The sequence below is a fragment of the Kineococcus terrestris genome, from assembly GCF_041020755.1.
GTDB lineage: Bacteria > Actinomycetota > Actinomycetes > Actinomycetales > Kineococcaceae > Kineococcus > Kineococcus terrestris.
On sequence record NZ_JBEUEI010000011.1, the window covers coordinates 1 to 57,478 of the forward strand.

The window sequence follows — 57,478 nt, forward strand, 5'->3', positions numbered from 1 at the left end:
CCCCCCCGCCCCTCTCACCCCCCCCGCCCCCCCCCCCCCCGCGCGACCCCCCGCGCCCGGGCGGGGGGGGCCCCCCCCCCCTGTGCCGCGGCGGTGCGGGCGGGGGAGGGGTCAGCCCGCGCGGGCGGGTTCCTCGGAGCCCATCTCCTCCAGCTCGCGGCCCTTCGTCTCGCGCACCGCGCGCCAGACGAACACGAGCGAGAGCAGCGCCAGCGTCGCGTACAGGCCGTAGGCGACCTGCAGGCCGATCCCGGCCAGGGCGGGGAAGGTCGTGGAGACGGCGAAGTTGGCCAGCCACTGCGCGGCGGCGGCCACGGCCAGGCCGGCGGCGCGGATGCGGTTGGGGAACATCTCCCCGAGCAGGACCCACACGACCGGGCCCCACGTCGCCCCGAAGGAGATGACGTACAGGTTCGCCGCGACCACCGCGACGGTGCCCCACGGCTGGGGCAGCGAGGGGTCCTCCACCGAGCCGGTGGCCTGGGCGAAGGAGATCGCCATGGCGGTCAGCGAGACGACCATGCCCGCCGAGCCCGCCAGCAGGAGCGGCTTGCGGCCGATCTTGTCGACGGTCGCGATGGCGATGAAGGTGACGACGACGTTGGTGACCGAGGTGATGACCGACGTCGTGAAGGCGTCCTGCTCCTGGAAGCCGACGGCCTGCCACAGCACCGTGGAGTAGTAGAAGATCACGTTGATGCCGACGGCCTGCTGGAAGACCGACAGCAGGATGCCGACCCAGACGATCGGCAGCAGCCCCAGCTTCGGGCCGCGCAGGTCGCGCAGGCTCGGCCTGTCCTCGCGCTGCAGGCTCTTGCGGATGTCCGACACCTTGCGCTGCACCGCGTCCAGGCTGCGGGTGCCCAGGACCTCCTTGAGGACCTGCCCGGCCTTCTGCGTCTCGCCCTGGGCGACCAGGTAGCGCGGCGACTCGGGGATCTCCAGCGCCAGCAGCCCCCACACGACGGCGGGGACGACCTCGACGAGGAACATCCAGCGCCAGGCGTCCCAGCCGAACCACGCGGACTCGGCGGCGCCGCCGGCGGAGTTCGCGATGAACGCGTTGGACAGCAGCGCCACGAAGATGCCGACGGTGATGGCCAGCTGCTGCAGCGAGGCCAGCCGGCCGCGGATGCGGGCCGGGGCGACCTCGGCGATGTAGGTCGGGGCGATGACGGAGGCCACGCCGACCCCGACGCCGCCGACGAACCGCCACAGGATCAGGTCCCACACGCCGAACGCGAAGGCGGACCCCACGGCGCTGATGCCGAACAGCGCCGCGCCGACGATCATGACGATCTTGCGGCCGTACCGGTCGGCGATCCGGCCGGCGAACCACGCGCCGAGGGCGGCGCCCAGCAGGGCGCAGGAGACGGCGAAGCCGCTGAGCAGGTCGCTGAGGCCGAACTGCTCGGTGATGGCGCCGACGGCGCCGTTGATGACGGAGGTGTCGTAGCCGAACAGGAAGCCGCCGATGGCGGCGACCACGGAGATGAGGACGACCTTGGTGGTGGTGCCACCGGCGTCGTCACGGGTGTCTGACATACCGCTCCTCATGATCGTTGCGCAGCGACACCGATGGTCCGCCCGGTCGGGGCGGCGCGCGACCGGAGCCGCTCAGGCGTCCTCGCCGCGGGCCGTGGCCAGGTCGTGGGCGGCCAGGTCGACGGCCTCCTCGGCGCGGCGCGCGGCGTCCACGAGGCCGGCCAGGGCCGCCCCGTCCGGCACGCGCGCCGAGCGGGAGGCGTAGGCCTTCGCCAGCGACCTCGCCTCCGCGGCGAGCTCTGCCAGCACCTCGGCGGCCTCGTCCCGGGCGGCGCGCAGCGCGCTCTCCTGGGCGCTGGTGTCCTCGCGGTCGCTGCGCAGGGCCACGGGCGGGACCTCCTCCTCGGTGCTGTCGCCCGTCGTGCGGGCCGGGGCATCCTGCCACCCGGTGCCCGGGCCCGCTCGGCTAGGGTGCGGCGCGTGGCTGAGACCGACGCGCAGGTGACCCTCGTCCTCGTCAAGCCCGACGGTGTGCGCCGCGGCCTCACCGGCGAGGTGCTGCGCCGGGTGGAGGCCAAGGGCTACGAGGTGGTGGCGCTGCAGATGCGCCACGCGGACCGCGAGCTGCTGGCCGGCCACTACGCCGAGCACGAGGGCAAGCCCTTCTACGAGCCGCTGGTCGAGTTCATGATGTCGGGCCCCGTCGTGGCGGCCGTCGTGCAGGGGCACCGCGTCGTGGAGGGCTTCCGCTCCCTGGCCGGCACCACCGACCCGACGACCGCCGCCCCCGGCACGATCCGCGGCGACCTCGGCCGCGACTGGGGGCTGAAGGTCCAGCAGAACCTCGTCCACGGCTCGGACTCGGACGAGTCCGCGCGCCGCGAGATCGGGCTATGGTTCCCCGACTTCGGCTGCTGACGCCGCCCGCGGGGCGATGAGTCCCGCGGGTCGCGCCGGTCACCAGGGGCAGGACCGCCCGCACGGGGCGGCGACGACCCGAGGGAGCCGACCGTGGCCCGCATGATTTTCGTCAACCTGCCCGTCGCCGACAAGGAGCGCAGCAAGAGCTTCTTCACAGGGCTCGGCTTCGCGCTGAACCCGGCTTTCGAGGACGAGGGCACCGCGTGCGTGGTGCTCGAGGAGAACATCGTCGTCCTCGTGCACACGCCGGAGAAGTGGAAGCAGTTCCTGCACTCGGACGCCGCTCCCGCCGGCACGACCGAGGTGATGCTCGCGCTGTCCGCCGGCAGCCGCGAGGAGTGCGACGACCTGCGCGCGAAGGCCCTGGCCGGCGGCGGGGCGGAGTACGCCCCGGCGATGGACCTCGGGTTCATGTACGGGACCAGCTTCCGCGACCCCGACGGCCACGTCTGGGAGGCGTCCTGGATGGACCCGGCCTCCGTGCCCGCCTGACCTCCCCCCGTGATCATGGGTGGTGGAGGCTTCACCCATCCGTGATCACGGCGGGGGAGGGCGTCGCGAGGAGGCCCGGTCGTCAGGGGCGGGAAGCGGCGTAGCGCGCCCAGGCCTCCTCGACCGCGGCCAGCGCCGTCTCGTCCTGCAGCGACGTCACGTCCCCGCCGCCGCGCCCGGCGGTCATGTCCGCCATCAGCCGGCGCATGATCTTGCCGGAGCGGGTCTTCGGCAGGTCGGGCACCACGACGACGTCGCGCGGCTTGGCGACCGGGCCGACGCGCTCGGCCACGTGCTCGCGCAGCGCCGCGGCCAGCCGCGCGTCGCCGGGGTCGTCGGAGTCACCGGGGTCCGGCGCGCCGCGGGTGATGACGAAGGCGACGATCCGCTGGCCCGTGGTGTCGTCCGGCGCCCCGACGACGGCGGCCTCGGCCACCCGCGGGTGCGAGACCAGCGCCGACTCCAGCTCGATGCTGGACAGCCGGTGCCCGGAGACGTTGAGGACGTCGTCGATGCGCCCGCCGATCCAGATGTAGCCGTCGGCGTCCTTGGACGCCGAGTCGCCCGCCAGGTACCAGCCCCGCTCCGCGTACGGCTCCCAGTAGCTCTTGACGAAGCGCTCGTGGTCGCGCCAGACGGTGCGGGCCATGCCGGGCCACGGGCGGGTGATGACGAGGACGCCCTCCTCGCCGGGGGCGGTCTCGCGGCCGGCGTCGTCGACGACGGTGGCGGCCAGCCCGGGCAGCGGCACCGTGCCCGAGCCGGGCTTGAGCGGTGTCACCCCGGGCAGCGGGGCCACGACCGCCGCACCGGTCTCGGACTGCCACCACGTGTCGACGATCGGGCAGCGCCCCCCGCCGACGTGCTCGTGCAGCCAGCGCCACGCCTCGGGGTTGATGGCCTCCCCGACGGTGCCCAGCAGCCGCAGCGAGGACAGGTCGAAGCGCGCGGGCAGTTCGGGCCCGTGCTTCATGAACGTGCGCACGAGCGTCGGCGCCGTGTAGTACGTCGTGACCCCGTACTTCTCGATCACCTCGAAGTGCCGGCCCGGGTGCGGGGTCAGCGGGGACCCCTCGTAGATGACCTGCGTCGCCCCGTTGGACAGCGGCCCGTACATCTCGTACGTGTGCGCGGTGACCCACGCCAGGTCGGCCTGGCACCAGTAGACGTCGTCGTCCTTGAGGTCGAACACCGCCCAGTGCGTCCACGAGGCGTGCACGAGGTACCCGCCGCTGGTGTGCACCAGGCCCTTGGGCCGGCCGGTCGTGCCGGAGGTGTAGATGATGAACAGCGGGTTCTCCGCGTCGAAGCTGGGCGCCACGTGCTGCGCGCTCTGCCGGTCGACGAGCTCGTGCCACCACACGTCCCGCCCGGGCGTCCACGGCACGTCGGGCGTGCGGGACCCGGTGCGGCGCAGCACGAGCACGTGCTCGACGTGGTCCAGCCCGGCGACGGCCTCGTCCGCGGCGGCCTTGACCCCGACGGCCTTCCCGCGGCGGAACTGCCCGTCGGTGGTGACCAGCAGCTTCGCGCCCGTGTCGGCCACCCGGAACCGCAGCGCCTCGGCGGAGAAACCTCCGAACACCAGCGACACGACGGCGCCGATCCGCGCGCACGCCATCGTCGTGACGATCGTCTCGACGAGCACGGGCAGGTAGAGGACGACGCGGTCGCCGTGCCCGACGCCCAGCTCCTCCAGCGCGTTCGCCAGCCGGCACACCTCGTCCTGCAGGTCGGCGTAGGTGAGGGTGCGGCTGTCGCCGGGTTCGCCCTCCCAGTGCAGGGCGACCTTGTCGCCGCGGCCGGCGGCCACGTGCCGGTCCACGCAGTTGACGGCCACGTTGAGCTTCCCGCCGGTGAACCACCGCGCCGTCGGCATCGTGGAACCGTCGAAGACCTCGTCCCACGGCTCGTCCCACTGCAGGCGCTGCGCCTTCTCGGCCCAGAACGCGAACGGGTCGGCCTCGGCGCGCTCGTGCTCGCCGGGCCCCACGTTGGCGCGGGCGGCGAACGCCGGCGGCGGGGGGTAGACGGGCACGTCGGTCGCGGCGGGGGCGCGGCGCTCGCTCATGGGGGCTGAGGCTACCGACGCGCCCGGGCCCGCCCGGACGGCGAGCGCGCCGGGAACACCCGCCGCCCGCGCGGCGCTGCTGCCCACGTGCTGCACCTCGCGATCGAACTGGACGGCGCCGGCCGCCACCCCGCGGCCTGGCGCCTGCCCGGCGCCGACCCGGCGGGGCTCTTCAGCGCCGCCCACCACGTCCGGCTGGCGCAGCTGGCGGACGCCGCCGACGCCGACCTCGTCGTCCACCCCGACGCCTTCGCGGACCGCTCCTCGAGCGACGGGGAGCAGCGCGGGCGGCTGGACGCCGTGGCGCTGGCCTCGCGGGTGGCGCCGCTGACGACCCGCGCCGGGCTGGTGCCGGTGGTGACGACCACCTGGACCGAGCCCTTCCACACGGCCAAGGCGATCGCGACGCTCGACATCGTCAGCGGCGGCCGCGCCGGGGTGCAGCTGGACGTCTCGCGCACGGCGCAGGAGGCGCGGGCGTTCGTGCGCTCGGGCACCGGCGAGCCCGGCCGCGGCGCGGACGAGGCGCCCGACCCGGACGACCTGTGGGACGAGGCCGCCGACACCGTCGGGGCGCTGCGGCTGCTGTGGGACAGCTGGGAGGACGACGCCGTGGTGCGCGACGTCGCCACGGGCCGCTACGTGGACCGCGACAAGCTGCACCACGTCGACGTCGTGGCCCGGCGCTTCTCCGTGCGCGGCCCCTCGATCACCCCGCGGCCCCCGCAGGGGCAGCCGCTCGTGGTCGTCGCGGCCGGCGACGGGCCCTCGCTGCGGGTGGCGGCCCGGCACGCCGACGTCGTGCGCGTGGCGGCGCCGGACCTGCCGGCCGCCGCGGACCTGGCCCGGCGGGTGCGCCGCGAGGCGGGCGACCGTCGCCCCGCCGTCCTGCTGGACGTCGAGGTGCTGCTGCGCCGCGAGCGGGCGCGGGCCGCGGAGGTCCTGGACCGCCTGGAGGGCTGGGCACCCGGCCACCCCGCGCGCTCGCTGCGCCTGGCGGGCACCCCCGCCGACCTGGTCGCGCTGCTCGCCGGGATCGCCGCCGGGGCGGACCTGGACGGCGCCGTGCTCGTCCCGCTGGACCTGCCGGCCAGCCTGGAGCCGGTGGCCGCCGAGGTCGTGCCCGCCCTGCGCGGGCGCGGTCTGCGCCCGGGCGCCGCAGGTCCCGCGCCCGCGCTGCGCGAGCGCTTCGGCCTGCCCCGCCCCGCCAACCGGTTCGCGACCCCCGTCGACGCCCCCAGCACCTCCGGAGCCACCGCGTGAGCACCACCCCGTCCGGCACCGACCTGACCGCCCCCCGCCGCGAGGGCCGGCACCGCAAGCGCGTGCACCTGGGCGCGCACTTCCCCGGCGTGAACTCCACGACGGTCTGGCGCGACCCGCGCGCGGGCAGCCAGACGGACTTCTCCTCCTTCGCGCACGTGGCCCGCACGGCCGAGCGCGGCCTCATGGACTTCTTCTTCCTCGCCGAGGGGCTGCGGCTGCGCGAGCACCGCGGCCGGATCGTCGACCTCGACGTCGTCGGCCGCCCGGACACCCTGCCCGTGCTCAACGCGCTCGCGGCCGTCACGACGCACCTGGGGCTGGCGGGCACGCTGAACACGACGTTCAACGAGCCGTTCGAGCTGGCCCGCCAGCTGGCCACCCTGGACCACCTCTCCGGCGGCCGGGCGGCCTGGAACGTCGTCACGAGCTCCGACGCGTTCACGGGCGAGAACTTCCGCCGCGGCGGGTACCTGGCCCACGAGGACCGCTACGCGCGGGCGCGCGAGGTCGTCGGCGCGGTGCGCGGCTGGTGGGACAGCTGGGCCGACGACGCCCTCGTCGCCGACGCGGCGGCCGGGACGTTCGTGCGCGCCGACCGGGTCGCCGAGGTCGCCGCGCGCGGCGAGCACGTGCGCGCCCGCGCCCGCGGCCTGCTGCCGCGCCCCCCGCAGGGCCACCCGGTCCTCTTCCAGGCCGGGGACTCGCCGCAGGGGCGCGAGACCGCCGCGGCGCTGGCCGACGCGGTCTTCACCGTCCACGGCACGCTGGAGGCGGGGCAGGCGTTCACGGCCGACGTCAAGGGGCGGCTGGCCGCGCACGGCCGCCGGCCCGAGGACCTCAAGGTCCTGCCCGGCGCCACGTTCGTCCTCGGCGACACCCCCGCCGACGCGCTGGAGCGCGCCCGCGAGACGCGGTTCCTGCAGGTCGGCCCCGAGCAGGCGGTCGCCCACGTCGAGGCCCTGTGGGGCCGCGAGCTGCCCGGGCTGGACCCGGACGGCCCGCTGCCCGCGAGCGACCCCGACCCGGCGGCCACCGTGACGCGGGGGCGGGTGCGGCACACCACCGACCCGGTCGCGACCGCGCAGCGCTGGCGGCAGCTGCAGGCCGAGCACGGCTGGAGCGTGCGCGAGCTCGTCGTCGAGGTCACCCAGCGCCAGCAGTTCGTCGGCACCCCTGAGCAGGTGGCGGCCGAGATCGACCTGTACGTGCAGGCCGACGCCTGCGACGGGTTCATCCTGATCCCCAGCCTGACCCCCACCGGGCTGGACGAGTTCGTCGACCGGGTGGTCCCGCTGCTGCAGGAGCGCGGCGCCCACCGCACCGCCTACGAGGGCCCCACGCTGCGCCACCACCTCGGCCTGCCGGTCCCCGCGGCGCGTACCGTGGACGGCGAGGCGGCGGACGGGGAGCAGCGGTGACGACGGCCAGCACGACGAGCGCGGGGACCACGACGGGCACCGTCGCGGAACCCCTCACCGACGACGAGGTCGCCCGCCTGCGGGCGGACTTCCCCGTCCTGGCCCGCACGGTCCGCGACGGCCGGCCGCTGGTCTACCTGGACTCCGGCGCCACCTCGCAGAAGCCGCGGCAGGTCCTGGACGCCGAGCGCGACTTCTACGAGCAGCGCAACGCCGCCGTGCACCGCGGCGCCCACCAGCTCGCCGAGGAGGCCACCGACGCCTTCGAGGGAGCCCGCGCCGCCGTGGCCGGCTTCGTCGGCGCGCGCCCGGCCGACGTCGTGCTCACCAAGAACGCGACCGAGTCGCTGAACCTCGTCGCGCACGCCTTCAGCACCGCCACCGCGCTGGCCCAGCGCTCCGCCCGGCCCGTCGACCCGGCGTTCGTGCTGCGCGAGGGCGACGAGGTGCTCGTCACCGAGGCCGAGCACCACGCCAACCTCGTGCCCTGGCAGGAGCTGTGCCTGCGCACGGGCGCCGTGCTGCGCTGGGCGGGGGTGCGCGAGGACGGCCACCTGGACCTGGACGCCCTCGAGGCGCTGGTGGGCCCGCGCACCCGCGTGGTCGCCGTCACCCACGCCTCCAACGTGCTCGGCGCCCTCACCGACGTGCCGCGGGTGGTGGCCGCCGCCCGCTCCGCCGGGGCGCTGAGCGTCCTGGACGCCTGCCAGTCCGTCCCGCACCTGCCCGTGGACCTGCCCGCCCTCGGCGTGGACGTCGCCGCGTTCTCCGGGCACAAGATGCTCGGCCCCTCCGGCATCGGCGTCCTGTGGGGGCGCGGGGAGGTGCTGGAGGCGATGCCGCCGTTCCTCACCGGCGGCTCGATGATCGAGACGGTGCGGATGGAGGGCTCCACGTTCGCGCCCCCGCCGCAGAAGTTCGAGACCGGCGTGCCGATGACCGCGCAGGCCGTCGGCCTGCACGCGGCCGTCGACTACCTCACCGGCTGGGGGATGGCGCGCGTGGAGGCCCACGAGCGCGCGCTGACCGCCCGCCTGCTCGACGCCCTGGACGACCTGCCGTGGGTGCGGGTGGTCGGCCCGCGCGCGGCCGCCGAGCGCACCTCGCTGGTCTCCTTCGCCGTCGAGGGCGTGCACCCGCACGACGTCGGGCAGGTCCTCGACGACGCCGGCATCGCCGTGCGCACGGGGCACCACTGCGCCTGGCCGCTGCACCGCGCCCTCGGCCTGGCCGCCACCACGCGGGTCAGCTTCGGCCCGTACAACACCGCCGCCGAGGTGGACGCCGTGGTGCGCGAGCTGCACCGCGCGCGGGAGGTGTTCGCCTGATGGACCTGTACCAGCAGCTGATCATCGAGCACTCCAAGCACCCGCAGGGGGCCGGCCTGCGCGAGCCGTTCTCCGCCGAGGTGCACCACGTGAACCCCGTGTGCGGGGACGAGGTGACGCTGCGCCTGGACCTGGCCGGCGCGCCCGGCGGGGAGGTCGTGCGCGACGTCTCCTTCGAGGCGGAGGGCTGCTCCATCAGCCGCGCCTCGGCCTCGGTGCTGCACGAGCTCGTCGTCGGCCAGCCGCTCGAGCGGGCGCTGGCCGTGCGCACGGCGATGCAGGCGATGCTCACCAGCCGCGGCGCCGACACCGGCGACGAGGAGGTCCTCGGCGACGGCGTCGCGCTGGCCGGGGTGGCGCGCTACCCCGCCCGGGTCAAGTGCGCCCTGCTCAGCTGGGCGGCCTTCGCCGACGCCGTCCAGCGCGCCTGAACACCGTCCGCCGCGGTCCCCGCGGAGCCTCCCCGCGCGCTCGCCGCGAGGTTCTCAGCGCCGATTTGACCGCGTGAGCGGCGCCTGCCTACTGTCCTGCACGGCATCGAGCGTCAGCGACAAGCCCTGGCTTGCTGACCGGCAACCCTCGTCCGCGGTGGGGTGCCCCAGGTGGAAGCCCGGCGGGGTCGCCCCGCAAGCGTGTGAACCGGTCCTCGACGGACCAGCTGTCCTGCGGCCCAACGACGTCGTCGCCACTGCGGGGGACGGCGCCGACCCCAGGAGAAGACCGTGAGCAGCACCACCCCCTCCCTGCCCGACAAGCCCAGGAGCCGCACCCCGCTGATCGCCGGGATCGTCGCCGCGGTCGTCGTCGTGGCGGTCGTCGTCGGCGTCCTGCTGACCCGCGGCGGCGGCTCGGCCACCACCGCGGCGAGCGAGCGCACCGTGCGCATCGGCGTGTCCGACCAGGCGCTGCCGTTCTGGCGCACCTACACCGAGCTGGCCGACGAGCGCCTCGGCGTGGACGTGCAGCTGGTGAACTTCACCGACTACAGCCTGCCCAACCCGGCGCTGTCGCAGGGCGAGGTGGACATCAACCAGTTCCAGCACACCCAGTACCTGGCGAACTACAACGTCGACGCCGGCGACGACCTGCAGCCCATCGGCGCCACGGCCGTCTACCCGCTGTCGCTGTACTCGACCACCGCCGACAGCGCCGACGCGCTGCCCGACGGCGCCCAGGTCGCGCTGCCCAACGACGCCATCAACCAGGCCCGCGGCCTGCTCGTGCTGCAGGCCGCCGGCCTGCTGACCCTGCGCGAGGGCGGCACGCCGTTCTCCGACCTGCAGGACGTGGAGGACTCGCGGGTGGAGCTGGTGTCCCTGGACGCCTCGCAGACCGCCAACGCGCTGCAGAGCGGTTCGGTGGCGGCGGCGATCGTCAACAACAACTACGCGACCAGCGCGGACCTGGCCGACGAGGACGTCGTCTTCGCCGACGACCCGGAGAGCCCCGAGGCCGCCCCGTACGTGAACCTGTTCGTCACCCGCGCCGAGGACGCCGACGACCAGACCTACCTGGACCTGGCCGCCCTGTTCCACGACCCGGCCGTCCTGGAGGCCTTCTCGCAGGACTACCCCGGCGGCGTGGTCCGCGACGTGGACGCCGCGACCCTGCAGGAGCAGCTGGCCGCCATCGAGGAGGACGCCCGGGCGGCGCAGGGCTGAGATGGCCGCCATCGTCTCGCTGGAGGGTGTCTCCAAGCACTACCGGCGCCCGGGGGGTGACGTCGTCCGCGCCGTGGACGACGTCACCCTCGAGGTGGCGCAGGGCGAGGTCCTCGCCGTCATCGGCTACTCCGGCGCCGGCAAGTCCACGCTCGTGCGCCTGCTCAACGCGCTGGAGCCCCCCACCGGCGGCCGGGTCGTCGTCGCCGGGCAGGACCTGACCACGCTGGGGGAGAGGGACCTGCGCCGCGCCCGGCAGCGCATCGGGATGATCTTCCAGCAGTTCAACCTGTTCCGCTCCCGCACCGTGGCCGGCAACGTCGCCTACCCGCTGAAGGTGGCGCGCGTGCCCCGGCGCGAGCACGACGCCCGGGTCGCCGAGCTGCTGGACTTCGTGGGCCTGCTCGACCGCGCCCACGCCTACCCCGAGCAGCTGTCCGGCGGGCAGAAGCAGCGCGTCGGCATCGCGCGCGCCCTGGCCACGAACCCGCCGCTGCTGCTGGCCGACGAGGCCACCAGCGCGCTGGACCCGGAGACCACCACCGAGGTGCTGTCCCTGCTGCGTCGGGTCAACCGCGAGCTGGGCGTCACCGTCGTCGTCATCACCCACGAGATGGACGCCGTGCGCCAGATCGCCGACCGCGTCGCGGTCATGGAGCACGGCCGCGTCGTCGAGGTCGGCGACGTGTACGACGTGTTCACCTCCCCGACCTCGGCGGCCGCCAAGCGGTTCGTCCGCAGCGCCCTGCACGACCGGCCCGACGCCGACGTGCTGGAGCGCCTGCGCGCCAACCACCCGGGCCGGCTGGTGTCCGTGCAGATCACCGAGGAGCCGGGGCTGCTGGCGCGCGTGGACGGCGTCCTGCGCGACGCGGGCGTGAGCGCCGAGCTCGTGCACGGCGGCATCGGGGAGATCCGCGAGCGGCGCATCGGTTCCCTCACGTACGAGCTGACCGGCCCGCCCGGTGCCGCGGACGCGGCCGTGGCCGCCCTGCGCGGCGCCGGCGTGCGCGTCGACGAGGAGGAGTGACGTGGACGGTTTCCTCGCGACGCTGGACGTCTACCGGACCGCCATCTGGGAGACGCTGTTCATCACGCTCGTCTCGATGGTGTTCTCCGGCGTGCTGGGCCTGGGCATCGGCCTGACCCTGTACGCCACCCGCCCGGGCAACCTGCTGGGCAACCGCGCGGTGTTCGCCGTGGTGGGCCTGCTGGTGAACGTGGTGCGGCCCATCCCGTTCGTCATCTTCCTGGCCGCCGTCGCCCCCCTCTCGCGGTTGGCCGTCGGCACAACCGTGGGCAACAACGCCGTGACCTTCGCGATCTCCCTGGCGGCCGCGTTCGCCGTGGCGCGCATCGTCGAGCAGAGCCTCGTCTCGGTGGACCCGGGCGTCGTGGAGGCGGCCCGCGCCGCGGGCGGCTCGCGGCTGGGGATCCTGTTCACGGTCCTCGTGCCGGAGGGCCTCGGCCCGCTGATCCTGGGCTACACGTTCATCTACGTCGGCATCGTCGACATGTCCGCGCAGGCCGCCCTCATCGGCGGCGGCGGGCTGGGCAACTACGCCATCACGTACGGCTCCCAGCGCTACGACTGGGGCGTCGTCTACGTCACGGTCGCCACGATCATCGTGATCGTGCAGGTGGGGCAGCTGATCGGCAACCGCCTGGCGCGCTCCGTCCTGCGCCGCTAGGACCCCGCGGCCGGTCCCCCGCGGGACCGGCCGCGGGCGTTGACAACCCGCACCGCGGCCCGCCACGCTGGGCCCGCACACCATCCAGAGCGGCTGAGAGACCTGGCTCGACGACGCCGCAGCAACCCCCCTCCCCGGAGGGCGTGGGTGCTCCCGCCAGGGCCGATGGAGAGGGCCCACGCTCATGCACGACGACCGCGCCCGCTGGCGCGCCACCACGCTCCGGTCCTGGTCGCGCCGCCACGTCGACCTGTGCCGGCGCACCTCGGCGGCCTGTCGCCCCGGACCGCCGACCGGCCACGGCCGGTGCGGCACCCCGCGACGCGACCACCCGACCACCCCAGCGCACCGGAGCCGACCATGACCAGCACCACCCCCGCCGCCACGTCCACCGGGTCCCTGCCCGCCGACACGTCCGAGCCGAAGTTCGAGCGGTACGCGCACCCCGAGCGCCTGGTGAGCACCACCTGGCTCGCCGAGAACCTCGGCCGCGAGGGCCTCGTCGTCGTCGAGAGCGACGAGGACGTCCTGCTGTACGAGACCGGCCACGTCCCCGGCGCCGTGAAGGTGGACTGGCACACCGAGCTCAACGACCCCGTCACCCGCGACTACCTCGACGGGGAGGGGTTCGCGCGCCTGCTGTCCGCCAAGGGGATCCGCCGCACCGACACCGTCGTGTTCTACGGCGACAAGAGCAACTGGTGGGCCGCGTACGCGCTGTGGGTGTTCACCCTGTTCGGCCACGAGGACGTGCGCCTGCTGGACGGCGGCCGCGCCAAGTGGCAGGCCGAGGGCCGCGAGCTGACCACCGAGGTGCCGCAGCCCGAGCCGGCCGACTACCCCGTCGTCGAGCGCGACGACCGCACCGCGCGGGCGTTCCTGCCCGAGGTGCGCGAGCACATCGGCGGCGCGCTGATCGACGTGCGCTCCCCGCAGGAGTACTCGGGCGAGCGCACCCACATGCCCGACTACCCGCAGGAGGGCACCGTGCGCGGCGGGCACGTCCCCGGCGCGGCCAGCGTGCCGTGGGCGCGCGCGGCCGCCGAGGACGGCACGTTCAAGGACCGCGCCGCGCTGGAGGAGATCTACCTGGGCGAGGCCGGCCTGGACGCCGACGCCCCGACCATCACCTACTGCCGCATCGGCGAGCGCTCCAGCCACACCTGGTTCGTGCTCACCCACCTGCTGGGCCTGCGCGACGTCCGCAACTACGACGGCAGCTGGACGGAGTGGGGCAACGCGGTCCGCGTGCCCGTCGCCGTCGGCCCGGAGAGGTGACGGGGACGGCCCACGACGTGTCGGGGCCGGTGGCCGCGCTCGTGCGCGCCGCCGGCCCCGACCTCGGGCCGGCCCCCTGGCGCGTCCTGGACGCCGGCGGCGGCGAGGGCCGCGACGCGGTCGTCCTCGCCGCCCTCGGGCACGAGGTGACGGTGCTGGACCGCCTGCCGGCGGCCCTGGAGCAGGCCCGCACCGCCGCGGCGCTGGCCGGGGTCGCCGACCGGGTCCGCACCGTGGCCGCCGACCTCGACGACCTCGCGGCGCTGGCGGCCCTGACCCGCCACCGCGCCGGCGGGTCGGGCTCCTTCGACGTCGTCTGCTGCCACGACGTGCTGCACCTGCGCGGCAGCGTCGCGCGCGCCGAGGCCGACGTCGCCGCGCTGACCAGCTCCCTGCGCCCCGGCGGCCACCTGTCGCTGGCGGTGCCGCCGCCGCCCGGGCCCTCGAGTGCCTCGGCGGGCCACCTGCACCTGGCCGCCGACCTGCTGGCGGCCGCCGTGGTCGCCGCCGGCGGTGCGGTGGTGCACCGGGCCGTGGACGGCGACGGGAACCTCCACCTCGTCGGCAGGCGGCGGTGAGCGAGCCGCCGCACCCGGAGGAGGCCGCGGTCGCCTGGCGCAGCGCCCCGTGGGGCCGGCTGCGCCACACGCTCGTCGAGCACACCCTGGCCGTCGTCTGCCGCACCGTCTCCGGCCGGCCGCTGCGCGTCCTGGACGTCGGCTGCGGCGACGGCAGCGACGCGGTGGCCCTGGCGCGCACCGGCGCCGAGGTCACGGCCCTGGACTCCGCGCCGCTGGTGCTGGAGCGCGCCCGCGCCGCCGCCCGCCGCGCGGGCGTCGCCGACCGGGTGCGCGCGGTGCAGGCCGACCTCGGGGACGTGGTGGCGCTGACGGCGCTGACCGGCGGCGGGGGCGGCACCTTCGACCTCGTCCTGTGCCACGACGTGCTCCAGCACCGCCCGCACGCCGGTTCGCCGGAGGGCCTGGCGGCGGACGTGGCCGCGCTGGCCTCCCGGGTGCGCCCGGGCGGCTGCCTGTCCGTGCTCGGCCCCGGGACGGCCGCCGCCGCGCTGCGGGCGGCGGTGCGCGAGGACGACCTGCGCGGTGCGCGGCGCCTGCTGGCGGGGGAGGACGCCGCGGGGGCGGACGGCGGGGTGCCGCTGCCCGCCGGCCGGGTGGAGGAGGCGCTCGCCGCGGCCGGGACGCCCGTGGAGTTCCGCTTCGGGGTGCGCGTGGTCACCGACCTGCTGCCCGACGCCCGCAAGGGCGAGCGCGGGTACTACGAGGACCTGCTCGCGCTGGAGCGGGCGCTGTGCGAGCGCCCGGAGCTGGTGCCGGTGGCGCGCAGCTGGCAGCTGGTCGGCCGGCGCCGCCCGCCCCGCCGCCGCGCGGGCGCCGGCGGCTGACCGACTACCCTCCCGGGGTGCTGATCCGCGACCTGACCGACGACGACTGGCCGCGGGTGTGGCCCTTCTTCGACGAGATCGTCGCCGAGGGGGAGACGTACGCGCTGCCCGGCGGCCTGACCTCCGAGGCGGCGCGCGAGCTGTGGGTGCAGCCGCCGCCGTGGCGGACGGTCGTCGCGGTCGACGAGGACGGCACCGTCCTGGGCACGGCCAAGAGCGGCCCGAACCGGCCCGGTCGCGGCGCGCACGTGGCCACGGCCAGCTTCATGGTGTCCCCGGCGGCGCGCGGTCGCGGGGTGGGGCGCGCCCTCGGCGAGCACGTCGTGGCCGCGGCGGCCGCCGACGGGTACCGCGCGGTGCAGTTCAACGCCGTCGTGGAGACGAACACGGCCGCCGTGGCGCTGTGGCGCTCCCTCGGCTTCGCGGTGCTGGCGACCGTGCCGGAGGCCTTCGACCACCCCGAGCACGGGCTGGTCGGCCTGCACGTCATGCACCGCCGGCTGGGCCGGTAGCGCGCCGGGAGCGCCGTGCGGGCGCCCGCGGCGGGCTAGGGTGGCCGGACCATCCAGAGCGGCCGAGAGACCTGGCTCGACGACGCCGCAGCAACCCGGAGGAACGGGTGCTCACGCCGGGACCGATGGAGGAGACGTGCCGTACGCCGGGGACCTCACGCCGAGGGACGCCTACGACCTGCTGCGCGAGGACGCGACCGCCGTCCTCGTCGACGTGCGCACCGAGGCGGAGCACCGCTTCGTCGGGGTGCCGGACCTGTCGAGCCTGGGGCGGGAGCCGGTGCTGGTCTCCTGGCTGCCGGTGCCCGGGGAGGAACCGGGACGCACGTTCCTGCAGCAGCTGGCCGCGGCCGGTGTGCCCGCCGACCACGAGGGGCCCGTGGTGTTCCTGTGCCGCTCGGGCGTGCGCTCGGTCGCGGCGGCGGAGGCCGCGACCGCCGCGGGGTTCGGCCGGGCCCTCAACGTGCTCGACGGTTTCGAGGGGCCGCTGGACGAGCACGGGCACCGCGGGGGCGCCGGCTGGCGCGCCGACGGCCTGCCGTGGCGGCAGTCGTGAGCGCTGACGGGGGAGCGGCCGGGGGACCGGCCGGGGGAGCAGCCAGGGGAGTTGCCGGTGACGGGGACGCGCACCGCGCGCTGCGCCCGGACACGCTGGCCGTGCGCGGCGGCCTGGCCCGCTCGGGGTTCGAGGAGACGGCCGAGGCGCTGTACCTGACCAGCGGGTACGTGTACGAGTCGGCGGCCGCGGCCGAGGCGGCGTTCGCGGGCGAGGTCGACCGCTACGTCTACTCCCGCTACGGCAACCCCACGAACTCCGTGTTCACCGAGCGGCTGCGGCTGCTCGAGGGCGCGGCCGCCTGCGCGGCCACGTCGAGCGGGATGTCGGCGGTGTTCACGACCCTGGCGGCGCTGCTGGGCGCGGGTGACCGGGTCGTGGCCGCCCGCAGCCTGTTCGGCTCCTGCTTCGTCGTGCTCGACGAGTTCCTGCCCCGCTGGGGCGTGAGCACCGAGTTCGTCGACGGCGAGGACCCGGAGCAGTGGGAGCGCGCCCTGTCCACGCCCGCGCAGGCGGTGTTCTTCGAGACGCCGGCCAACCCGATGCAGTCCCTCGTCGACGTCGAGCGCGTCAGCGAGCTGGCGCACGCCGCCGGCGCGACGGTCGTGGTGGACAACGCGTTCGCCAGCCCGGTCGCCCAGCGGCCGCTGGAGCTGGGCGCCGACGTCGTCGTGTACTCGGGGACCAAGCACATCGACGGGCAGGGCCGCGTCCTGGGCGGCGCGGTCCTGGGCAGCGAGGAGTTCCTGGCCGGGCGGTTCAAGGAGCTCACGCGGCACACCGGCCCGTCCCTCAGCCCGTTCAACGCGTGGGTGCTGGCCAAGGGCCTGGAGACGCTGGGCCTGCGGGTGCGGCACTCGGCGGCGACGGCGCTGCGGCTGGCCGAGCACCTCCAGCGCCACCCCGCGGTGCGCTGGGTGCGCTACCCGACGCTGGACTCGCACCCGCAGGCGGAACTGGCGCGCCGGCAGATGCGGCTGGGCGGCACCGTCGTCACGTTCGAGGTCGACGCCCCCGCCGGGCGCGCGAAGGAGCGCGCGTTCGAGGTGCTCGACGCGCTGCGCGTGGTCGACATCTCCAACAACCTCGGCGACGCGAAGTCCCTGGCGACGCACCCGGCGACGACGACGCACCGCCGCCTGGGCGAGCAGGGCCGTGCGGCCATCGGCCTGACCGACGGGGTGCTGCGCCTGTCGGTGGGCCTGGAGGACCCCGAGGACCTGCTCAGCGACCTCGAGGACGCCCTGCGGCGCTGAGGCCGCCCGCCGCCGGGTCCCCCGACCCGGCGGCGGCCAGCAGGTCCAGCGCCAGGGCGTCGTTGAGCCGGAAGAACCCCGCGTCCAGGCGCGGGCGCGCGAACGCCGCCGCCCACCCGCCGCCGGCCACCCACGGCCCGGCGGCGAACCGCCGCGGGTGCGCACCGCCGCCGGCCCGCGCCAGGCGCTGGTGCGCGTCCACGGCCAGCCGGCCACCGGTGACGACCGCGCCGTCCGGGTCGCGGAACTCCTGCTCGGCCGCCTCCCCCCGCGCGCGCAGCGCCCGCAGCAGCGGGTCGGTGGTGCGCGCGACGCTGGGGGAGGGCAGGCGGGCGTCGACGAGGGCGCGTGCGTGCACGACGCCGGGCCCGCTGCCGGCGCGGCCGCGCCAGGTGCCGGTCGCCGGGTCGAGGTCCACGTCGGCGTCCGCGCCGAGGAACCGCACGAGGCCCGCGCGGTGCAGCGCCAGCAGCTGCTGCAGCCGCTGCGGCGGCGGGCCGCTGGCGACGTAGCTGAAGAACCCGTGCCACCAGCCGTCGACGTCCACCGCGGCCGACCGCGCGTCCAGCAGGCCCTGCCGGGCCAGCTCAGCGGTCGTCACGTAGCAGGACAGCAGCGCCGCGAACACGGCCGCGTCGGCCGAGTGCCGCGGGTCGCCGCGGCGGGCGACGTCGGCGGCGACGTGCTCGGCGACCCGCGCACCGACCGCCTGCGCGTCCGCGCCGGACCAGCCGTCCAGGGGGCGGTCCAGCCGGTGCAGGTCCAGGCGGTCCTCGCAGGCCGGCGCGGCCCGCACCAGGAGGGCGTCCATCTCGGCGCTGCCCCACGGCGCGGCCGCGAACGCCCGCTCGAACTCCGCCGCGGGCACCCCCGTCCGCTCCGGGTGGCGGGCGGACAGCTCGTGGTGGTGGGCGCCGGTGAGCTCGCGGGCCACCAGCGGCCACACGTCCGCGCGCAGCCGCAGCGGCCGGCCGAGCCGGCCCGCGAGCTCCCGCGCGGCCTCGACGGTGAAGTGGCGCGGCAGCGGCGGCCGCTCGGCCAGCTCGTACGTGATCTTCGAGCGGTACGGGACGCCGCGCCGGGAGCCGACGTGCAGGACCGGCTCCGCGCCCGACGGCTCGTAGACCAGCCCGCCGTCCGGGCCGGGGGTGAAGCGCCCGCCGCGGCCCTCGCCCACCAGCACGAGCAGGTCCACGAAGGCCAGCCCCATCCCCAGGACGAGGACGTCCTCGCCGGGGCGCAGGGCGTCCAGGTCCCCGGCCGTGTGCAGGTCGCTGGTGTACGCGGGCGCCAGGTACGTCAGGCCGTGCGCGGCCGCGAGGCGCTGCAGCTCCCGCTCGCGCGGGCCGGGCTCGACGTCGGGGTGGCCCTGCGCCAGCAGCACCGCGTCCACCGCGAGCGCCGTCCCGTCCGCCAGGTGCAGCACCTGCCCGCCGTCCGCCGCTCCGTCCGCGTCCACCAGGTCCACGGCGGAGGTCGCGTGCACGCGCAGCGACGCCGTGGCGGGCAGGCCGTCGGCCACCCGCCGCCAGGCCGCCGCCAGGTAGCGGCTGCCCAGGGCGCGGGAGACGAAGGTGCCCTCGCGCACGGCGAGCACCTCCCGGCGCAGCTCCTCCTGCCCGGCAGCGGCGAACTCCCGCGCCAGGCGGTCGCGGTGCTCGTCCAGCCAGGCGAACAGGGTGGGCCCGGGACGCAGCTCACCGGTGAGCGTGGAGGTCTCGTCGGGGAAGACGGTGACGTCGGCGGCGCGGGAGTTCATCCACAGCAGGGGGTGCTGGTCCGGGCGCCAGGTCCGGCCGGCGCCGGGCGGGTGCGGGTCGACGACGTGCACCCGCAGCGGCCGCTCGAGCCCGGCGGCGTGCACGCCCAGGCGGTCCAGGACGCCGAGCGCGCGCGGGCCGGCGCCGACGAGGGCGACGCGCAGCGGGTCGCCGGGCGCGGCGGGCGAGGTGGACGCGACGGGGACGGGTCGGGGGGACGTGCGGGCGGCGGGCACGCGGGTCACGGGCGGCTCCTGCTCGGGCGACGGGGGGCGGCGCGCGCGGGGGCGCGCCGGCGGGCTCGTCAGGCCGGACAGGTGGCCGCGTGCGTGCGGCACAGGTCCACGTGGCGGCGGCGCACGAGCAGCGCGCCGCGCTCGTGCGCTGCGGGACCGGTCACCCTCCCAGGGTAGGCGCGCGTCAGCGCCGCTGCCCGAGGACGAACGTGCGCACGGCGGTGATGGCCGCCCCGCGCGCCCACTCGGCGAACCCGGTGACCTGGACGTCGACGTCGAGCGGGGAGGCGTGGACGCTGCGGTGGCGGGTGATGCCGTCCCACAGGGCGTCGCGGCCCACCTCGGCCAGGCGCACGCCCTCGCCGGACAGGACGACCTTCTTGGGCATGGTGGTGTTGGCGATCGCCGCCACGAGCGTGCCGAGCGCGCGGGCGGAGTCGTCCACGACGCGCCGCGCCAGGGGCTGCCCGGCCCCGGCCAGCTCCAGCACCTCCTCGAAGGAGACCGGCCGGCGCAGGGCGACGGAGGCGCGCGCCTCGACGGCCGCGCGCGGCAGCACGGCGTCCGCGCAGCCGGCGTGCCCCTCCGGGCACAGCGGGCCGTTCGGGTCCAGGGGGAAGTGCCCGAGCAGGCCGACCCCGGCGTCGGGGCGGTCGACGACCTCGTCGTGGACGACGAGGCCGTACCCGACGCCGGTGCCCACGACGACGACGGCGAAGTGGTCGCAGCGCGCGGCCGTGCCGAACCACTGCTCGGCGCGGGTCAGGGACAGCACGTCGTTGTCGACGACGACGGGCAGGCCGAGCGCGTCCTCGAGCAGCCGCCCCAGGGGGACGTCCTGCCAGCCGAGGTAGCGCGCGCTGGCCACCGTCCCGTCGGCGTCCACCTTGCCGCCGAGGCTGACCCCGACCGCCCGCACCCCGCGGTCGGGGTCGGGCACCGCCTCGCGCAGGTCGTCGCGCAGGCTCTGCACGAGGTGGACGACGGCGTCGACGACGGCCGCGGGGGACGCCTCGGGCAGGACGGTGTCCCGGTGCGCCACGACGTGCGCGCGCAGCGTCGTGAGCACGCCGTGGGCGGTGTCGCCGGTCAGCTTCACGCCGACGAAGTGGTGGGCGTCCTCGTCGACGTCCAGCGGCCGGGTGGGCCGGCCGGACACGGGGTCCTGCGCGCTGCCGATCTCGCGCAGCAGGCCGGAGTCGATGAGCGGCTTGGACAGGCGCGTCAGGCTGCCGGGCGACAGGTCCAGGCGCCGGGCCAGCTCGCTGCGCGGCAGGGGGCCGTCGAGCAGCACCTCCAGCGCGATCTCGTGGGCCGGGCCGGTCAGCGGGGTCCACGACGTGCGCGGGCGCGCGCCGTCCCCGGCGGTCAGCACCCGGCCGCCGACGGCCGCCTCGTCCCGGTCCGCACGCACGACCGCATGGTCTCGCACCACGGCGTCCTCCTCCTCCGCGTCGGGGACCACGACGCCGTGCCCCCCGTCGGAGTATCGCAGCGAAAACCCGGAGGCACGAAAGTGTCGGAGAAGTCGCTCCCGAGTGGTTGACGGGCGCAGCGCGACGGCGTAGAACTTCCACCACGAAAGCGGCTTGACCACGACGACGTGCGCATGGAGCCCCCGTGACCCTCACCGAACCTGCCCCGGCCGACCGCGGGGCGGTGACCGGCGCCCGCCCGGGCGGCCCGGCCGACCTGCTGCACCTGCGGGCCGCCGGGACGTCCCTGCTGCTGGCCCTGCCCGCCGGCGGCCTGCCCGTCGTCGTGCACTGGGGCGCGGACCTCGGCGACCTCGACGACGCCGGTGCGGCCGCCGTCGCGAGCGCCGCGCGCACCACCGTCGTCAACAACGACCTCGACGAGCCCACCGTCCTGGCGCTGCTGCCCGAGCAGTCCCGCGGCTGGCGCGGCACGCCCGGGCTGGCCGGGCACCGCGCCGGCCGCTCGTGGTCCACCCGGTTCGTCCCCTCGTCCGTGGACGTGCAGCGGGACGGCGGCGGCGCCGTCCGGGTGGACGCCGAGGACGCCGGGGCCGGCCTGGCGCTGCACCTGGAGCTGGAGCTGCTGCCCAGCGGCCTGCTGCGCCACCGCGCCACCGTGCGCAACACCGGTGAGAGCCCCTACGAGGTCGCGCAGCTCGCGCTCGCCCTGCCCGTGCCCGCCGCGGCCACCGAGGTGTTCGACCTGGCCGGCCGCTGGGCGCGCGAGCGCAGCCCGCAGCGGCTGCCCCTGGTCGTCGGCGCCCACACCCGCGAGAACCGGCGCGGGCGCACCGGCGCCGACGCCCCCCTCGTCCTGGCCGCCGGCACGGCCGGGTTCGGGTTCCGGCACGGGGAGGTGTGGGCGCAGCACGTCGCCTTCAGCGGCAACCACCGCGCGGTGGCCGAGCGCCTGTCCTCCGGCGACGCCGTCCTGACCGGCGGGGAGCTGCTGCTGCCCGGGGAGGTCCGGCTCGCCACCGGCGAGCAGTACCGGACGCCCTGGGTGTACGCGGCGCACTCGACCGCCGGGCTGGACGGGATCGCCGCCCGCTTCCACGAGCACCTGCGCTCGCGGCCCTCGCACCCGCGCTCGCCGCGGCCGGTGGTGTGCAACACGTGGGAGGCCGTCTACTTCGACCACGACCTGGGCCGGCTGACCGAGCTGGCCCGTGCCGCCGCCGAGGTCGGCGCCGAGCGCTACGTCCTGGACGACGGCTGGTTCCGGCACCGGCGCGACGACACCGCGGGGCTGGGGGACTGGTACGTCGACGAGGACGTGTGGCCCGACGGGCTGACCCCGCTGATCGACGTGGTGCGCGGTCTCGGCATGGAGTTCGGGCTGTGGGTCGAGCCGGAGATGGTCAACCCCGACTCCGACCTCGTGCGCGCCCACCCCGACTGGGTCCTGGCCACGGGCGGGCGCACCCCCGTCCCCTCGCGCCACCAGCAGGTGCTCGACCTCGGCAACCCCGACGCGTGGTCGTACCTGCTCGAGCGCCTGGACGCCCTGCTGCGCGAGAACGACATCGCCTACCTGAAGTGGGACCACAACCGCGACCTGCTGGAGGCCGGGTCCGGCCCCGGCGGCGAGGCCGGCGTGCACGCGCAGACCCTGGCGTACTACCGCCTGCTGGACGAGCTGCGCGCCCGCCACCCCGGGGTGGAGATCGAGTCCTGCTCCTCCGGCGGCCTGCGGATCGACCTGGAGGTCCTCGAGCGCACCGACCGCGTGTGGGCCAGCGACTGCATCGACCCGCTGGAGCGCCAGCAGATCCAGCGCTGGACCGCGCAGCTGCTGCCGCCGGAGCTCGTCGGCTCGCACGTGGGGGACCGCGTCTCGCACACCACCCACCGCGCCAACGACCTGTCCTTCCGCGCCGGCACGGCGCTGTTCGCCTCCTTCGGCATCGAGTGGGACCTCACCCGCGCCCCGGCCGCCGAGCGCGCCGAGCTGGCCCGCTGGGTGGCCCTGTACAAGGAGCTGCGCCCGCTGCTGCACAGCGGCACCGTCGTGCGCGCCGACTCCCCGGACCCCGCCTCGGCGCTGCACGGCGTCGTGGCCGCGGACGGCTCGGACGGGCTGTTCGCGCTCGTGCAGCTGACCACCCCGGAGACCTCGGTCCCCGGCACCGTCCGGCTGCCGGGGCTGGTCCCCGACGCCGTCTACGAGGTGAGCGCGCAGGCCCCCGGGGACGCCCCGGCCCTGCGCACGGCCTCCACCGCCCCCTGGCTCACGGACGGCGTGCGGCTGAGCGGCCGCGCGCTGGCGGTGGCCGGCCTGCGGGCCCCCGCGCTGCAGCCCCAGCAGCTCCTCCTCCTGCGCACCCGGAAGGTGTGACCCGCATGGCCACCACGAACAACGTCGGCGCCGCCCCGGTCGTCGTCGGCGGATCGCGCCGGGCCGATCCCGCCCTGCGGCCGGACGTCAACGGCTCGCGCCGCGAGCGGCTGACCGCGCTGGCGTTCATCGCCCCCGCCCTGCTCGGCTTCACGGTCTTCTACTTCTGGCCGACGCTGCGCGGGCTGTGGTTCAGCCTCACCGAGTACGACGTCTTCAACCGGCCGGAGTTCGTCGGCCTGGCCAACTACCGCGCCGTCCTGGCGGACGCGACCTTCTGGAACGCCATGAAGGTCACCCTGCAGTACGTCCTCATCAACATCGGCACCCAGACCGTCCTGGCGCTGCTGCTGGCCGTCCTGCTGCACCGGCTGACCCGGTCGACGCTCGTGCGCAGCATCATCGTGCTGCCCTACCTGGTCTCCAACGTCGTCGTCGCACTCGTCTTCTACTGGATGCTCGACGCGCAGATCGGCATCACCAACCAGGTGCTGGGCTGGGTGGGCTTCGACCCCGTCGCGTTCTTCGGCGACCAGGCGTGGGCCATCCCGACGATCGCGCTGGTCAACACCTGGCGCCACCTGGGCTACACCGCCCTGCTGCTGTTCGCCGGCATGCTGATGATCCCCGGCGACGTCTACGAGGCCGGCCGCGTCGACGGCGCCTCGGAGTGGCAGATGTTCTGGCGGATCACCCTGCCGCTGCTGCGCCCGATCCTCGCCCTGGTGCTCGTCATCACCGTCATCGGCTCGTTCCAGGCCTTCGACACGGTGGCGGTCACGACGTCCGGCGGGCCGGGCGACGCCACCCGCGTCATCCAGTACTACATCTTCGACCTCGCCTTCCAGCGCTACCAGTTCGGGTACGCCTCCGCGGTCTCCGTCGTGCTGTTCGCGATCCTGGCGGTCGTCGCCTTCTTCCAGCTGCGCCTCATGCGCGCCAACGAGTCCGACGTCGCCTGAGCGCGACCACACCCAGGAGGCGACGTGGCCACCACCGCCAGCACGTTCGACGAGGCGATCGCTCTCTCCGGCACCGGAGGAGGTGCCGGCCCCGGGCGCCGGGGACGCCCCGGCGTCGGCCGGGTCCTCGCCTGGACGGCCCTCGTCCTCATGATGGCCGTCACCCTGTTCCCCTTCTACTGGATGCTGCGCACGGCGTTCTCCAACGGCGCCTTCCTGGCGGCCGAGCCGTCCAACCCGCTGCCGGTGGAACCGACCCTGGGCGCGTTCGAGCGCGTCCTGGGCCTGGCCTCCACCGCCGACGCCCAGGCGCAGGGCGGCTCGGGCGCGGCCGTCGACATCGGCCGCTACCTGCTGAACTCGGTGGTCGTCGCGACGTTCATCACCGCCGGGCAGGTGTTCTTCGGGGCGATGGCCGCCTACGCCTTCGCGCGGCTGCGCTGGCCCGGCCGGGACGCGGTGTTCTTCGTGTTCCTCACCGCGCTCATGGTCCCGCCGATCTTCACCCAGCTGCCCAACTTCCTGCTGATGCGCGACCTGGGGCTGCTGAACACCTACGCGGGCATCGTCCTGCCGTTCTTCTTCATGACGCCCTTCGCCATCTTCTTCCTGCGCCAGTTCTTCCTCGGCATCCCGCGCGAGGTCGAGGAGGCCGCCCGCATCGACGGGGCGGGCGCGGTGCGCCGCTTCTTCACCGTCATCCTGCCGATGGCGTCCGGGCCGCTGGTGACCCTGACGATCCTGCAGTACATCCAGGCGTGGGGGGAGTACTTCTGGCCCCTGCTCGTCGGCAGCGACCAGAGCGTGCGCGTCCTGACGGTGGGCCTGGGCGTCTTCCGGTCGCAGACCCCGCAGGGCACGCCCGACTGGGCCGGCCTCATGGCCGCCACCCTGCTCGCGGCCCTCCCGGTCATCCTCCTGTTCGCGGTGTTCAGCAGGAAGATCGTCAACTCCATCGGCTTCTCCGGCATCAAGTGAGGTCCCCCATGGCACGCGCCCGCACCCGCCGCCGGTCCACGGCCGTCACGGCCGCCGCCGCCACCGCCGCCCTGCTGCTGTCCGGCTGCGCCTCCTACGGCGTGGACCCGGGCGCCGACGGGGACAGCGGGACGGTGACGTACTGGATGTGGGAGGCGGCGCAGCTGCCCGCCTACCAGCAGTGCGCCACCGACTTCGAGGCGCTCAACCCGGACATCGACGTCCTCATCGAGCAGTTCGGCTGGGACGACTACTGGAACAAGCTGTTCACCGGGTTCGTCGCCAACTCCGCGCCCGACGTCTTCGTCAACCACACCTCCCGCTACGGCGAGTTCGCCGAGCGCGGGCTGCTCGTGCCCATCGACGAGCAGGTCGAGGAGGCCGGGATCGACCTCGACGCCTACGTCGAGGGCAGCGCCGACCTGTGGGTGGGCGCCGACGGGAAGCGCTACGGCCTGCCCAAGGACTTCGACACCATCGGCCTCTACTACAACCGGGAGATGACGCAGGAGGCGGGCATCACCGAGGAGGAGATGGAGACCCTCACCTGGAACCCGCAGGACGGCGGCACCTACGAGGACGTCATCGCGCGCCTGACCGTCGACCAGAACGGCGTGCGCGGCGACGAGCCGGGCTTCGACCGCGACCGCGTCGCCACCTACGGGCTGGGCCTGAACAGCTCGGGCGCCTTCTACGGGCAGACGGAGTGGTCCTACCTCGTCACGACCACCGGGTGGTGGTACATGGACGCCCCCGCCTGGGGCACGGAGTTCAACTACGACGACCCCCGGTTCCAGGAGACCATCGCCTGGTGGCGCGGGCTCATCGAGAAGGGCTACATGCCGCCGCTGGCGTTCACCGAGGGCGGCTCGATGGACCAGCAGATGCAGGCCGGCCGCTACGCGATGGCCACCGAGGGGTCCTGGACCGTCGGCACCTACGGCAACCTGCAGGGCGTCGACCTCGCCCTGGCCCCCACCCCGATCGGGCCCAGCGGCGAGCGCTCGGCCATGCAGAACTCGCTGGCCGACTCCATCTTCACCTCCTCGCAAGTCAAGGGAGCGGCGTGGGAGTGGGTGCGGTACCTGGCCTCGGAGGAGTGCCAGAGCGTCGTCGCCGACGCCGGCGTCGTCATGCCCGCGCTGCGCTCCACGACCGAGGCGTCGAAGGAGTCGCTGAGCAGGACGGGTCTGGACGTCACCGCCTACACCGACCAGATCGAGCAGGGCACGACGTTCCCGTTCCCGGCCGTCCTGAACGCCTCGGAGATCAACAGCCTGATGCAGTCCGCGATGGACAACGTCATGGCCTTCAACGCCGAGCCGGAGTCGCTCACGGGCGTCAACGAGCGGCTGAACGCCCTGTTCGAGTGAGGCCGCGCGTCGCTCCCTCGCGGTAGGCGGCGGGGGAGCGGCCGGTGGCCCGCCCGAAGTGGGCGTACAGGCTGCTCTGGGAGCCGAACCCGGCCGCGTGGGCGACGGCCGCCGTCGTCAGGGTCGTCGTCAGCAGCAGCCGCTGCGCCTCGGCCACCCGCAGCCGCGTCAGGTGCTCGCCGATGGTGGTGCCCAGCGCCTGCTTGAACACGGCCGCGGCGTAGTGCGGGTGCAGGTTCGCCGCCCGGGCGACGTCCGCCACCGTCACCGGCCCGCGGAAGCTGTCGGCCGCGAAGCGGGCCATCGCCACCACGTGCCCGGCCTCGTCGCCCCCGGCCGCCGCGGGCGGGTGCGCGCTCGCCGCGCGCAGCACCCGGCGCACCAGGGCGTTGGCCTCCAGCAGCACGGCCGCGGGGTCCCCGGCGGCGCCGGCGAGGTCCCGGCACCAGGAGGTGAACAGCGCCTCCACGTGCGCGCCGACGTCCGCCGCCGGGACGACCGCGACCCGGTCGGTCAGCAGGTCCGCCAGCCCGCCCGGCGGCAGCGACCACGTGAGGACCTCCGCCAGCGGCAGGTGCACCCAGCACACGTCGCTGGCGGCGGGCGTCCCGGCGGCGTCGGTCCCCGGCAGGAGGCGGTGCGGGGAGGCCGCCCAGAACAGCGCCAGGTGCCCCTCGGGGACCACCACCGGCGCACCCGCGAACAGGTACTCCAGCCGGCCGCGGACGACGAGGTTCACCTCCAGGTCGTCGTGGCGGTGGAACGCGGGCATCGACGGCGCGGCGCCGCGGTGCACCCACAGCGCCGGCCCGAGGACCTCGGTGTCCGCCACGGGGACACCGTAGGTCCTGCGCGCCGGGACCTCACCGGGGCAGCGCCCCGGCCAGGAAGTCGCGCACCAGCCCGGCCACCTGCGGCAGGTGCGATTCCAGGAGGAAGTGCCCGCCGTCGAGCAGTTCGACGCGCGCGCCGGGCAGGTCCCTCGTGAAGGCCCGGGCTCCGTCCGGGCCGAAGATCTCGTCGTCGCGCCCCCACACCGCCAGCAGCGGCACGGGGTGCGCGCGGAAGGCCTCGTGCAGCACCGGGTACAACTCGCGGTTGCGCGGGTAGTCCGCGTACAGGGCCAGCTGCGCCTCGGCCACCCCCGGACGGGCCAGCAGCGCCGCGTCCCGCGTCCACGTGTCGGGGTCGACGACGGCGGGGTCCGGAACTCCGTGCACGTACTGCCACCGCACGGCCTCCGTGCTGAACGTGCGCCGCAGCGCGGCCTCGCCCTCGGCGTCGCGCGCGGCCGCCCAGCGCCACAGCGGCTCCCAGAAGGCGTCCACGAAACCCTCCTCGTACGCGTTGCCGTTCTGCGACACCACGGCGCTCACGCGCTCCGGCCGCCGGAGGAACAGCCGCCAGGCCACCGGCGCGCCGTAGTCCTGCACGACGACCGCGAACCGGTCCACGCCCAGCCGCTCCAGGAACGCCTCCACGACGTCGGTCAGGTGGTCGAAGGTGTACGCGAACTCCTGCACGGGCGGGGCGTCGGAGCGGCCGAACCCGACGAGGTCGGGGGCGAGGACGTGGTAGCGGTCGGCCAGGTGCGGGATGAGGCCGCGGTACATCGCCGAGGACGCGGGGAACCCGTGCAGGAGCAGCACGACGGGCGCGTCCGCGGGTCCGGCCTCGCGGTAGGCGACCCGGCTGCCGGCGGCTTCCAGGTCGAGGTGGCGGGTGGCGTGGTGGAGGTCGTGCACGGAGTCCTCCCGGAGGGGATTCTCACGCCTGGAGCGGCGTCTGACATGAGACTGTGTAGCCCACTCGTCTCACGGCTGCAACTACTGTGAGCGTGATAACTTCCGGGGGTGACCGAGCCCGCGGACGCCGGTGCGCCGGTGGGGGATCCCTTGCCGGTGCGCTTCGCCAACACGCTGCACGCCGTGCGCGGCACGGTCCACGACGACCTGGACGACGCGCGGGGCCTGTCCGCGTGGCTGGCCGCGTCGGGCCTGCCCGTCGCGCGTGTCACCCGTGACGACCTGGCGGCGGCGCGCGACCTGCGCGACGCCCTGCGCCGGGTGCTCGCGCACGTCACCGGCGACGACCGGCCCGCGGCGCGCGCCACGGGAACCGTCGCCGCGGGCGAGGCCGGGGTCGCCGCCGCGCTGGAGGTCCTGGACGCGCACCGGCGCGCCCGGCCGCGCGACCGGCTCGCCCTGGTGGACGGCCGTGTCGTGCGGGAGGAACCGCTGGGCGACGGCGGTGCCGGCGCGGCGCTGGCGCGCGTCGCCGACGAGGCGGCTGCGCTCCTCGCCGGCACCGACTCGCCGGCGGTGCGCGCCTGCGGAGGGCCGCGGTGCGTCGTGTACTTCGTCCGGGACCACCCGCGGCGGGAGTGGTGCTCGCGGGCGTGCGGCGAGCGCGCCCGCGCCGCCCGGTACTACCGCCGGCGCCGCGCGGGGAGCGGCACCGCCTGAGGATCCTGGAAGGCTGCGCCCCTCCGCGGGAAGCTCCCGGCCCGGGCGCGCGCCTAGCGTCGACCGCATGGCGACGACGCGCTCTCCCAAGATCACCATCATCGGTGCCGGTGGTTTCGTCTTCCCGTTCCGGCTCATCGGCGACCTGCTCAGCTTCCCCGCCCTGCGCGAGGCGCAGCTGTGCCTCATGGACGTCGACGCCGGCAAGCTCGGGCCCGTCGCGGACGCGGCCCGCAAGCTCGTCGCTCACCACGGCTTCGGCACCGAGGTGGTGGAGATCCTCGACCGGCGGGCGGCCCTGGACGGCGCCGACTTCGTCATCATCACCTTCCAGGTCGGCGGGGTGGCCTCCTACCGGCACGACGTGGAGATCCCGCGCCGCTACGGCGTCGACCAGCCCGTCGGGGACACCGTCGGTCCCGGCGGGGTGTTCCGGTTCCTGCGCTCCGTGCCCGCCTACGAGGCCATCGCCGCCGACGCCCTCGAGGTCTGCCCGGACGCGGTGTTCGTCAACTACGCCAACCCGATGGCGATGGCGACGGCCTTCCTCAACGCCAAGGGCCTGCGCACCGTCGGCCTGTGCCACAGCGTGCAGGGCACCACCCGCATGCTCGCCCGCACCCTCGGCGTCCCCTACGACGAGGTCAGCTACCTGTCGGCCGGCATCAACCACCAGGCGTGGATCCTCAGCTTCCGCCACCGCGGCGAGGACCTCTACCCGCGCCTGCGCGAGGTGATGAACGAGCGCCACGTCGTCGGGCGCGCCGCCGGGGACCTGCTCGGCGACGACGGCGACCACAGCGGCGAGGCCGCCGGCGCCAGCACCTACGAGGGCGGCAACGAGCAGGTGCGCACGACGCTGATGAACGCCTTCGGCTACTTCGAGACCGAGTCCAGCCACCACGCCTCGGAGTACGTGCCGTGGTTCCGCAAGGACCCCGAGACGGTCCTGCGCTACGTGCCCGAGCGCTGGGACTACTACGAGATCTGCTCCGCCCACGACGACCAGGGCGACATCGACACCCAGCTGGAGGCGCTCAAGGCCGAGCTGGCGCCGTCGGTGGAGTACGGCGCCGTCATCGTCAACGCCGTCGTCACCGGCGTGCCCGCCGTCGTCTACGGCAACGTGCCCAACGCGACCGGCGCGGTCGGCAACCTGCCGCCGGAGGCGTGCGTGGAGGTGCCCTGCCTCGTCGACGCCAACGGCGTCCAGCCCACCGCCGTGGGCGACCTGCCGCTGCAGCTGGCCGCGCTGAACCGCACCAACATCGGCGTGCAGACCCTCGCCGTGCGGGCCGCGCTCACCGGCGACCGGGAGAACGTGCACCACGCCGTCGCCCTCGACCCGCTGACCAGCGTGCACTGCACGCTCGAGCAGGCGCGCGCGATGACCGAGGAGCTGTTCGCCGCCCACGCCGACCTGCTGCCGCCGGCGCTGCGCGCGTGAGCGCCCGGCCGCCCCAGGGGTGGAACAGCTGGGACTGCTACGGCACCACCGTCACCGAGGAGGAGGTCCTCGCCAACGCCCGGTTCCTGGCCGAGCACCTGCTGCCGCACGGGTTCGACACCGTCGTCGTCGACATCGACTGGTCCGACCCCACAGCGAGGGCGCACGGCTACAACACCGGTGCCCCGCTGCACCTGGACGAGCACGGCCGGCTGCTGCCCGACCCGGTCCGGTTCCCCAGCGCGGCCGGGGGAGCGGGTTTCGGCCCGCTGGCCCGGCAGGTGCACGAGCTGGGGCTGCGCTTCGGGATCCACGTCATGCGCGGGATCCCGCGCCTGGCCGCCGAGCGCGGCACCCCGGTGCTCGGTGCGGACGTCAGCGCCGCCGACGTCGCCGACCGCACCAACGTGTGCGAGTGGAACCCGCACATGCTCGGCCTGGACCACCGCCACCCGGGCGCGCAGGCCTACTACGACTCCGTGCTGGCGCTGTACGCCGGGTGGGGCGTGGACTTCGTCAAGGTCGACGACGTGCTGTGGCCGTACCAGGCCGCGGAGATCGAGGCCTTCTCGCGCGCCGTCGCCGGGTGCGGGCGGCCGGTGACCGTCAGCCTGTCCCCGGGCCGCGACCTGTCGCTGAGCCGGCTGGAGCACCTGCGCGAGCACGCGACGATGTGGCGGATCTGCGACGACCTGTGGGACCGGTGGCAGGACGTCGAGGCGAACTTCGCGCGCTTCGCCCGCTGGGCCCCGCACGCCGGCCCCCGCGGCTGGCCCGACGGGGACATGCTGCCGCTGGGCAGGATCGGGATCCGCGCCGAGCGCGGCGAACCCCGCGACGACCGCCTGACCCCCGCCGAGCGGCGGACCCTCGTGACGCTGTGGGTCGTCGCCCGCTCGCCGCTCATGGTCGGCGGTGACCTGCCCAGCTCCGACCCGGCCACGGTCGCGCTGCTGACGAACGACGACGTGCTGGCGGTGCTCGAGGCGAGCGGCAACCGCGAGGTGTTCCGCGAGGACCCGCTCGTGCTGTGGACGGCGAGCGACGGGGACACCGGCTACGTCGCGGCCTTCAACCTGGGCGACGAGCCGCTCGACGTCGCCCTCGACAGCCTCGACGTCGACCTGCCCGCCCGGCTGGGCACCGTGCGGGAGCTGTGGAGCGGGCAGGAGGTCCCCACCACCGCGGTGACCCGCCAGGAGGACGCCACCCGCGGGGTCGCGCCGGGCAGCACCGCGGTCCCCGTGCACCTGGAACCGCACGGCGCCGTGCTGCTGCGCCACACCCCCTGAGCGTCCTCCACGACGCCGTCCCCCACGACGCCACCGCGCGGCCGGGTCCCGGCCCGGCCGCGCGGGGTGGCTCACGTGTAGAGCGTGAACGGCGGGTGCGTGCCGTTGAGGAAGTGGTCGCCGACCTCGCGGGCCTTGTACTGCACCGGGTCGTGCAGCGTGTGGGTGCGCACGTTGCGCCAGAACCGGTCGAACCCGTACCGGTTGCCGGTGGCGCGCGCGCCCGTCACCTCGAACACCGCCGAGGTGGCCTCGACCGCCAGGTCGGAGCTGACGACCTTCAGGGCGGCGATCTCCTCGGCCACCTCGCCGCGCTCGTGCCACGTCAGGTCCTCGCCGCGCGCGTGCGCCTCGTCCAGCGCGGCACCGACGCTGCGGCCCAGCGCCTCCGCCGCCCGCAGCCGCGCGACCAGCCGGCCGTAGGTCGCCAGCACGTACGGGTCCCGCGTCGCCTCCGGCACGTCCGAGAGCAGCCACGGCCGCGACGTCGTGCGCGTGTACGCGGCCGCCGTCTCCAGCGCCCCGCGCGTGACGCCCAGGTAGAAGTGCCCGAACGCCGCCTGGATCGCCGGGGTCACCAGCGAGCCGAACGGCCCGCCGTCCTCCGGGCTGCCCAGCACGGCGTCGGGGGCGATGCGCACGTCGTCGAAGCGGACGCTGCCGCTGGCCGACAGCCGCTGCCCCAGGTTGTCCCAGTCGCCGCCCTTGACGAACCCGGGCGCCTCGCGCGGCACGACGACCAGCAGGCCGCGGCCGGTGTCGTCGGCGACCCCGCCGACCACCGTCACGTCGCCCGTGCTCGCGCCCGTCGCGAAGCTCTTGGTGCCCCGCAGCAGGTAGCCGTCGCCGTCGCGCACGAGCTGCAGGTCGGGGTCGACGGGGTTGACCGCGTCGCCCCACAGCCACTGCTCGCGCGCCGACGGCACGCCCCAGCGCCGCCGGCCCGCGTCGTCGGCCACCCACACGAGGTTGTGGGCGTTGACGTAGTGGTAGGCGAGCAGCTGGGCGATGGAGCCGTCGGCGGTGGCGAGCTCGCGCACCACCTCCAGCGCCAGCGACCACGGGTGCCCGCCGCCGCCCACCCCGCGGGGCAGCAGCAGCGCGGGCAGGCCGGCCGCGCGCAGCAGGCCGGCCTCGGCGAACGGCTCGGCGCCGGCCCGGTCGCGCTCCAGCGCGTCCTCGGCCAGGCGGGCGGCCACCCCGCGGGCGGCCGCCAGCGCGGCGCCGGCGTCGCCCGGGACGGGACCGGCCGCGGTGGCGTCCGCGGTGGTGGTGGGGTCGGTCGTGGTGGTCATCGGGTCTCCTCTTCCTGGCGGGCGTGCACGAGCGAGGCGCGGTACCGGGCGCCGGGGTGGTCGTCGCGCAGGTGCACCTGCCCCTTGCCGTGCACGGACTCGCGCAGCGTCTCGCCCTCGTAGTCCTCCGGGTACACCCCGCGGCGCTGCAGCTCCGGCACGAGGAGCTCCACGAGGTCCTCGAACGTGCCGGGCGTGACCGCGTAGGCGCAGTTGAAGCCGTCGACGTCGCCGACCTCCATCCAGCGCTCCAGCTCGTCGGCCACCGTGGCCGGCGACCCGACGATCACCGCGCCCATCCCGCCGATGCCGACGTGGTGCGCGATGTCGCGCGGGGTCCACCGCCGGTGCGGGTCCGCGGTGGAGAACGCCTCGACGGCGCTGCGCACGGCCTCCGTCTCGGCGTACTCCAGCGGCTCGTCCGGCGGGTACGTCGACAGGTCCAGCCCGCTCCAGCCGCCGTACAGGGTCAGCGCGCCGTCGTAGCTGACGTACCGCAGGTACTCCTCGTGCTTGGCGCGCGCCTCCTCGTCGGTGGGCGCCGTGATGATCGTGACGAGGGTGAACACCTTGACGCTGCGCGGGTCGCGCCCGGCGGCGGCGACCTCGGCGCGCAGGCGGTCCACCCACGGGCGCATGACCTCCGGGCGGGTGGCGGTGTTGAACACCGCTTCGCCGTGCCGGGCGGCGAAGGCGATGCCGCGCGGCGAGGCGCCGGCCTGGAAGATCACCGGGGTGCGCTGCGGCGACGGCGCGGTCAGGCCGATCCCGGGCACGTCGAAGAACTCCCCGTGGTGCCCGACCGGGTGCACCTTCGCCGGGTCGGTGAACACCCCGGCCTCCGCGTCGCGGACGACGGCGTCGTCCTCCCAGGAGCTCTCCCACAGCTTGTAGCAGACCTCCATGAACTCCTCGCCCAGCTCGTAGCGCTGGTCGTGGCGGACCTGCGTCTCCAGGCCGAGGTTGCGCGCCGCGCTCTCCAGGTAGGACGTGACGACGTTCCAGCCGACGCGGCCGTCCGTGTAGTGGTCGAGCGTGGCCATCCGGCGGGCGAACGCGTACGGCTTCTCGTAGGTCAGGGACACCGTGAGCCCGAACCCGAGGTGCTCGGTGACGGCGCCCATCGCCGAGACCGCCATCAGCGGGTCGCCCACCGGCACCTGCGCCGCCTCGCGCAGCGCCGTCTCCGGGCCGTCGCGGTACACGTCGTAGATCCCCAGGACGTCGGCGACGAACAGGGAGGTGAACCGCCCGCGCTCCAGCAGCTTCGCCAGGTCCGTCCAGTAGCGCAGGTCGTCGTAGCGGTGCGACTGGTCGTCGGGGTGGCGCCACAGCCCTGGCGACTGGTGCGCCACGCAGGTCATGTCGAAGGCGTTCAGGTGGATGCGGCGGGTCAACGTCGGCCTCCCGGGGACGGGGTCGGTGGAGCTTGCGGGGTCACTTCACGGCGCCGGCGGACAGGCCGCCGACGAGCCAGCGCTGCGCGACGACGGCCAGCACGTACATCGGCACGATGCCGACGAGCGAGGCCGCGGCCTGCTGGCCGAACTGCACGGTGCGGTCGCCCTGGAACAGCGACAGGCCGACCGTCAGGGTCTGGCTGCTGCTGCTGCTCGCGAACGAGACCGCGAACAGGAACTCGTTGTAGCTGAGGAACAGGCAGATGAGCAGGGCCGCCACCAGGCCGGGCGCCAGCAGCGGCAGCACGAGGCGGACCAGCCCGCCGGTGGTGCCCAGCCCGTCCACCCAGCCGGCCTCCTCGACCTCCAGCGGCACGCGGCGCACGAACCCGTCGAGCAGCCAGACGGCCACCGGCACGTTCGCCAGGCCGTTGACGAGGACCAGGCCGGTCACGCTGCTCGTCAGCCCGCCGGACTTCAGCAGGTAGTACAGCGGCAGGACCGCCACGACCGGCGGCGCGCAGTAGCTGGCCAGCAGCAGCGTCTGCAGCCGCTCCCCGCGCGCGCCCGCGCGGGCGGTGACGTACGCCGCGGGCACCGCGATGAGGCAGGTGACGAGCGTGGCGCCGACCGCGACGACCCAGGAGTTCGCGAGCATCGAGGCCAGGTCGACCGTCGCGAAGGCGGCCGGGTAGTTGTCCCGCACCAGCCGGGTGGGCAGCCAGCCGCCGTTGGCGATGTCGTCGACGCTGCGCAGCGACAGCGAGACGAGGAACAGCACCGGCACCAGCGCCACGAACGCCACCAGCGCCAGCACGAGCCGCAGACCGCTGCGGCGCAGCACCGCGGCGCTCACCGGTCCGCCTTCACGGCGCGGGCGCGCAGCAGCGTCACCGCGGTCGTCAGCAGGCCCACGAGCAGGGCGAAGACGAGGGTCTGCGCGGCGGCCACCCCGATCTCGTAGCTGCCGCGCATGCCGGTGCGGTAGATCTCGAAGCTCGTCACGACGGTCGACAGGCCGGGCCCGCCCTGGGTGACCACGGCGACGAGGTCGAACACCTTCAGCCCGACGACGAGCTCGACCAGGAGCACGCCGAGCACGCTGGGCAGGACCACCGGCCACACGACGTGCGTGAACGTGCGCACCCGGCCCGCGCCGTCCAGGGCCGCGGCCTCGCGCAGCTCCTCGTCCACGCCCAGCAGCGCCGCGAACACCACCAGCGTCACCAGCGGCGTCCACTGCCACACGTGCATCACGACGAGCGCGGCGAAGGCCCCGACGCTGTCGCCCAGCGGGTTCGCCCCCGGGAACCCGAGGGCGCTGAACACCCCGCCGAACGCGCCGCCGACGGGGGCGAGCATGAGCTTCCACGCCACGCCCACCATCACCGGCGGGGTCACGAGCGGCAGCAGCAGCACCGTGCCCACGACCCCGAACCGCCTGCCGCGCGCGTGCAGCAGCAGCGCCAGCGCGGTGCCCAGCGCGGTCGTCCCCAGCGCCGCCGCGACCGCGAACACGACCGAGCGCACGAGCGAGCCCGCGAACGCGACCGACCGCCACGCCTCGACGAAGTTCGCGACGCCGGTGAACCCCCGCAGCGGCCGCGCCAGCGAGGAGTCGGAGAACGCCAGCAGGACGACGAACACCGTGGGGTAGGCGAGCATGACGAGCAGCCCCAGCAGGCTGGGCGCGGCCAGCCAGCCCGGCACGTGACCGGGGCGGTGCCGCCCGGGGACCGCGCGCCGCGGGCGGCCGCGTCCGGGGGCGGTCCCGCGCCCCTGGCGCGGGACGCGGCGGACGTCGAGACCGCTGCTCATCCGAGCTCGCGCTCCCAGGTCTCCTGCGCGGTGCCCAGCGCCGTCTCGACGTCCTGGCTGCCCTGCATCGCCAGCGCGAGCTGGTCGACGAGGTCCTGCAGCAGCTTCGGCGCGCCCGCCTGGCGCGGCCAGGCCAGCGCGTCGCTGGTCAGGCCCTCGCGGATGACGTCGGTCGCGGCGCCCGCCGCCTCGGCGTACTCCGGCGACTCCAGCACGCTCGTGCGGGCCGGGTCGATGCCCGAGCCGGCGGTGGAGGCCAGCAGGAAGTTGCGCTCGCGGTCCGTCGCCCACTTCACGAAGGCCGCGGCGACCTCCGGCTGCCCCGACCCGCTCGACACCCCGAGGCCGAAGCCGGCCTCCAGCGCCGTGCGGGGCGTCGTGTTCGACCCGCCCACCGGCAGGGTGACGACGCCCCACTTGTCGACCACCTGCGAGCTCTCCGGGTCCTGCGCCTTCAGGCCCAGGTCGGTCCAGGTGTCGATCATGGCGCCCTGTCCGGCCAGGAAGGCGGAGTTGGCCTGGTCGAAGCCCGTCTGCAGGGGGGTGGGCAGCGCGTGCGGCTGCACGTCCACGAGGTGCTGCAGCGCGGCCACGGCCGCCTCGCTCGTCAGCGTGGGCCGGCCCGACTCGTCCACGAGGGTGCCGCCGTAGCCGGCGAGGCGGTTGACGAAGGAGCAGCCGAGGATCATCGGCACCTGCTGGGCCTGCACGACGGCGCCGTACACGCTGCCGCCGGAGTCCCGGGTGATCTTCGCGGCGGCCTCGTCGTACTCGTCCCACGTGGCGGGCGGTGCGACGCCGTACCGCTCGAACACCTCGGCGTTGTAGTAGAGGACGTGCGTGTCGCCGTCGAAGGGCAGGCCGTAGCGGCGCCCGTCCAGCAGCGTGTACGGGTCGTACACCGCGGGCAGGAAGTCGCCGGTGGCGATGTCCTCGTTGGCGCCGACCCAGTCCGTCAGGTCGACCAGCGCCTCGGCCTCCACCAGGTCGCCCAGGCCGAAGTAGAAGTAGTCGAAGACGTCGAACTCCCCGGCACCGCCCTGCACGTCGAGGACCTGCTGGCTCGTCAGCTGGTCGTAGGGGACCGCCGTGACGTCCAGCGTGCCGCCGAACTCCTCGGCGAAGGCGGGACCGAGCAGCTCGGTGAAGGCCAGCCGGTGCGGCTGGTTGACCATCAGCTTGATCGTGGCGCCGTCCAGGGCGGCGGCGGGCTCAGCGGCGAGGGCGCTGCTGCCCGAGGCGCCGCCGCAGGCGCTCAGGGAACCGGTCGCGGCCAGGCCGCCGAGGCCGAGGGCGCCGCCGAGCAGGCGGCGGCGGGAGGTGCGGGCGCGCAGGAGCGCGTCGACGGCGCGCGGCGGACGGGACTGGTGGGGCTCGTGGGGCGTGCGGGGCTGGTGGGACATGAACGAGGGCATGCGGGGTCTCCGGGGGTCGCGGACGCGGGTGTCCGTGCGGGGTGGTGGGACCGGGCGGTGGGAGCCCGGGAGGTGGCCGGTGCGGCCGGGGGTCAGGCCGCCGGCGGCCGACAGGTCGCCGAGCTCGTGCGGGCGAGGTCGACGTGCAGCCGCCGCACCAGCCGGGTGCGGGCGGACAGGGCTCCAGGGCGCACAGCTGCCTCCATCGTCCCTGGCGGGAGCACCTGCCGCGGGGGAGCCCGCGGTGGTTGCTGTGGCGTCGTCGAGCCAGGTCTCTCGGCCACTCTGGATGGGTGTGCGGCGAGCGTAGCGGACGGTGCGGCCGCGCGGGAGGACCCGCGGTGGACCGTTCCACCGGCCTGTCGGCGCGGTGGGGCGCGCGGCACGAGCTCCGGGCCGGTCCGCGGGCGCTGTGAGACACTGCACGCGGTCGTGCGTCCCCTCACACCGGGCGCCCGGCCCGCCGACGTGACCGACGCCCCACCGGGGAGTCCGGGCCGCGCCGGGGCCCGAGGGCCCGGCCGGCGCCCCGGGCCCGCGCGACGGGCGGCGAGCGCCGGTGACGCCCCGGCGGCCGCCGCGGACCGACCGCGAACCGCCGGGGTGGACGACTGGACTTCCGCCGGTCGGGACCGATCCCGCCCGGCGAGCCCGACGAGACGCCCGGGCGGTCGCAGGGGCACCGGTGTGGCGGCCGCCGCGGGCGACGGAGACCCGTGACGACGACCCCCGACGAGAACACCGACGGCGCTGCGGCGGCGGCGGGCGAGAGCACCACCGCCCCGGCCCGCCCCGCGCGCCGGCGCCGCGCCGCCAGCCGGCCCGCCGGCCCGCCCGTGCGCGCGGAGGACCCGGCGCCCGCGGACACCGCCGCGCCGCCGGCGCAGGCGCCCGCTGAGACGCCAGCTGAGACCCCGGCGGAGATCCCCGCGGTCACCGCGTCGCCAGCCGCGCAGGAGCCCGGTGACGCGCTCGCCGAGCCCGCGGAGCCCACCAGGCCCCGCCGGGCCCGCCGCACCCGCAAGACCGCCGTGGCCGCCGAGCCCACCGTGGAGCCAGCCGCCGAGCCCACCGCGGAGCCGGCCGTCGACCCGGCGAGCGACCAGGTCGCCGAGCCCGTCGCCGAGCCCGTCGCCGAGCCCGTCGCCGAGCCCGTCGCCGAGCCCGTCGCCGAGCCCGCGGCCCCGGCGCGGCCCCGCCGCCGTCGCGCCACGCGGGCGGCGGCCTCCCCCGAGCCCGTCGCCGAGGTGGCGCCCGAGCCCGAGCCCGCGCTCGCCGATGAGCCCGCCGCGGAGGCCGACGCCGAGCAGGCCGCCGCGGCCGTGCCGGAGACCCCTCCGCAGCCCGAGCCCGTCCCCGGGCCCGCCGCGCAGGAGGCCGCCCCGCAGCAGGCCGCCCCCCGCCTCTCGGCGCAGGAGCCCGCGCAGCAGCGCGACGAGCGCGCCGAGCGCGGTCGCGCCGCCGTCGACGACCTCATGGACGACCCTGTGCTGCTGCGCGCCGCCGGGTTCGCCCGCAGCGGCGGCAGCACCGGCGCCGACCGGGCCGCCGAGGCCGCGGCCCGCGCGACCGCCGTCTTCTTCCAGGCGCCCGACGTGGAGCAGCCGCGCCGCCGCCGGGCGTCGGCGCCCGCCGGTCCGCCCCGCCACCGCGACGAGCACGACGGCGGGGTGGCGCGCGGCTGGGACGACGCGGCCGAGCCCGCCGACGACCTGACCGAGGACCGGGAAGACGACCTGGCCGACGACCTGGCCGACGACCTGGCGGGGGACCTCGCCGGCGGTCGCGCGACCGGTGCGGACGACGAGGACGGTCCGGACGCGGCCGGTGACGACGACCGCGACGACGACCGCGACGACGAGGGGGACGACGACGGCGCCCCGCGCCGCCGCCGTCGCCGGGGTGGCCGGGGCCGGCGCAGCCGCGCCCGAGGTGACGACCGAGGTGACGACCGCGGCGAGGGCGAGGGCGAGGACGGCGACGGCGACGACGCGCGTCCCGCGGACGGCGCGGCCACCGGCGCCGACGACGAGGGCGCCGACGAGGACGCCGAGCGCGCGGGCGAGCGCGACGAGCGCGAGGACGCGGGGGAGTCGTCCTCCTCGCGCCGCCGCCGTCGCCGGCGCCGCCGCGGCGGCTCGGACGGCGACGAGCCGTCGCCGGACGACCCGCCGAACACGGTGGTGCGGGTGCGCGAGCCCCGCCGCTCCCGCGGCAGCGGCGGCGGCGGCACCGGCGAGGACGAGATCACCGCGCTGAAGGGCTCCACCCGCCTGGAGGCCAAGAAGCAGCGCCGCCGCGAGGGGCGCGAGCAGGGCCGCCGGCGCGCGATCCTCACCGAGGCGGAGTTCCTGGCCCGCCGCGAGAGCGTCGAGCGCGTCATGGTGGTGCGCGAGCGGGACGGCGTCACCCAGATCGGCGTCCTCGAGGACGGCATCCTCGTCGAGCACTACGGCGCCCGGAAGGCGCAGACGACCATGGTCGGCAACGTCTACCTCGGCCGGGTGCAGAACGTCCTGCCCGGCATGGAGGCGGCGTTCGTCGACCTCGGCCGGGGCCGCAACGCCGTCCTGTACGCGGGCGAGGTCAACTGGGACGCCGCGGGCCTGGAGGGTCAGCCGCGGCGCATCGAGGCGGCCCTGAAGTCCGGCGACAGCGTCCTCGTCCAGGTGACGAAGGACCCCGTCGGGCACAAGGGCGCCCGCCTGACCAGCCAGATCTCGCTGCCCGGCCGCTACCTGGTGTACGTGCCGCGCGGGTCGATGACCGGCATCTCCCGCAAGCTGCCCGACACCGAGCGCGCGCGCCTGAAGAAGGTCCTCAAGCAGGTGGTGCCCGAGGGCGCAGGCGTCATCGTGCGCACCGCCGCCGAGGGCGTCTCGGAGGAGGAGCTGGCCGCGGACGTGCGCCGGCTGCAGGCCACCTGGGAGGCGGTGCAGGAGAAGGCCGGCTCCAAGGGCGCCCCGCTGCTGCTGCACGGGGAGCCCGACCTGACCGTCCGGGTCGTGCGGGACGTCTTCAACGAGGACTTCTCCCGGCTCGTCGTCTCCGGCGAGGAGGCCTGGCGCACGGTGCACGGCTACGTCTCCGACGTGGCGCCCGACCTGCTGGACCGCCTGGAGCGCTGGGAGTCGGAGGCGGACGTGTTCGCCGAGACCCGCGTCGACGAGCAGCTGCAGAAGGCGCTGGGCCGCAAGGTGTGGCTGCCCTCGGGCGGCTCGCTGGTCATCGACCCGACCGAGGCCATGCACGTCATCGACGTCAACACCGGCAAGTTCACCGGGTCCGGCGGCACGCTCGAGGAGACGGTCACCCGCAACAACCTCGAGGCGGCCGAGGAGATCGTGCGGCAGCTGCGGCTGCGCGACATCGGCGGGATCATCGTCATCGACTTCATCGACATGGTCCTGGAGTCCAACCGCGACCTGGTCCTGCGCCGGCTGGTGGAGTGCCTGGGCCGCGACCGCACCAAGCACCAGGTCGCGGAGGTCACCTCCCTGGGCCTGGTGCAGATGACCCGCAAGCGCACCGGGCAGGGCCTGGCGGCCGTGCTGGAGGAGCTGCAGGCGCCCGAGGAGCCGCAGCGCTCGGGCCGCGACGAGGGCGGCGGCCGCGGCAACGGCGGCGGTCGCGGTGACGGCGGCAGCGGCGGCAACGGCGGCGGCAACGGCGGCGGCAACGGCGGCGGCAACGGCGGCGGTGGCAACGGCGGCGGCGGCAAGCGCCGCCGCGGTCGCGGCGGCTCGGGCTCCGGCGGCGGCGACGACAGCGCGTCCGGCGAGGCCGGCGAGCAGGCCGGGCGCGGGGGCGACGCCGACCAGGCGCCCGCGCCCGCCAAGGACCCCGCGAAGGAGGCCGCGGTGATGGCGGCCATCGCCGCGGTCGCCGCCGCGGCGCGGACCACGGCCCCCGGCGGGCCGGGGTCCCCGAAGGCCTGAGGCGGCCGGGGGACCGGGTCGTTTTGACCCGGTCTCCCCGGATCCGTACGCTTGACCCTTGGTGCGCCGTCGTGCGCGTGCCGCGGACGCCCCGGGTGTCCAGCGGCGCTCTGGACAGTTCGGAACGAGAGAAACGGGTTCGTTGTGGTCTACGCGATCGTCCGCGCCGGCGGCCGGCAGGAGAAGGTCTCGGTCGGCGACGTGCTGACCATCGACCGCGTCGCCGCGGGCAGCGGTGAGACGCTGCAGCTGCAGCCGCTGCTCCTCGTCGACGGCACCGACGTCACCTCCGACGCCGGGAAGCTCGCCGGTGTCCGCGTGACGGCCGAGGTGGTGGAGGAGGCCAAGGGCCCCAAGATCACCATCCTCAAGTACAAGAACAAGACGGGTTACCGCAAGCGCCAGGGTCACCGCCAGAAGCTGACCCGCGTCAAGATCACCAGCATCGGGGAGTGACGTCACCTCATGGCACACAAGAAGGGCGCGAGCTCCTCGCGCAACGGTCGTGACTCCGCGGCGCAGCGCCTCGGCGTGAAGCGCTTCGGCGGCCAGGTCGTCAACGCGGGCGAGATCCTCGTCCGCCAGCGCGGCACCCACTTCCACCCCGGCGCCGGCGTCGGCCGCGGCGGGGACGACACCCTGTTCGCCCTGGTCCCCGGTGCCGTGGAGTTCGGCACCCGCCGCGGGCGCAAGGTCGTCAACATCGTCGCCGCGGGCGAGTGACACCGGCTCCAGCGTGAGCCGAGGAGGGGCGGGCCGGGACGACCGGCCCGCCCCTCCTCGCGTTCCACCCCGGCCCGGCCGGGCCGCGCACCACCGCGCACCACCGCAGGACCCCAGGAGGAACCCATGTCCGCCACGTTCGTCGACCGCGTCGTGCTGCACGCCGCGGGGGGTGACGGCGGCAACGGCTGCGCCTCCGTGCACCGCGAGAAGTTCAAGCCCCTCGGCGGCCCCGACGGCGGCAACGGGGGCCGCGGAGGCGACGTCGTCCTCGAGGTCGACCCGCAGGTGACGACCCTGCTGGACCTGCACCGGCGCCCGCACCGCCACGCCGCTTCCGGCCGCTTCGGGATGGGCGGGCACCGCAACGGCGCCGAGGGCGAGGACCTCGTCATCGGCGTGCCCGACGGCACCGTCGTGCGCACCGCCGACGGCGACGTCCTGGCCGACCTCGTCGGGCCGGGCACCCGCTTCACCGTGGCCGCCGGCGGCCGCGGGGGCCTCGGCAACGCCGCGCTGGCCTCGCCGCGCCGCAAGGCGCCCGGCTTCGCCCTGCTCGGCGAGCCGGGGGACTCGCGCGACGTCGTGCTGGAGGTCAAGACCCTCGCCGACATCGCCCTCGTCGGCTTCCCCAGCGCCGGCAAGTCCAGCCTGGTCGCGGCGCTGTCCGCCGCCCGGCCGAAGATCGCCGACTACCCGTTCACCACGCTGGTGCCCAACCTCGGCGTGGTCGAGGCCGGCGACGTGCGCTTCACCGTCGCCGACGTGCCCGGCCTCATCCCCGGCGCCAGCCAGGGCCGCGGCCTGGGCCTGGACTTCCTGCGCCACGTCGAGCGCTGCGTGGCGCTCGTGCACGTCCTGGACGGCGCGGCCCTGGAGACCGACCGCGACCCCGTCGGCGACCTGGAGGCGATCGAGGCCGAGCTGGCCGCCTACCGCGTCGACGACGGCACCGTCCCGCTGCAGGACCGCCCCCGCCTCGTGGTGATCAACAAGGCCGACGTGCCGGACGCGCGCGACCTCGCCGACATCGTGCGCGCGGACCTGGAGCGGCGCGGCGCGCCCGTCTTCGTCGTCTCCGCCGTGGCCCGCACGGGCCTGCGCGAGCTGTCCTTCGCGATGGCCGAGCTCGTCGCCGCCGCCCGCGCGCAGGCCCCCGAGGCCGTGCCCACGCGCATCGTGCTGTCCCCGCCGGCCGTGGACGAGGCCGGCTTCAGCGTCGAGCGCGAGGAGGACGCCGACGGCGTCCGGTTCCGGGTGCGCGGGGAGAAGCCGCGCCGCTGGGTGCGCCAGACCGACTTCACCAACGACGAGGCCGTCGGCTACCTCGCCGACCGGCTGGCCCGCCTCGGCGTGGAGGACGAGCTGTTCAAGGCCGGCGCCACCCCCGGCGCCGAGGTCGTCATCGGCGCCGAGGACGACGCGGTCGTCTTCGACTGGGAGCCGACGATGGTCGCCGGCGCCGAGGTCCTCGGCCAGCGCGGCAGCGACATCCGCCTGGAGGAGAGCAACCGGCCCACGCGCGCCACCAAGCGCCAGGAGGAGCGCGACCGGCGCGCCGGGCGGGCCGCGGCCCGCGCCGAGCTGGAGGCCGAGCGCCTGGCCGGGCACTGGACCGCCGACGACCCCAGCGGTGCCGACGACGCGACCGCCGACGACGCGACCGCCGGCGCCGCGGCGGCCGAGTCCGGCCACGACGGCCGGTGAGCACCCCGCGCGGCGGCGGCCGGGAGGTGCTGGGCACCGCCCGCCGCGTCGTGGTCAAGGTCGGCTCCTCCTCGCTGACCACCGCGGGCGGCGGGCTGGACGCCGCCCGCCTGGACGGCCTCGTCGACGTCCTGGCCGCCCGCCGCCTGGCCGGCAGCGACGTCGTGCTCGTCTCCTCCGGCGCCATCGCCGCCGGTCTGGCCCCGCTCGGGCTGGCCAAGCGCCCCCGCGACCTGGCCAGCCAGCAGGCCGCCGCCAGCGTCGGGCAGGGGCTGCTGGTCGCCGAGTACGCGCGCGCCTTCGCCCGGGCCGGGCTGACCGTCGGGCAGGTGCTGCTGACCGCCGACGACGTCGTGCGCCGCACCCACTACGGCAACGCCCAGCGCACCCTGGAGCGCCTGCTGGTGCTCGGCGTGCTGCCGGTGGTCAACGAGAACGACACCGTCGCCACCCACGAGATCCGCTTCGGCGACAACGACCGCCTCGCCGCGCTCGTGGCGCACCTCGTGCGCGCCGACGCCCTCGTCCTGCTCTCCGACGTCGACGCCCTCTACGACGGCCCGCCCTCGCGCCCCGGCGCGCGCCGGGTGCCGCTGGTGCGCGGGCCGGGCGACCTGGCCGGGGTGACGGTGGGCAGCGCGGGCGCCGCGGGCGTCGGCACGGGCGGCATGACGACGAAGGTGGAGGCCGCGCAGATCGCGGTGTCCGCCGGGGTGCCGGCGCTGGTGACGTCGGCGGCGCTGGCCGGCGACGCGCTGGCCGGCGCCGACGTCGGCACCTGGTTCCCGGTGCCGCGCGAGGGGGGCCGGCGCAGCACCCGCCAGCTGTGGCTGGCGCACGCCGCCGCGCCCGCCGGGCGCCTCGTCCTGGACGACGGGGCCGTGCGCGCGGTGCGCGAGCGGCGCTCCTCCCTGCTGCCGGCGGGGGTCACGGCCGTGGTCGGCGCCTTCGGCGCGGGTGATCCGGTCGACCTGGTCGACGGAAACGGGGACGCGCTGGCGCGCGGGCTGGTGAACTACTCCTCGGAGGAGCTGCCGGACATGCTCGGCCGGTCGACGCGCGAGCTCGCCCGGCGCTGGGGCCCGGCGTACGAGCGCGAGGTGGTCCACCGCGACCACCTGGTGCTGCTGGGCAGGGCCTGAGCGGAGGGCGGCGGGGTGCCGGAGGCGGTGCGCGACGTGGCGGACGACGGGTCCGGCGACCGCGACGGCGGGGGCTCGGCCCCGCCACCGCTGTGGTCGGTGACCCTCACCGTCGCCGGGGCGGGAACGGACCCGTGCGCGGTCCGCGCCGGGCTGGACCGCCTCCTGGCGCAGTCGCCGTTCCTGTCCAGCGTGCGCTACAGCGGTGAGCGCGCCGAGCTGCGCTACTGGGACGAGGCCGAGGACGTCGACGACGCCGCCGCGATGGCGCTGCGGCTGTGGGCCGAGCACCGCGGCAGCGCCGAGCTGCCCGACTGGTCGGTCGTCGGCGTGGAGGTCGTCGACCGCGCCACCGTGGAGCACCGGGCCGCCCAGCGCAGCGGGGGCCGCTGGCGCCCGGCCCGGCGCGCGCGCCCCGGCCAGGCGCCCGTGGAGCTGGTGGGGGACATCGCCCCCTGGTGAGGCCGCCCGCCCGCGCGGGCGGTCCGCGTAGCCTGGGACCATGACGCTGCTCGCCGACGGCACCCCGGACAGCACCCAGCACACCGCCCCGGTCGCCCCCGGGACGCCCGGGGACCTCGCGGAGCAGGTCCTGGCCACCTGCCGGCGCGCCAAGGCCGCCTCCCGCCCCCTGCGCACCGCCACCCGCGCGGCCAAGGACGCCGCCCTGCTCGCGGTCGCCGACGCCCTGGAGGACGCCACCGGCCGCGTGCTGGCCGCCAACGCCCGCGACCTGGACCGCGGCCGGGCGGAGGGCACCTCCCCGCACCTGCTGGACCGGCTGATGCTCGACGGGACGCGGATCGCCGCGATCGCCGCGGCCGTGCGCGAGGTCGCCGCCCTGCCGGACCCGGTGGGGGAGGTCGTGCGCGGCTCGACGCTGCCCAACGGGCTGCGGCTGCGCCAGCTGCGGGTGCCCATGGGCGTGCTCGGCGTCGTCTACGAGGCGCGCCCCAACGTCACCGTCGACGTGGCCGTCCTGGCCCTCAAGAGCGGCAACGCCGTCGTCCTGCGCGGCGGGTCGGCGGCCGCGGAGACCAACGCCGTCCTCGTGGAGGTGCTGCGCGAGGCCCTGGCCGCCTCCGGCCTGCCCGCCGACGCGGTCACCAGCGTCGACGAGCACGGCCGCGACGGCGTGGGCGTCCTGCTGCGCGCGCGGGGCCTGGTCGACCTGCTCGTGCCGCGCGGGGGCGCCGACCTCATCCAGCGGGTCGTGCGCGAGGCCACCGTGCCGGTCATCGAGACGGGCGTGGGCAACTGCCACGTCTACGTGGACGCCTCCGCGGACCTCGAGCAGGCGGTCCGGGTGGTCCTGGACGCCAAGACGTCGCGGCCCAGCGTCTGCAACGCCGCGGAGACGGTCCTCGTGCACGAGGCGCTGGCCGCGGACTTCCTGCCGACGCTGCTGGGCGCGCTGCACGGCGCCGGTGTCGTCCTGCACGCCGACGAGGCGGCGCTGGCCGCGGCGCGGGCGGCCGGGCTGCCGGCCGTGCCCGTCACCGACGAGGACTGGGCCGCGGAGTACCACGGCCTGGAGATCGCCGTGGGCGTCGTGGCGGACGTGGACGCGGCCGTGGAGCACATCGCCCGCTGGTCCTCGCAGCACACCGAGGCCGTGCTGGCCACCGACGTGCGCGTCACCGACCGCTTCCTGGCCTCCGTGGACGCGGCCGCCGTGGCCGTCAACGCCTCCACGCGCTTCACCGACGGCGGCGAGTTCGGGCTGGGCGCCGAGGTGGGCATCTCCACCCAGAAGCTGCACGCGCGCGGGCCGATGGGCCTGGCCGAGCTGACGACCACGACGTGGCAGGTCCTCGGCGACGGGCACGTGCGCGGCTGAGCGCCCTCAGCCGCCCGCGGGACCGCCCGGCGGGCCGTCCGGCGGGTCGCTGCGCTCGTCGTCGAGGCTGTCGCGCGCCACGAGGTACGCCGGCCGGCCCTGCGCGGCCACGTGCAGCCGGCCGACGTACTCGCCCAGCACCCCCAGGCACAGCAGCTGCAGGGTGCCGGTGACGGCCACCGCGACGACCGTGGAGGTCCACCCGGGCGCGGTTGAGCCGAAGGCCCACGAGCCCAGCGCGTACAGCAGCAGCAGCGCGCTGACGAGCGCCCCGCCCAGCCCGAACAGCGTCGCCAGCCGCAGGGGGGCGGTGCTGGAGCCGGTGATGGCGTCCAGGGACAGCCGCAGCATCCGCCGCAGCGGGTACCGGGTGCGCCCGGCGGCCCGCGCGCCGCGCGCGTGGGTCACCTCCGCGGCCGGGAACCCCAGCTCCGGCACCACCAGGCGCAGCACGCGGTGCTGCTCGGGCAGGCGCAGCACGGTGTCCACGACCTCCCGGCTCGTCCAGCGGAAGTCGCCGGCCTGCGCGGGCCCGGTGCCGCCCAGGCGCCGCAGCAGGCCGTAGAACAGGGCCGCGCTCGCGCGCTTGAGCAGCGGGTCCACCGAGCGGTCCGCCCGCACGGCGTACACGACGTCGGCGTCGCGGCCGGCCTGCAGCAGCAGCGGCACGACCTCCGGGGGGTCCTGCAGGTCGGCGTCCATCGTCACGACGCCGCGCCGGCCGCGGGCGCGCGCCAGCCCCGCGGACAGGGCCGCCTGGTGCCCGGCGTTGGTCCGCAGGCGCACCACCCGCAGCTGGGGCCAGTCCCGGCGCAGCCGCGCCAGCACCACGGGCGTGGCGTCGGTGCTGCCGTCGTCGACGACGAGCACCTCGTAGCCGGCCAGGCCGGCGGCGTCCAGGACGGGGCGCAGCCGCTCGGCCAGCCGGGGCAGCACCTCGGCCTCCTGGTAGGCGGGCACCACCACGCTCACCTCGACGCCGGGGTCGGCGGGGCTGGCGGGCACGCACCGATCCTGCCGCACGCCGCGGCGCGGGCCCGGCCGCTGCCGCCCGGCGCGCGCCGTGGCAGACTCCTCCGGTGCGGTGCGAGGGTCGCCGCGCCGAGGAGGAGGACGCCCACCATGCTGCTCGCCCTGGCCGCCGAGGTCGCCAACCAGTCCGAGGAGCACTCGGGGTCGCTGCCGATCCCGCCCACCGCCTTCGGCATCGTCGCCATCTGCATCCTGATGTCCATGCTGCTGGTCACCTGGGCCTTCCGCAGCGTCGGGCAGCGGCACTGACCTCGCCCCCGGGCGCCGCCCGGCCCCGCCTGGGGGTCATGGGCGGCACCTTCGACCCGGTCCACCACGGCCACCTCGTGGCCGCCAGCGAGGTCGCGGCCCGCTTCGGCCTCGACGAGGTCGTCTTCGTGCCCACCGGCAAGCCGTGGCAGAAGTCGCGGCGCGACATCGCGCCCGCCGAGCACCGCTACCTCATGACGGTCATCGCCACGGCCTCGAACCCGCGGTTCACCGTCTCGCGCATCGACATCGAGCGCGGCGGCTTCACCTACACCATCGACACGCTGCGCGAGCTGGCCGAGCAGCGCCCCGGGCACGACCTGTACTTCATCACCGGCGCGGACGCCCTGGCGCAGATCCTGCAGTGGAAGGACGTCGCCGAGCTGTGGTCGCTGGCGCACTTCGTCGGCGTGACCCGGCCCGGCCACCCCCTCAGCGACGACGGCCTGCCGATGGACCACGTCAGCCTGCTGGAGGTCCCGGCGCTGGCGATCTCCTCCACGGACTGCCGCCGCCGCGTCGCCGCGGGGCTGCCCGTCTGGTACCTGGTCCCCGACGGCGTCGTGCAGCACATCAGCAAGCACGGGCTGTACGCGTCCCCCGGGGCGGGCGCCGACGCGGGGAGCGCGGGCGGGCCGGGTCCCGGCGCGCCCGTGGGAGACTGAGGGGGCCGGGCGCCGCAGCGACCGGCGCACCACACGTCGTCGACCGGGCCGTGGGCCCGGGCCAGGAGTGAGTCCCCGTGCCCGCAACCGAGCGCGCCCTCGAGCTCGTGAGGACGGCGGCAGCGGCCGCCGTCGAGAAGCTCGCCACCGACGTCGTCGCCCTCGACGTCTCCGACCAGCTGTTCATCACCGACGCCTTCGTGCTGGCCTCGGCCCCCAACGAGCGGCAGGTCCGCTCGATCGCCGAGGCCGTGGAGGAGCAGCTCCTGCCGCTGGGCGCCAAGCCGGTGCGCCGCGAGGGGGAGCGCGAGGGCCGCTGGGTCCTGCTCGACTTCATCGACGTCGTCGTGCACGTCCAGCACGCCGAGGAGCGCGAGTACTACGCGCTGGAGCGGCTGTGGAAGGACTGCCCGCCCATCGAGCTGCCCGCGCCCGCCGCGGCGGCCGACGGGGCCGCGGAGGGGTGAGCGCCGCGCGCGTCGTCCTGTGGCGGCACGGGCGCACCCGCGCCAACGCCGAGCAGCGCTTCCAGGGCCAGCTCGACGTCCCGCTCGACGAGGTGGGCCGCGCGCAGGTCGCGGCGGCGGCCGCCGAGCTGGCGGCGCTGGAGCCGGCGGCGCTGGTCACCTCCGACCTGTCGCGCGCGGCGGACACGGCGGCCGCGCTGAGCGCGGTGACCGGGCTGCCCGCGGTGCCGGACCCGGCGCTGCGCGAGGTCCACGCCGGCGCCTGGCAGGGCCTGCTGCACACCGAGATCACCGCGCGCTGGCCGCAGACCTACGCCGCCTGGCGGCGCGGGGACGACGTGCGCATCGGCGACACGGGGGAGACCCGCGGCGAGGTCGCGCGCCGCGCGGCCGGTGCGGTCGAGCGGCACGCGGCCGCGGTGCCCGACGGCGGCACCCTCGTCGTCGCCGCCCACGGCGCCGCGCTCAAGGGCGCCGTGCTGCAGCTGCTCGGCCTGGCCGTCACCGGCTGGTCGGTGCTGGCCGGCTTCCGCAACGCCCACTGGGCGGTCCTCGTGCCGGTCAGCGGCGGCTGGTCGCTGGCCGAGTACAACGTCGGCCCGCCCGGCGGGGGCGTCGGCGCGGAGGGCTGAGACCGGGCTGCGCGCGGGCCCGGCAGCGCCCCGCCACGGGGTGGTGCGGAGGACCCGTCCGGGTGGTCTATGCTGGATCTCGTCGCCGCGGGTGAACAGCCGGTGGACGACGCGGGGCTGTGGCGCAGCTGGTAGCGCACCTCCATGGCATGGAGGGGGTCAGGGGTTCGAGTCCCCTCAGCTCCACCCGCACGACGAGGGGCCCGGTCGCGATCCGCGACCGGGCCCCTCGCGCGTCCGGCCCGGCACCCCGCGGGGCGCCGGGCCGGACGGTGCTCTCAGCTGCGGCGCTCCCAGCCGATCGCCGGGGCGACGTGCTCGACGATCGTGGACAGCATCCGCGCGTTGAAGTCCACGCCGAGCTGGTTGGGCACCGTCAGCAGCAGCGTGTCGGCCTCGCGCACGGCCGCGTCCTTGGCCAGCTGCTCGGCGATGACGTCGGGCTCGCCGACGTAGCTGCGCCCGAAGCGCGCGAGCTCCACGCCGCCGACGTAGCCGACCTGGTCGCGGGAGTCCTGCTCGGCGCGGGCGCCGAAGTACCAGCGGTCCTCGTCGGTGGTGATGGGCAGCACGCTGCGGCTGACGGACACCCGCGGCTCGTGCCGGTGCCCGGCCTCGGCCCACGCCCGGCGGAAGCCCTCGATCTGCTCGGCCTGCAGCTCGTCGAAGGGCACGCCGGTGTCCTCGGTGAGCAGCGTGGAGCTCATGAGGTTCATGCCCTCGCGCCCGGCCCAGCGGGCCGTCTCGCGGGTGCCGGACCCCCACCACACGCGCTCGGACAGCCCGGGCGCCTGCGGCGTCACCTTCAGCCGGGCCGAGGTGCCCGCGGTGCGGGGGTCGGCCTCGGCCAGCCCGGCGCCGGCGATCGCGGCCCGGAACAGCTCGGTGTGCGCGCGGGCCATGTCGGCGCCCGTGGTGCCCTCGGCGGGCACGTACCCGAAGGTCGCGGGGCCGTCCAGCGCCGGCTCCGGCGATCCCCGGCTCACGCCGAGCTGGAGCCTGCCGCCGGACAGCAGGTCCACCTGGGCGGCCTCCTCGGCCATGTACAGGGGGTTCTCGTAGCGCATGTCGATCACGCCGGTGCCGATCTCGATGCGCTCGGTGCGCGCGGCGACCGCCGCCAGCACGGGGAAGGGCGCGGCCTGCTGGCGGGCGAAGTGGTGCACGCGCACGAACGCGCCGTCCACCCCGAGCTCCTCGGCGGCGACCGCGAGCTCGACCGTCTGCAGCAGGGCGTCGCGCGCCGTGCGCGTCCGCGACCCCGGGGCGGGGGTCCAGTTGCCGAAGGAGAGGAACCCGATGCGCTTCACGGACGGTTCAACCTTCAACCTCTCGCGGGTGTTCCCGGCCGGCCCGGCACCACCCGGTAGCGTCGCGCGCCGTGCACCTCGAGGACGCCCTGAGCAAGGACACCCGCCTCTGCATCTCGCTGTCGGGACGCCCCAGCGACCTGGGCACCCGCTTCCACAACTACCTGTACGCCGAGCTGGGCCTGGACTTCGTCTACAAGGCGTTCACCACGACGGACGTCGCCGCCGCCGTCGCCGGTGTCCGCGCGCTCGGGGTCCGCGGGTGCGGGGTGTCGATGCCCTTCAAGGAGGCCGTGCTGCCGCTGGTGGACGAGGTCGAGGCGTCCGCGGCCGCCATCGGCTCGGTCAACACGATCGTCAACACCGACGGGCACCTCGTGGCCGCCAACACCGACTACCTGGCCGTGGCCGCCCTGCTGCGCGAGCGCGGGGTGCCGGAGGGGGCCGACGCCGTCGTCCTCGGCAGCGGCGGCATGGCCAAGGCGTGCGTGGCGGTCCTGCGCGACGGCGGGGCGCGCGAGGTCACCGTCGTGGCGCGCAACGAGGCCACCGGACGGGCGCTCGCGGACGCCTACGACGCCCGCTGGACGCCGACGGCGGGCGACCTGCGCCCCGCGCTCCTCGTCAACGCCACACCCGTCGGCATGGCCGGCGGGCCGGAGGAGGACGAGCTGCCCGTGCCGCGGGAGGTCGTCGAGGCGGCCGCCGCGGTCCTGGAGGTCGTCGCCGTGCCCGAGGACACGCCGCTGGTGCGGCTGGCGCGCGAGCTGGGCCGCGACGTCGTCACCGGGGTCGAGGTCGCCGCCCTGCAGGCCGCCGAGCAGTTCGCCCGCTACACCGGGGTGCGGCCCACCGCCGACCAGGTCCGCCGCGCCTCGGCCTTCTCCCGGCGCACCCCGCCCGGTCGCCGGCCCGAGCCGCACCCGGCCTGAGCGCCCCGCCCGGGCGCCCCCGGGCCGGATCACCCGACCGCCGCATCCAGCCGCGCCCCGCGGACGCCGATGCGCCCGTGTGAGCACCTCCCCAGCGCCCCGACCCCGGGCCGTCCCCGACGCGCGGGCCCGCACCGCGGGCCTGTTCGCCCTGCCCCTGGCCGGGGCGGCCGTCGTGGGCGCGACCGCCTGGCTGGCCCCCGGCGCGGTGCTGGCCGTGACCGCGGTGGTCGCCGTGCTGGCCGCCGCGGCCGCCGCCGGGCTGGTCCTGGCCGACGCGCGGCGCGGCCGCCTCGCCGCCGAGCAGGCCGTCGAGCACCTGCTGGCCGCCCTCGACGAGGCCCGCGGCGCCTCCGTCAGCGACGAGGCCACCGCGCTGCTGAACCGCCGCGGACTGGTCCTCGTGGCCCAGCAGGTGCTGGCCTCGGCCCGCCGCTCCGGCGGCGCCGTGCACGGCTGCGTCGTCGAGGTGACCCCCGCCGTCCGGCTGGGCGCGCGTCCCAGCGAGGAGGACGTGGCCGCGCAGCGGCTGGAGGAGTGGCGGGCCACCGCCGCGGCCCTGCGCGCGGCCACGCGCGCCACCGACGTGGTCGCCCGCGAGGACGAGGGCCGCTTCCTCGTCGTCGGCCCCGGCGCCGGGCTGCACGCGCAGGAGCTGGAGCGCCGCGTGCGCGTCGGGCTGGCGCAGGGACGGCTGGAGGCCGGCGGGCAGCGCTCGGCGCGGCTGGCGGTCGAGGTGGGCGTCGCCGTCCTGGCCCCCTGGGACGAGGGCGGCGTGGAGGACCTGCTGCTGGCCGCCGACCAGGCGCTGCAGCAGCGCCGGGCCCTGCGCCGCAGCAGCCCGGTGCACGGCTGGGGCCGGCGCCGCGGCGACCGCTCGGGCGAGCCGTCCGGCGACCGCCCCGGCGAGGCCGGCTGACGCCCGACCGCGGCGCACCCGGGCGGGCGCTAGGCTGGTGGGGTGCTGACGCGCCGACTCCTCCTCGGACCGCGCTGACGGCTGCCACGAGCAGCGCCGGCGCGGAACCCCTCCACGTGCGAGGGGTTCTTCCACGTCGGGGGGCGTTTTCCGAGGACGTCGGGCAGCGGGCGCGCAGGCCGCACCGGGAGGACGAGATGACGAGCACGCACGAGGGCACCGGTCAGCGCACCGCGGCGCCCGAGGAGCAGGCCGACCGCTACGACGCGTTCGCCCTGCAGGAGAAGTGGCTGCCGGTGTGGGACGAGCTCAAGCCGTTCCGCAGCGGCGCGCCCGGCGACGAGCGGCCCAAGAAGTACGTGCTCGACATGTTCCCCTACCCCTCCGGCGACCTGCACATGGGTCACGCCGAGGCGTACGCGCTGGGCGACGTCATCGCCCGGTACTGGGTGCAGCGCGGGTACGACGTCATGCACCCCATCGGCTGGGACGCCTTCGGCCTGCCGGCGGAGAACGCCGCCATCAAGCGCGGCCTGGACCCGCGGGCGTGGACGTACGACAACATCGCCCAGCAGCGGGCGTCGATGCGCCGCTACGCGTGCTCCTTCGACTGGGACCGCGTGCTGCACACCTCCGACCCCGAGTACTACAAGTGGAACCAGTGGCTGTTCCTCAAGCTGTACGAGCGGGGCCTGGCCTACCGCAAGGACTCGCTGGTCAACTGGGACCCGGTCGACCAGACGGTGCTGGCCAACGAGCAGGTCCTGCCCGACGGCACGTCGGAGCGCTCGGGCGCCAAGGTCGTCAAGAAGAAGCTGACCCAGTGGTACTTCCGCATCACCGAGTACGCGGACCGGCTGCTGGACGACCTGGACCGCCTGGAGGGGCAGTGGCCCTCCAAGGTGATCAGCATGCAGCGCAACTGGATCGGGCGCTCGCACGGCGCCGAGGTGGTCTTCGCGATCGAGGGCCGCGAGCAGCCCGTCACCGTCTACACCACGCGCCCGGACACCCTGCACGGCGCGACGTTCATGGTGGTGGCCGCGGACTCCGACCTGGCCGCGGAACTGGCCGCCGACGCCGAGCCGGACGTGCGGGCGGCGTTCGAGGAGTACCGCACCCGCGTGCAGGAGACCGCCGAGATCGACCGGCTGGCCACCGACCGGGAGAAGACCGGGGTGCCGCTGGGCCGGTACGCCGTCAACCCCGTCAACGGCGAGCGGCTGCCGATATGGGCGGCCGACTACGTGCTGGCCGACTACGGCACCGGCGCCATCATGGCCGTGCCCGCCCACGACCAGCGCGACCTGGACTTCGCGCGCGCCTTCGGCCTGCCCGTGCGGGTGGTCGTCGACGTGCGCGACGCCGACGGGAACCCGCTGCCGGACCCCGCGACCTCCGGGGAGGCGACCGCCGGCGACGGCGTCCTGGTGAACTCCGGCGAGCTGGACGGCCTGCGCAAGGAGGAGGCCGTCGCCCGCGCCGTGGAGCTGCTGGCCGAGCGCGGCACCGGCCGGGCGGCGAAGAACTACCGGCTGCGCGACTGGCTGATCTCCCGCCAGCGGTACTGGGGCACCCCGATCCCGGTCGTGCACACCGCCACCGGCGAGGTGCCCGTGCCCGAGGAGCAGCTGCCGGTGCTGCTGCCCGACAGCGCGGGGCTGAACCTCACGCCCAAGGGGACCAGCCCGCTGGGCGCGGCGGAGGAGTGGGTGAACGTGCCCAGCCCCGTCGACGGGACGCCGGCGCGCCGCGACCCGGACACGATGGACACCTTCGTCGACTCCTCCTGGTACTTCCTCCGGTTCGTCTCCCCGCGGGACGACGCGCAGCCCTTCGACCGCGACCTCATCGCGCAGTGGGGCCCGGTCGACCAGTACGTCGGCGGCGTGACCCACGCGATCCTGCACCTGCTGTACGCGCGGTTCATCACCAAGGTGCTGCACGACCTGGGGTACCTGCCCTTCGACGAGCCGTTCACCCGGCTGCTGAACCAGGGCATGGTGCAGATGGACGGCTCCGCGATGAGCAAGTCCAAGGGCAACCTGGTGCGCCTGTCGGACCAGCTCGACGAGCACGGCGTGGACGCGGTGCGCCTGACGATGTCCTTCGCCGGCCCGCCCGAGGACGACATCGACTGGGCGGACGTGTCGCCGTCCGGGTCGGCGAAGTTCCTCGGACGCGCGTGGCGGCTGGCCCGGGACGTCACCTCGCCCCCGGGTGCGGACCCGGCCGCCGGGGACGCGGCGCTGCGCGCGGTGACCCACCGCACGCTGCACGACGTGGCCGGCCACGTGGAGGCGTACCGGTTCAACGTGGCCGTCGCCCGCCTCATGGAACTGGTCAACGCCACCCGCAAGGTCGTCGACACCGGCGCCGGACCGGGCGACCCGGCCGTGCGCGAGGCCGTCGAGGCCGTCGCGGTCGTGCTGAGCCTGTTCGCCCCGTACACCGCCGAGGACATGTGGTCGCTGCTGGGCCACGAGCCCGGCGTGGCGCGCGCCGGCTGGCCGGCCGTCGACGAGGCGCTGCTGGTGCAGGACACGGTGACGTGCGTCGTGCAGGTCAAGGGGAAGGTCCGCGACCGCCTGGAGGTGTCCCCGGACATCACCGAGGACGCGCTGCGCGAGCTGGCGCTGGCCAGCGAGAAGGTGCGCGCGGCGATCGGCGACGCGGCGCTGCGCACGGTGGTCGTGCGCGCGCCGAAGCTCGTCAACGTCGTGCCCGCCTGACGGCGGGAGCAGGACGGGCCGGCACCCCCGCGGGGGTGCCGGCCCGTCGCGCGTGCGGGCGCCTCAGCCCTCGGCGAGCGCCGGGAGGTCCTCCTCGGCCAGCGGGAACCCGGGGAAGCGGGTGAGGCGCACCAGGGGGATCGCCCGCATCATCTGCCCGTGCGCGGGGTCGGCGAGCATCCGCGCCCACTCCCCGTCGCCGAGGGCCTCGCGCAGCCGCGGGCCCGCGACCGGGTGGGCCAGCCAGTCGCCGGCCTCGGCGTCCGGGGCCAGCACCACCGGCACGTCGTCGCCGTCGAGGACGACGACGGCGCGCTGGCGCACGTCGCGCGAGGACGCCCCGACGCGCAGCTCGAACTCCCCGCCCTCGACGACGAACCGGCCGGCGCCGGTGTGCCAGAACGCGAACGCGCGCCGCTCCAGGTGCACGACGACGTCGGCGGCCTCGCCCGGCGCGAGCGTCGTGCGGGCGAAACCGGCGAGCTCCTGCTCGGGGCGGAAGACGCTGCACGCGGGGTCGCGCACGTACACCTGCACGGTCTCCGTCCCGGCGCGCTCGCCGGTGTTGGTGACGGTGACCGTGACGTCCACGCCGCCGTCGGCGGCCGGCGCGGTGCGCAGGTCCGCGAACGAGAACGTCGTGTACGACAGGCCGTGGCCGAACGCGTGCGCCACGGGCAGGTCGCGCGCGTCGTACCAGCGGTAGCCGATGAGCAGGCCCTCGCCGTAGCGCACGTGCCCCGCCTCGCCGGGGAAGTTCCCGATGGTGGGGGTGTCCGCGTACCGCACGGGCACCGTCTCGGCCAGGCGCCCGGACGGGTTCGCCGCGCCCGTGAGCAGGTCGGCGGTCGCGCCGCCGCCGGCCTGACCGGGCAGCCACGTCTCCAGCACCGCGCGGGTGCGCCCCTGCCACGGCTCCAGCTCCACGACGGCACCGTTGGACAGCACGACCACGACGTCGGGGTTGGCGTCGGCGACCCGCTCCAGCAGCGCGAGCTGCGCGGCCGGCAGCCGCAGGTGCTCGCGGTCCCAGCCCTCGGACTCGTGGTGGGCGGGCAGGCCCAGGAACAGCACGACGACCTCGGCGCGGCGGGCGGTCTCGACGGCCTCGGCGGCCAGCGCCTCGTCCAGCTCCTCGCTCGCCGGGTCGTACCCGGCGGCGAACAGCACCTCGCGCGCGCCGTCGAACGCGGTGCGCAGCGCGCCCAGCGCGTCGTCGAGGCGGGTCGGGTTGACCTGCGAGGACCCGGCGCCCTGGTAGCGGGGCGTGCGGGCGGGTTCGCCGACGACGGCGACCGGCCCGCCGGTGGCGGCCAGCGGCAGGACGCCGTCGTTGCGCAGCAGGACGGCGCCGGCGGTGGCGGCCTCGCGGGCCAGCGCGTGGTGCGCGTCGGCGTCGAACCCGGCGCCCGTGCCCAGCGCGGGGCGCGCGCGCTCGACGAGCTCCAGCACGCGGCGGACGCACACGTCGACCTCGGCCTCGGTGAGGGTGCCGTCGGCCACGGCCGCCAGGACCCGGCGGGTGCCGACGCCGCCGGAGGAGGGCATCTCCAGGTCCAGGCCGGCGCGCACGGCGGCGGCGCGGTCGTCGAC

General features: G+C 76.0%; 52 protein-coding genes, 1 tRNA gene and 4 riboswitches (1 of these 57 cut by a window edge). Of the genes, 37 read left to right on the top strand and 16 right to left on the bottom strand.

The features are described 5' to 3' along the window. Window positions 1-111 precede the first annotated feature (111 nt). Both AB8M62_RS08375 and AB8M62_RS08380 read right to left on the bottom strand, forming a co-directional pair. Window positions 112-1,545 (bottom strand): sugar porter family MFS transporter, encoded by a 1,434-nt coding sequence (locus AB8M62_RS08375; protein ID WP_369055740.1) that lies wholly within the window; start codon window positions 1,543-1,545, stop codon window positions 112-114. 72 nt (window positions 1,546-1,617) lie between these two features. Further along, a complete protein-coding gene (locus tag AB8M62_RS08380; protein ID WP_369055739.1) occupies window positions 1,618-1,872 on the bottom strand; it encodes a hypothetical protein in 255 nt (84 codons plus the stop codon). 93 nt (window positions 1,873-1,965) lie between these two features. Between AB8M62_RS08380 and ndk the strand changes: the two genes are divergently transcribed. Beyond that, window positions 1,966-2,403, top strand: coding sequence for a nucleoside-diphosphate kinase (gene ndk, locus AB8M62_RS08385; RefSeq protein WP_369055738.1), 438 nt, complete (start codon window positions 1,966-1,968; stop codon window positions 2,401-2,403). A gap of 102 nt (window positions 2,404-2,505) precedes the next feature. After that, entirely contained in the window at window positions 2,506-2,898 is a 393-nt protein-coding gene (locus AB8M62_RS08390) for a VOC family protein (protein ID WP_369055737.1), read from the top strand. An 82-nt stretch (window positions 2,899-2,980) separates the two neighbouring features. Here AB8M62_RS08390 and acs read toward each other — a convergent pair whose 3' ends face one another. Beyond that, on the bottom strand, window positions 2,981-4,969 hold the full coding sequence (acs, locus tag AB8M62_RS08395; RefSeq protein WP_369055736.1) for an acetate--CoA ligase: 1,989 nt from the start codon (window positions 4,967-4,969) through the stop codon (window positions 2,981-2,983). Between the two features lie 87 nt (window positions 4,970-5,056). Here acs and AB8M62_RS08400 point away from each other — a divergent pair, with 87 nt between their 5' ends. The 13 genes from AB8M62_RS08400 to AB8M62_RS08460 all read left to right on the top strand — a co-directional run bounded on the left by AB8M62_RS08400 (window position 5,057) and on the right by AB8M62_RS08460 (window position 17,340). After that, window positions 5,057-6,232, top strand: a complete 1,176-nt coding sequence (locus AB8M62_RS08400; RefSeq protein WP_369069215.1) for an LLM class flavin-dependent oxidoreductase — start codon at window positions 5,057-5,059, stop codon at window positions 6,230-6,232. After that, window positions 6,229-7,653 carry an NtaA/DmoA family FMN-dependent monooxygenase gene (locus AB8M62_RS08405; RefSeq protein ID WP_369055734.1) on the top strand — a complete coding sequence of 475 codons (1,425 nt, stop codon included), beginning with the start codon at window positions 6,229-6,231 and terminating at the stop codon, window positions 7,651-7,653. The genes AB8M62_RS08400 and AB8M62_RS08405 overlap by 4 nt, the downstream gene beginning before the upstream one ends. Beyond that, window positions 7,650-8,981 carry an aminotransferase class V-fold PLP-dependent enzyme gene (locus tag AB8M62_RS08410; protein ID WP_369055733.1) on the top strand — a complete coding sequence of 444 codons (1,332 nt, stop codon included), beginning with the start codon at window positions 7,650-7,652 and terminating at the stop codon, window positions 8,979-8,981. Before AB8M62_RS08405 ends, AB8M62_RS08410 begins: the two co-directional genes overlap by 4 nt. Then, window positions 8,981-9,412: a Fe-S cluster assembly sulfur transfer protein SufU gene (gene sufU, locus AB8M62_RS08415; protein WP_369055732.1), complete on the top strand. Its 432-nt coding sequence runs from the start codon at window positions 8,981-8,983 to the stop codon at window positions 9,410-9,412. Before AB8M62_RS08410 ends, sufU begins: the two co-directional genes overlap by 1 nt. A 102-nt stretch (window positions 9,413-9,514) precedes the next feature. Continuing rightward, window positions 9,515-9,620: riboswitch (SAM riboswitch) on the top strand. Window positions 9,621-9,703: 83 nt separating this feature from the next. Continuing rightward, complete coding sequence (locus tag AB8M62_RS08420; RefSeq protein WP_369055731.1) at window positions 9,704-10,642, top strand: MetQ/NlpA family ABC transporter substrate-binding protein; 939 nt, start codon at window positions 9,704-9,706, stop codon at window positions 10,640-10,642. Window position 10,643: 1 nt separating this feature from the next. Further along, window positions 10,644-11,672, top strand: coding sequence for a methionine ABC transporter ATP-binding protein (locus AB8M62_RS08425; protein ID WP_369055730.1), 1,029 nt, complete (start codon window positions 10,644-10,646; stop codon window positions 11,670-11,672). A 1-nt stretch (window position 11,673) separates the two neighbouring features. After that, window positions 11,674-12,333, top strand: coding sequence for a methionine ABC transporter permease (locus tag AB8M62_RS08430; protein ID WP_369055729.1), 660 nt, complete (start codon window positions 11,674-11,676; stop codon window positions 12,331-12,333). Window positions 12,334-12,410: 77 nt separating this feature from the next. Beyond that, a riboswitch (SAM riboswitch) is annotated at window positions 12,411-12,505 on the top strand. Window positions 12,506-12,693: 188 nt separating this feature from the next. Beyond that, the gene (locus AB8M62_RS08435) at window positions 12,694-13,611 is read left to right on the top strand and encodes a sulfurtransferase (RefSeq protein ID WP_369055728.1); all 918 of its coding nucleotides are present in this window, start codon (window positions 12,694-12,696) and stop codon (window positions 13,609-13,611) included. Then, a complete protein-coding gene (locus AB8M62_RS08440) occupies window positions 13,608-14,189 on the top strand; it encodes a class I SAM-dependent methyltransferase (protein ID WP_369069217.1) in 582 nt (193 codons plus the stop codon). The genes AB8M62_RS08435 and AB8M62_RS08440 overlap by 4 nt, the downstream gene beginning before the upstream one ends. Beyond that, window positions 14,186-15,016, top strand: coding sequence for a class I SAM-dependent methyltransferase (locus AB8M62_RS08445; RefSeq protein ID WP_369069218.1), 831 nt, complete (start codon window positions 14,186-14,188; stop codon window positions 15,014-15,016). The genes AB8M62_RS08440 and AB8M62_RS08445 overlap by 4 nt, the downstream gene beginning before the upstream one ends. A gap of 17 nt (window positions 15,017-15,033) precedes the next feature. Next, window positions 15,034-15,528, top strand: a complete 495-nt coding sequence (locus AB8M62_RS08450; protein ID WP_369055725.1) for a GNAT family N-acetyltransferase — start codon at window positions 15,034-15,036, stop codon at window positions 15,526-15,528. Window positions 15,529-15,574: 46 nt separating this feature from the next. Then, a riboswitch (SAM riboswitch) is annotated at window positions 15,575-15,660 on the top strand. 4 nt (window positions 15,661-15,664) lie between these two features. Continuing rightward, entirely contained in the window at window positions 15,665-16,084 is a 420-nt protein-coding gene (locus AB8M62_RS08455) for a rhodanese-like domain-containing protein (protein ID WP_369069219.1), read from the top strand. Window positions 16,085-16,164: 80 nt separating this feature from the next. Next, window positions 16,165-17,340, top strand: a complete 1,176-nt coding sequence (locus tag AB8M62_RS08460) for an O-succinylhomoserine sulfhydrylase (RefSeq protein ID WP_369069289.1) — start codon at window positions 16,165-16,167, stop codon at window positions 17,338-17,340. Here the strand turns inward: AB8M62_RS08460 and AB8M62_RS08465 are convergent. Together AB8M62_RS08465 and AB8M62_RS08470 are read right to left on the bottom strand one after the other, a co-directional pair. Further along, the gene (locus tag AB8M62_RS08465; protein WP_369069220.1) at window positions 17,309-19,345 is read right to left on the bottom strand and encodes an FAD/NAD(P)-binding protein; all 2,037 of its coding nucleotides are present in this window, start codon (window positions 19,343-19,345) and stop codon (window positions 17,309-17,311) included. The genes AB8M62_RS08460 and AB8M62_RS08465 overlap by 32 nt on opposite strands. Before the next feature lie 175 nt (window positions 19,346-19,520). After that, window positions 19,521-20,750, bottom strand: a complete 1,230-nt coding sequence (locus tag AB8M62_RS08470; protein WP_369055722.1) for an ROK family protein — start codon at window positions 20,748-20,750, stop codon at window positions 19,521-19,523. A gap of 245 nt (window positions 20,751-20,995) precedes the next feature. Between AB8M62_RS08470 and AB8M62_RS08475 the strand changes: the two genes are divergently transcribed. The 4 genes from AB8M62_RS08475 to AB8M62_RS08490 are packed head-to-tail and all read left to right on the top strand — an operon-like array spanning window position 20,996 to window position 26,465. Then, a complete protein-coding gene (locus AB8M62_RS08475; RefSeq protein WP_369055752.1) occupies window positions 20,996-23,152 on the top strand; it encodes an alpha-galactosidase in 2,157 nt (718 codons plus the stop codon). A 5-nt stretch (window positions 23,153-23,157) separates the two neighbouring features. Then, window positions 23,158-24,114, top strand: a complete 957-nt coding sequence (locus AB8M62_RS08480; protein ID WP_369055721.1) for a carbohydrate ABC transporter permease — start codon at window positions 23,158-23,160, stop codon at window positions 24,112-24,114. A 24-nt stretch (window positions 24,115-24,138) separates the two neighbouring features. Next, window positions 24,139-25,092, top strand: a complete 954-nt coding sequence (locus tag AB8M62_RS08485; RefSeq protein ID WP_373694890.1) for a carbohydrate ABC transporter permease — start codon at window positions 24,139-24,141, stop codon at window positions 25,090-25,092. An 8-nt stretch (window positions 25,093-25,100) separates the two neighbouring features. Continuing rightward, complete coding sequence (locus AB8M62_RS08490; protein WP_369069222.1) at window positions 25,101-26,465, top strand: ABC transporter substrate-binding protein; 1,365 nt, start codon at window positions 25,101-25,103, stop codon at window positions 26,463-26,465. Here the strand turns inward: AB8M62_RS08490 and AB8M62_RS08495 are convergent. Continuing rightward, window positions 26,434-27,297, bottom strand: a complete 864-nt coding sequence (locus tag AB8M62_RS08495; RefSeq protein WP_369069223.1) for a helix-turn-helix domain-containing protein — start codon at window positions 27,295-27,297, stop codon at window positions 26,434-26,436. The two genes, AB8M62_RS08490 and AB8M62_RS08495, sit on opposite strands and share 32 nt — an antisense overlap. A gap of 31 nt (window positions 27,298-27,328) precedes the next feature. Continuing rightward, window positions 27,329-28,210: an alpha/beta fold hydrolase gene (locus AB8M62_RS08500; protein WP_369055718.1), complete on the bottom strand. Its 882-nt coding sequence runs from the start codon at window positions 28,208-28,210 to the stop codon at window positions 27,329-27,331. A gap of 108 nt (window positions 28,211-28,318) precedes the next feature. Between AB8M62_RS08500 and AB8M62_RS08505 the strand changes: the two genes are divergently transcribed. From AB8M62_RS08505 to AB8M62_RS08515, 3 genes are all read left to right on the top strand, one after another. Beyond that, entirely contained in the window at window positions 28,319-28,930 is a 612-nt protein-coding gene (locus tag AB8M62_RS08505) for an ABATE domain-containing protein (protein ID WP_369055717.1), read from the top strand. Between the two features lie 67 nt (window positions 28,931-28,997). Further along, window positions 28,998-30,377: an alpha-galactosidase gene (melA, locus tag AB8M62_RS08510; RefSeq protein ID WP_369069224.1), complete on the top strand. Its 1,380-nt coding sequence runs from the start codon at window positions 28,998-29,000 to the stop codon at window positions 30,375-30,377. Further along, the gene (locus tag AB8M62_RS08515; protein ID WP_369069225.1) at window positions 30,374-31,669 is read left to right on the top strand and encodes a glycoside hydrolase family 27 protein; all 1,296 of its coding nucleotides are present in this window, start codon (window positions 30,374-30,376) and stop codon (window positions 31,667-31,669) included. The genes melA and AB8M62_RS08515 overlap by 4 nt, the downstream gene beginning before the upstream one ends. A 71-nt stretch (window positions 31,670-31,740) precedes the next feature. Here the strand turns inward: AB8M62_RS08515 and AB8M62_RS08520 are convergent, their stop codons facing one another. The 6 genes from AB8M62_RS08520 to AB8M62_RS08545 form a co-directional block, all read right to left on the bottom strand. Continuing rightward, the gene (locus AB8M62_RS08520; protein WP_369069226.1) at window positions 31,741-32,964 is read right to left on the bottom strand and encodes an acyl-CoA dehydrogenase family protein; all 1,224 of its coding nucleotides are present in this window, start codon (window positions 32,962-32,964) and stop codon (window positions 31,741-31,743) included. After that, window positions 32,961-34,361 carry an LLM class flavin-dependent oxidoreductase gene (locus AB8M62_RS08525; protein WP_369069227.1) on the bottom strand — a complete coding sequence of 467 codons (1,401 nt, stop codon included), beginning with the start codon at window positions 34,359-34,361 and terminating at the stop codon, window positions 32,961-32,963. The genes AB8M62_RS08520 and AB8M62_RS08525 overlap by 4 nt, the downstream gene beginning before the upstream one ends. A 40-nt stretch (window positions 34,362-34,401) precedes the next feature. Then, window positions 34,402-35,220: a carbohydrate ABC transporter permease gene (locus tag AB8M62_RS08530; protein WP_369055713.1), complete on the bottom strand. Its 819-nt coding sequence runs from the start codon at window positions 35,218-35,220 to the stop codon at window positions 34,402-34,404. Beyond that, window positions 35,217-36,182, bottom strand: coding sequence for a carbohydrate ABC transporter permease (locus AB8M62_RS08535; protein ID WP_369069228.1), 966 nt, complete (start codon window positions 36,180-36,182; stop codon window positions 35,217-35,219). Before AB8M62_RS08535 ends, AB8M62_RS08530 begins: the two co-directional genes overlap by 4 nt. Continuing rightward, complete coding sequence (locus AB8M62_RS08540; protein ID WP_369069229.1) at window positions 36,179-37,585, bottom strand: ABC transporter substrate-binding protein; 1,407 nt, start codon at window positions 37,583-37,585, stop codon at window positions 36,179-36,181. The genes AB8M62_RS08535 and AB8M62_RS08540 overlap by 4 nt, the downstream gene beginning before the upstream one ends. 104 nt (window positions 37,586-37,689) lie before the next feature. Further along, window positions 37,690-37,791, bottom strand: coding sequence for a putative leader peptide (locus tag AB8M62_RS08545; RefSeq protein WP_369069231.1), 102 nt, complete (start codon window positions 37,789-37,791; stop codon window positions 37,690-37,692). 5 nt (window positions 37,792-37,796) lie between these two features. Next, window positions 37,797-37,893, bottom strand: a riboswitch (SAM riboswitch). A 420-nt stretch (window positions 37,894-38,313) separates the two neighbouring features. On the opposite strand from AB8M62_RS08545, the gene AB8M62_RS08550 reads away from it, so the two are divergent. From AB8M62_RS08550 to AB8M62_RS08580, 7 genes are all read left to right on the top strand, one after another. Beyond that, window positions 38,314-41,535: an Rne/Rng family ribonuclease gene (locus AB8M62_RS08550; protein ID WP_369069232.1), complete on the top strand. Its 3,222-nt coding sequence runs from the start codon at window positions 38,314-38,316 to the stop codon at window positions 41,533-41,535. Window positions 41,536-41,679: 144 nt separating this feature from the next. Beyond that, window positions 41,680-41,991 carry a 50S ribosomal protein L21 gene (gene rplU / locus AB8M62_RS08555; RefSeq protein WP_369055708.1) on the top strand — a complete coding sequence of 104 codons (312 nt, stop codon included), beginning with the start codon at window positions 41,680-41,682 and terminating at the stop codon, window positions 41,989-41,991. Window positions 41,992-42,000: 9 nt separating this feature from the next. Further along, window positions 42,001-42,258, top strand: coding sequence for a 50S ribosomal protein L27 (gene rpmA / locus AB8M62_RS08560; protein ID WP_369055707.1), 258 nt, complete (start codon window positions 42,001-42,003; stop codon window positions 42,256-42,258). A 126-nt stretch (window positions 42,259-42,384) separates the two neighbouring features. Next, window positions 42,385-43,965, top strand: a complete 1,581-nt coding sequence (obgE, locus tag AB8M62_RS08565) for a GTPase ObgE (protein WP_369055706.1) — start codon at window positions 42,385-42,387, stop codon at window positions 43,963-43,965. Continuing rightward, entirely contained in the window at window positions 43,962-45,107 is a 1,146-nt protein-coding gene (proB, locus tag AB8M62_RS08570; RefSeq protein ID WP_373694891.1) for a glutamate 5-kinase, read from the top strand. Before obgE ends, proB begins: the two co-directional genes overlap by 4 nt. 15 nt (window positions 45,108-45,122) lie before the next feature. Further along, on the top strand, window positions 45,123-45,569 hold the full coding sequence (locus AB8M62_RS08575; protein WP_369055705.1) for a DUF8830 family protein: 447 nt from the start codon (window positions 45,123-45,125) through the stop codon (window positions 45,567-45,569). A gap of 40 nt (window positions 45,570-45,609) precedes the next feature. Further along, window positions 45,610-46,947 carry a glutamate-5-semialdehyde dehydrogenase gene (locus tag AB8M62_RS08580; RefSeq protein WP_369069233.1) on the top strand — a complete coding sequence of 446 codons (1,338 nt, stop codon included), beginning with the start codon at window positions 45,610-45,612 and terminating at the stop codon, window positions 46,945-46,947. A 6-nt stretch (window positions 46,948-46,953) separates the two neighbouring features. Here the strand turns inward: AB8M62_RS08580 and AB8M62_RS08585 are convergent, their stop codons facing one another. Beyond that, the gene (locus tag AB8M62_RS08585) at window positions 46,954-47,952 is read right to left on the bottom strand and encodes a glycosyltransferase family 2 protein (RefSeq protein ID WP_369055703.1); all 999 of its coding nucleotides are present in this window, start codon (window positions 47,950-47,952) and stop codon (window positions 46,954-46,956) included. Between the two features lie 117 nt (window positions 47,953-48,069). Between AB8M62_RS08585 and AB8M62_RS08590 the strand changes: the two genes are divergently transcribed. The 5 genes from AB8M62_RS08590 (at window position 48,070) to AB8M62_RS08610 (ending at window position 50,178) form a co-directional block, all read left to right on the top strand. Continuing rightward, entirely contained in the window at window positions 48,070-48,228 is a 159-nt protein-coding gene (locus AB8M62_RS08590; RefSeq protein ID WP_369055748.1) for a hypothetical protein, read from the top strand. Then, on the top strand, window positions 48,225-48,893 hold the full coding sequence (gene nadD, locus AB8M62_RS08595) for a nicotinate-nucleotide adenylyltransferase (RefSeq protein ID WP_369055747.1): 669 nt from the start codon (window positions 48,225-48,227) through the stop codon (window positions 48,891-48,893). The genes AB8M62_RS08590 and nadD overlap by 4 nt, the downstream gene beginning before the upstream one ends. Window positions 48,894-48,970: 77 nt before the next feature. After that, window positions 48,971-49,360 (top strand): ribosome silencing factor, encoded by a 390-nt coding sequence (rsfS, locus tag AB8M62_RS08600; RefSeq protein ID WP_369055702.1) that lies wholly within the window; start codon window positions 48,971-48,973, stop codon window positions 49,358-49,360. Beyond that, window positions 49,357-49,992, top strand: coding sequence for a histidine phosphatase family protein (locus AB8M62_RS08605; RefSeq protein ID WP_369069234.1), 636 nt, complete (start codon window positions 49,357-49,359; stop codon window positions 49,990-49,992). Before rsfS ends, AB8M62_RS08605 begins: the two co-directional genes overlap by 4 nt. Window positions 49,993-50,105: 113 nt before the next feature. Then, a tRNA-Ala gene (locus AB8M62_RS08610) sits at window positions 50,106-50,178 on the top strand. A gap of 92 nt (window positions 50,179-50,270) precedes the next feature. Here AB8M62_RS08610 and AB8M62_RS08615 read toward each other — a convergent pair. Further along, complete coding sequence (locus AB8M62_RS08615; RefSeq protein WP_369055695.1) at window positions 50,271-51,302, bottom strand: LLM class flavin-dependent oxidoreductase; 1,032 nt, start codon at window positions 51,300-51,302, stop codon at window positions 50,271-50,273. Window positions 51,303-51,373: 71 nt separating this feature from the next. Between AB8M62_RS08615 and AB8M62_RS08620 the strand changes: the two genes are divergently transcribed. From AB8M62_RS08620 to leuS, 3 genes are all read left to right on the top strand, one after another. Continuing rightward, entirely contained in the window at window positions 51,374-52,234 is an 861-nt protein-coding gene (locus AB8M62_RS08620) for a shikimate 5-dehydrogenase (protein ID WP_369055694.1), read from the top strand. 79 nt (window positions 52,235-52,313) lie between these two features. Further along, window positions 52,314-53,153 carry a diguanylate cyclase domain-containing protein gene (locus AB8M62_RS08625; RefSeq protein ID WP_369069235.1) on the top strand — a complete coding sequence of 280 codons (840 nt, stop codon included), beginning with the start codon at window positions 52,314-52,316 and terminating at the stop codon, window positions 53,151-53,153. Window positions 53,154-53,350: 197 nt separating this feature from the next. Next, complete coding sequence (leuS, locus tag AB8M62_RS08630) at window positions 53,351-55,885, top strand: leucine--tRNA ligase (RefSeq protein ID WP_369055692.1); 2,535 nt, start codon at window positions 53,351-53,353, stop codon at window positions 55,883-55,885. A 63-nt stretch (window positions 55,886-55,948) separates the two neighbouring features. Here the strand turns inward: leuS and AB8M62_RS08635 are convergent, their stop codons facing one another. Next, window positions 55,949-57,478, bottom strand: the 3' portion of a protein-coding gene (locus tag AB8M62_RS08635; protein WP_369069236.1) for a glycoside hydrolase family 3 C-terminal domain-containing protein. It continues 729 nt past the right edge of the window; the window shows 1,530 of its 2,259 coding nt (coding positions 730-2,259); the start codon falls outside the window, past its right edge; its stop codon occupies window positions 55,949-55,951.

Coding starts and splice junctions, on each gene's coding strand:
- rpmA (WP_369055707.1), top strand. CDS start 42,001: ATGGCACACAAGAAGGGCGCGAGCTCCTCGCGCAACGGTCGTGACTCC.
- AB8M62_RS08480 (WP_369055721.1), top strand. CDS start 23,158: ATGGCCACCACGAACAACGTCGGCGCCGCCCCGGTCGTCGTCGGCGGA.
- AB8M62_RS08390 (WP_369055737.1), top strand. CDS start 2,506: ATGATTTTCGTCAACCTGCCCGTCGCCGACAAGGAGCGCAGCAAGAGC.
- AB8M62_RS08535 (WP_369069228.1), bottom strand. CDS start 36,182: ATGAGCAGCGGTCTCGACGTCCGCCGCGTCCCGCGCCAGGGGCGCGGG.
- leuS (WP_369055692.1), top strand. CDS start 53,351: ATGACGAGCACGCACGAGGGCACCGGTCAGCGCACCGCGGCGCCCGAG.
- obgE (WP_369055706.1), top strand. CDS start 42,385: ATGTCCGCCACGTTCGTCGACCGCGTCGTGCTGCACGCCGCGGGGGGT.
- AB8M62_RS08580 (WP_369069233.1), top strand. CDS start 45,610: ATGACGCTGCTCGCCGACGGCACCCCGGACAGCACCCAGCACACCGCC.
- sufU (WP_369055732.1), top strand. CDS start 8,981: ATGGACCTGTACCAGCAGCTGATCATCGAGCACTCCAAGCACCCGCAG.
- acs (WP_369055736.1), bottom strand. CDS start 4,969: ATGAGCGAGCGCCGCGCCCCCGCCGCGACCGACGTGCCCGTCTACCCC.
- AB8M62_RS08435 (WP_369055728.1), top strand. CDS start 12,694: ATGACCAGCACCACCCCCGCCGCCACGTCCACCGGGTCCCTGCCCGCC.
- AB8M62_RS08490 (WP_369069222.1), top strand. CDS start 25,101: ATGGCACGCGCCCGCACCCGCCGCCGGTCCACGGCCGTCACGGCCGCC.
- AB8M62_RS08375 (WP_369055740.1), bottom strand. CDS start 1,545: ATGTCAGACACCCGTGACGACGCCGGTGGCACCACCACCAAGGTCGTC.
- AB8M62_RS08590 (WP_369055748.1), top strand. CDS start 48,070: ATGCTGCTCGCCCTGGCCGCCGAGGTCGCCAACCAGTCCGAGGAGCAC.
- AB8M62_RS08520 (WP_369069226.1), bottom strand. CDS start 32,964: ATGACCACCACGACCGACCCCACCACCACCGCGGACGCCACCGCGGCC.
- AB8M62_RS08540 (WP_369069229.1), bottom strand. CDS start 37,585: ATGTCCCACCAGCCCCGCACGCCCCACGAGCCCCACCAGTCCCGTCCG.
- melA (WP_369069224.1), top strand. CDS start 28,998: ATGGCGACGACGCGCTCTCCCAAGATCACCATCATCGGTGCCGGTGGT.
- AB8M62_RS08425 (WP_369055730.1), top strand. CDS start 10,644: ATGGCCGCCATCGTCTCGCTGGAGGGTGTCTCCAAGCACTACCGGCGC.